Origin of the sequence: Amycolatopsis speibonae (genome assembly GCF_042647925.1) — a bacterium.
GTDB lineage: Bacteria > Actinomycetota > Actinomycetes > Mycobacteriales > Pseudonocardiaceae > Amycolatopsis > Amycolatopsis speibonae.
The window spans coordinates 110,595-168,265 of the sequence record NZ_JBHRWK010000024.1 but is presented as its reverse complement, the minus strand read 5'-3'; the positions used below and the strand labels follow the sequence as shown (position 1 = coordinate 168,265).

Annotated in this window: 45 protein-coding genes and 1 tRNA gene (2 of these 46 cut by a window edge); 21 read left to right on the top strand and 25 right to left on the bottom strand. The window is 66.4% G+C overall.

The annotated features are described in order from the left end of the window. The 3 genes from ACFOSH_RS18290 to ACFOSH_RS18280 form a co-directional block, all read left to right on the top strand. Positions 1–1,072: the final stretch of a TIGR02680 family protein gene (locus ACFOSH_RS18290; protein ID WP_378240209.1), read on the top strand. 3,119 nt of this gene lie to the left of the window's left edge; 1,072 of the gene's 4,191 nt are visible here — the last part of the coding sequence; its start codon lies beyond the left edge, outside the window; it ends in the stop codon at positions 1,070–1,072. Further along, positions 1,072–2,304, top strand: coding sequence for a DUF2399 domain-containing protein (locus ACFOSH_RS18285; RefSeq protein WP_378240142.1), 1,233 nt, complete (start codon positions 1,072–1,074; stop codon positions 2,302–2,304). Before ACFOSH_RS18290 ends, ACFOSH_RS18285 begins: the two co-directional genes overlap by 1 nt. A 287-nt stretch (positions 2,305–2,591) precedes the next feature. Continuing rightward, positions 2,592–4,241, top strand: coding sequence for an N-6 DNA methylase (locus ACFOSH_RS18280; protein WP_378240141.1), 1,650 nt, complete (start codon positions 2,592–2,594; stop codon positions 4,239–4,241). Here ACFOSH_RS18280 and ACFOSH_RS18275 read toward each other — a convergent pair. The 12 genes from ACFOSH_RS18275 to ACFOSH_RS18220 all read right to left on the bottom strand — a co-directional run bounded on the left by ACFOSH_RS18275 (position 4,235) and on the right by ACFOSH_RS18220 (position 30,747). Further along, on the bottom strand, positions 4,235–6,382 hold the full coding sequence (locus ACFOSH_RS18275) for a UvrD-helicase domain-containing protein (protein WP_378240140.1): 2,148 nt from the start codon (positions 6,380–6,382) through the stop codon (positions 4,235–4,237). The two genes, ACFOSH_RS18280 and ACFOSH_RS18275, sit on opposite strands and share 7 nt — an antisense overlap. A gap of 9 nt (positions 6,383–6,391) precedes the next feature. Next, complete coding sequence (locus tag ACFOSH_RS18270) at positions 6,392–7,591, bottom strand: McrC family protein (protein ID WP_378240139.1); 1,200 nt, start codon at positions 7,589–7,591, stop codon at positions 6,392–6,394. Further along, complete coding sequence (locus ACFOSH_RS18265; protein WP_378240138.1) at positions 7,588–9,426, bottom strand: DUF4357 domain-containing protein; 1,839 nt, start codon at positions 9,424–9,426, stop codon at positions 7,588–7,590. The genes ACFOSH_RS18270 and ACFOSH_RS18265 overlap by 4 nt, the downstream gene beginning before the upstream one ends. Beyond that, complete coding sequence (locus ACFOSH_RS18260; RefSeq protein WP_378240137.1) at positions 9,426–13,547, bottom strand: Eco57I restriction-modification methylase domain-containing protein; 4,122 nt, start codon at positions 13,545–13,547, stop codon at positions 9,426–9,428. The genes ACFOSH_RS18265 and ACFOSH_RS18260 overlap by 1 nt, the downstream gene beginning before the upstream one ends. Further along, a complete protein-coding gene (locus tag ACFOSH_RS18255) occupies positions 13,547–16,438 on the bottom strand; it encodes a helicase-related protein (RefSeq protein WP_378240136.1) in 2,892 nt (963 codons plus the stop codon). Before ACFOSH_RS18255 ends, ACFOSH_RS18260 begins: the two co-directional genes overlap by 1 nt. A gap of 23 nt (positions 16,439–16,461) precedes the next feature. After that, positions 16,462–22,683, bottom strand: a complete 6,222-nt coding sequence (locus ACFOSH_RS18250; protein ID WP_378240134.1) for a protein kinase domain-containing protein — start codon at positions 22,681–22,683, stop codon at positions 16,462–16,464. Positions 22,684–22,996: 313 nt separating this feature from the next. Continuing rightward, complete coding sequence (locus ACFOSH_RS18245; protein WP_378240133.1) at positions 22,997–24,616, bottom strand: protein kinase domain-containing protein; 1,620 nt, start codon at positions 24,614–24,616, stop codon at positions 22,997–22,999. Next, a complete protein-coding gene (locus ACFOSH_RS18240) occupies positions 24,613–25,323 on the bottom strand; it encodes a protein phosphatase 2C domain-containing protein (RefSeq protein ID WP_378240132.1) in 711 nt (236 codons plus the stop codon). Before ACFOSH_RS18240 ends, ACFOSH_RS18245 begins: the two co-directional genes overlap by 4 nt. Positions 25,324–25,328: 5 nt before the next feature. Continuing rightward, positions 25,329–26,189, bottom strand: coding sequence for a vWA domain-containing protein (locus ACFOSH_RS18235; protein ID WP_378240131.1), 861 nt, complete (start codon positions 26,187–26,189; stop codon positions 25,329–25,331). Between the two features lie 15 nt (positions 26,190–26,204). Continuing rightward, positions 26,205–29,873: a caspase, EACC1-associated type gene (locus tag ACFOSH_RS18230; protein WP_378240208.1), complete on the bottom strand. Its 3,669-nt coding sequence runs from the start codon at positions 29,871–29,873 to the stop codon at positions 26,205–26,207. Continuing rightward, positions 29,873–30,247 carry an effector-associated constant component EACC1 gene (locus ACFOSH_RS18225; RefSeq protein WP_378240129.1) on the bottom strand — a complete coding sequence of 125 codons (375 nt, stop codon included), beginning with the start codon at positions 30,245–30,247 and terminating at the stop codon, positions 29,873–29,875. Before ACFOSH_RS18225 ends, ACFOSH_RS18230 begins: the two co-directional genes overlap by 1 nt. Before the next feature lie 427 nt (positions 30,248–30,674). After that, positions 30,675–30,747, bottom strand: a tRNA-Arg gene (locus ACFOSH_RS18220). Between the two features lie 371 nt (positions 30,748–31,118). Between ACFOSH_RS18220 and ACFOSH_RS18215 the strand changes: the two genes are divergently transcribed. From ACFOSH_RS18215 to ACFOSH_RS18175, 9 genes are all read left to right on the top strand, one after another. After that, positions 31,119–31,772, top strand: a complete 654-nt coding sequence (locus ACFOSH_RS18215; RefSeq protein ID WP_005155565.1) for a response regulator — start codon at positions 31,119–31,121, stop codon at positions 31,770–31,772. Continuing rightward, on the top strand, positions 31,772–32,386 hold the full coding sequence (locus tag ACFOSH_RS18210) for a trimeric intracellular cation channel family protein (RefSeq protein WP_378240128.1): 615 nt from the start codon (positions 31,772–31,774) through the stop codon (positions 32,384–32,386). Before ACFOSH_RS18215 ends, ACFOSH_RS18210 begins: the two co-directional genes overlap by 1 nt. Before the next feature lie 85 nt (positions 32,387–32,471). Then, a complete protein-coding gene (locus ACFOSH_RS18205) occupies positions 32,472–33,164 on the top strand; it encodes a response regulator transcription factor (RefSeq protein ID WP_378240126.1) in 693 nt (230 codons plus the stop codon). Next, a complete protein-coding gene (locus tag ACFOSH_RS18200) occupies positions 33,161–34,585 on the top strand; it encodes a HAMP domain-containing sensor histidine kinase (protein ID WP_378240125.1) in 1,425 nt (474 codons plus the stop codon). The genes ACFOSH_RS18205 and ACFOSH_RS18200 overlap by 4 nt, the downstream gene beginning before the upstream one ends. Continuing rightward, on the top strand, positions 34,585–35,085 hold the full coding sequence (locus ACFOSH_RS18195; protein ID WP_378240124.1) for a carboxymuconolactone decarboxylase family protein: 501 nt from the start codon (positions 34,585–34,587) through the stop codon (positions 35,083–35,085). The genes ACFOSH_RS18200 and ACFOSH_RS18195 overlap by 1 nt, the downstream gene beginning before the upstream one ends. Beyond that, positions 35,063–35,590 carry a signal peptidase II gene (lspA, locus tag ACFOSH_RS18190; RefSeq protein WP_378240123.1) on the top strand — a complete coding sequence of 176 codons (528 nt, stop codon included), beginning with the start codon at positions 35,063–35,065 and terminating at the stop codon, positions 35,588–35,590. Before ACFOSH_RS18195 ends, lspA begins: the two co-directional genes overlap by 23 nt. A gap of 83 nt (positions 35,591–35,673) precedes the next feature. Further along, positions 35,674–36,474 (top strand): DeoR/GlpR family DNA-binding transcription regulator, encoded by an 801-nt coding sequence (locus ACFOSH_RS18185; protein WP_378240122.1) that lies wholly within the window; start codon positions 35,674–35,676, stop codon positions 36,472–36,474. Then, entirely contained in the window at positions 36,471–37,553 is a 1,083-nt protein-coding gene (gene galT, locus ACFOSH_RS18180) for a galactose-1-phosphate uridylyltransferase (RefSeq protein ID WP_378240121.1), read from the top strand. The genes ACFOSH_RS18185 and galT overlap by 4 nt, the downstream gene beginning before the upstream one ends. Before the next feature lie 72 nt (positions 37,554–37,625). Next, a complete protein-coding gene (locus tag ACFOSH_RS18175; RefSeq protein WP_378240120.1) occupies positions 37,626–39,038 on the top strand; it encodes a S1C family serine protease in 1,413 nt (470 codons plus the stop codon). A 119-nt stretch (positions 39,039–39,157) separates the two neighbouring features. On the opposite strand, the gene ACFOSH_RS18170 is transcribed toward ACFOSH_RS18175, so the two are convergent. The 5 genes from ACFOSH_RS18170 to ACFOSH_RS18150 are packed head-to-tail and all read right to left on the bottom strand — an operon-like array spanning position 39,158 to position 42,543. Continuing rightward, positions 39,158–39,568, bottom strand: coding sequence for a hypothetical protein (locus ACFOSH_RS18170; protein ID WP_378240119.1), 411 nt, complete (start codon positions 39,566–39,568; stop codon positions 39,158–39,160). Further along, positions 39,565–40,632 (bottom strand): molybdopterin-dependent oxidoreductase, encoded by a 1,068-nt coding sequence (locus ACFOSH_RS18165; RefSeq protein WP_378240118.1) that lies wholly within the window; start codon positions 40,630–40,632, stop codon positions 39,565–39,567. Before ACFOSH_RS18165 ends, ACFOSH_RS18170 begins: the two co-directional genes overlap by 4 nt. After that, positions 40,629–41,249: a methyltransferase domain-containing protein gene (locus ACFOSH_RS18160; protein WP_378240117.1), complete on the bottom strand. Its 621-nt coding sequence runs from the start codon at positions 41,247–41,249 to the stop codon at positions 40,629–40,631. Before ACFOSH_RS18160 ends, ACFOSH_RS18165 begins: the two co-directional genes overlap by 4 nt. Next, positions 41,246–41,890 carry a TIGR04282 family arsenosugar biosynthesis glycosyltransferase gene (locus tag ACFOSH_RS18155; RefSeq protein WP_378240116.1) on the bottom strand — a complete coding sequence of 215 codons (645 nt, stop codon included), beginning with the start codon at positions 41,888–41,890 and terminating at the stop codon, positions 41,246–41,248. The genes ACFOSH_RS18160 and ACFOSH_RS18155 overlap by 4 nt, the downstream gene beginning before the upstream one ends. Continuing rightward, entirely contained in the window at positions 41,887–42,543 is a 657-nt protein-coding gene (locus ACFOSH_RS18150) for a glycosyltransferase family 2 protein (RefSeq protein ID WP_378240115.1), read from the bottom strand. Before ACFOSH_RS18150 ends, ACFOSH_RS18155 begins: the two co-directional genes overlap by 4 nt. Positions 42,544–42,674: 131 nt before the next feature. Between ACFOSH_RS18150 and ACFOSH_RS18145 the strand changes: the two genes are divergently transcribed. The 4 genes from ACFOSH_RS18145 to ACFOSH_RS18130 are packed head-to-tail and all read left to right on the top strand — an operon-like array spanning position 42,675 to position 47,013. Further along, positions 42,675–44,027, top strand: coding sequence for a hypothetical protein (locus tag ACFOSH_RS18145; protein ID WP_378240114.1), 1,353 nt, complete (start codon positions 42,675–42,677; stop codon positions 44,025–44,027). 10 nt (positions 44,028–44,037) lie between these two features. Then, complete coding sequence (locus ACFOSH_RS18140) at positions 44,038–44,736, top strand: response regulator transcription factor (protein ID WP_378240113.1); 699 nt, start codon at positions 44,038–44,040, stop codon at positions 44,734–44,736. After that, positions 44,733–45,782 (top strand): sensor histidine kinase, encoded by a 1,050-nt coding sequence (locus ACFOSH_RS18135; protein WP_378240112.1) that lies wholly within the window; start codon positions 44,733–44,735, stop codon positions 45,780–45,782. The genes ACFOSH_RS18140 and ACFOSH_RS18135 overlap by 4 nt, the downstream gene beginning before the upstream one ends. Before the next feature lie 55 nt (positions 45,783–45,837). Continuing rightward, a complete protein-coding gene (locus ACFOSH_RS18130; protein ID WP_378240111.1) occupies positions 45,838–47,013 on the top strand; it encodes a serine hydrolase domain-containing protein in 1,176 nt (391 codons plus the stop codon). Between the two features lie 5 nt (positions 47,014–47,018). Here the strand turns inward: ACFOSH_RS18130 and ACFOSH_RS18125 are convergent, their stop codons facing one another. Both ACFOSH_RS18125 and ACFOSH_RS18120 read right to left on the bottom strand, forming a co-directional pair. Continuing rightward, positions 47,019–47,822, bottom strand: a complete 804-nt coding sequence (locus ACFOSH_RS18125; RefSeq protein WP_378240109.1) for an MBL fold metallo-hydrolase — start codon at positions 47,820–47,822, stop codon at positions 47,019–47,021. 70 nt (positions 47,823–47,892) lie between these two features. Next, positions 47,893–48,954 carry an NAD-dependent epimerase/dehydratase family protein gene (locus ACFOSH_RS18120; protein ID WP_378240108.1) on the bottom strand — a complete coding sequence of 354 codons (1,062 nt, stop codon included), beginning with the start codon at positions 48,952–48,954 and terminating at the stop codon, positions 47,893–47,895. Between the two features lie 128 nt (positions 48,955–49,082). On the opposite strand from ACFOSH_RS18120, the gene ACFOSH_RS18115 reads away from it, so the two are divergent. After that, complete coding sequence (locus ACFOSH_RS18115) at positions 49,083–49,583, top strand: MogA/MoaB family molybdenum cofactor biosynthesis protein (protein ID WP_005155592.1); 501 nt, start codon at positions 49,083–49,085, stop codon at positions 49,581–49,583. Here ACFOSH_RS18115 and ACFOSH_RS18110 read toward each other — a convergent pair. Then, positions 49,580–49,858, bottom strand: a complete 279-nt coding sequence (locus tag ACFOSH_RS18110; protein WP_378240107.1) for an Rv0909 family putative TA system antitoxin — start codon at positions 49,856–49,858, stop codon at positions 49,580–49,582. The two genes, ACFOSH_RS18115 and ACFOSH_RS18110, sit on opposite strands and share 4 nt — an antisense overlap. A gap of 54 nt (positions 49,859–49,912) precedes the next feature. Between ACFOSH_RS18110 and ACFOSH_RS18105 the strand changes: the two genes are divergently transcribed. Beyond that, positions 49,913–50,101 (top strand): hypothetical protein, encoded by a 189-nt coding sequence (locus tag ACFOSH_RS18105; RefSeq protein WP_378240106.1) that lies wholly within the window; start codon positions 49,913–49,915, stop codon positions 50,099–50,101. Between the two features lie 6 nt (positions 50,102–50,107). On the opposite strand, the gene mscL is transcribed toward ACFOSH_RS18105, so the two are convergent. The 3 genes from mscL to ACFOSH_RS18090 form a co-directional block, all read right to left on the bottom strand. Next, on the bottom strand, positions 50,108–50,512 hold the full coding sequence (gene mscL, locus ACFOSH_RS18100; protein WP_378240105.1) for a large-conductance mechanosensitive channel protein MscL: 405 nt from the start codon (positions 50,510–50,512) through the stop codon (positions 50,108–50,110). 95 nt (positions 50,513–50,607) lie between these two features. Further along, positions 50,608–51,249 carry an SAF domain-containing protein gene (locus ACFOSH_RS18095; RefSeq protein ID WP_378240104.1) on the bottom strand — a complete coding sequence of 214 codons (642 nt, stop codon included), beginning with the start codon at positions 51,247–51,249 and terminating at the stop codon, positions 50,608–50,610. Positions 51,250–51,364: 115 nt separating this feature from the next. Beyond that, on the bottom strand, positions 51,365–51,703 hold the full coding sequence (locus ACFOSH_RS18090; protein WP_378240103.1) for an FmdB family zinc ribbon protein: 339 nt from the start codon (positions 51,701–51,703) through the stop codon (positions 51,365–51,367). Between the two features lie 605 nt (positions 51,704–52,308). Between ACFOSH_RS18090 and ACFOSH_RS18085 the strand changes: the two genes are divergently transcribed. Together ACFOSH_RS18085 and ACFOSH_RS18080 are read left to right on the top strand one after the other, a co-directional pair. After that, the gene (locus ACFOSH_RS18085; RefSeq protein ID WP_378240102.1) at positions 52,309–52,941 is read left to right on the top strand and encodes a class I SAM-dependent methyltransferase; all 633 of its coding nucleotides are present in this window, start codon (positions 52,309–52,311) and stop codon (positions 52,939–52,941) included. Then, positions 52,934–54,301, top strand: a complete 1,368-nt coding sequence (locus ACFOSH_RS18080) for a pyridoxal phosphate-dependent decarboxylase family protein (RefSeq protein ID WP_378240101.1) — start codon at positions 52,934–52,936, stop codon at positions 54,299–54,301. The genes ACFOSH_RS18085 and ACFOSH_RS18080 overlap by 8 nt, the downstream gene beginning before the upstream one ends. On the opposite strand, the gene ACFOSH_RS18075 is transcribed toward ACFOSH_RS18080, so the two are convergent. Beyond that, on the bottom strand, positions 54,265–55,527 hold the full coding sequence (locus tag ACFOSH_RS18075) for an FAD-binding protein (protein WP_378240100.1): 1,263 nt from the start codon (positions 55,525–55,527) through the stop codon (positions 54,265–54,267). The genes ACFOSH_RS18080 and ACFOSH_RS18075 overlap by 37 nt on opposite strands. A gap of 157 nt (positions 55,528–55,684) precedes the next feature. Here ACFOSH_RS18075 and ACFOSH_RS18070 point away from each other — a divergent pair, with 157 nt between their 5' ends. Continuing rightward, entirely contained in the window at positions 55,685–56,698 is a 1,014-nt protein-coding gene (locus tag ACFOSH_RS18070; protein WP_378240099.1) for a methyltransferase, read from the top strand. Between the two features lie 61 nt (positions 56,699–56,759). On the opposite strand, the gene ACFOSH_RS18065 is transcribed toward ACFOSH_RS18070, so the two are convergent. After that, positions 56,760–57,671 carry the 3' portion of a (2,3-dihydroxybenzoyl)adenylate synthase gene (locus tag ACFOSH_RS18065; protein ID WP_378240098.1) on the bottom strand. 735 nt of this gene lie beyond the right edge of the window, so only the last 912 of its 1,647 coding nucleotides appear in the window; the start codon falls outside the window, past its right edge; it ends in the stop codon at positions 56,760–56,762.

Genomic DNA, 57,671 nt, shown 5'->3' with positions numbered 1-57,671 from the left:
CCGCGAACTTCCCGACGCAGGTGACGAGGATCGCGCGTGGCGCCAGTGCTACAGCAAATTGGAAACGCTGCGACAGGATCTCTTGCCGGATCGGGACGTCCGGGTCCTGGAGCCCGACCGCGACGGCGCCATCCAGCGAGTAGCCGTTCTTGCCGACAGCGCCGCAGGCTGGCGGGCACCGTCGGAATCCGCGGAACTGCTCGCCGACCAGGTTCGTGCACAGGAGGCAGCGTTCGACTCGGAGCAGCAACGGGTCCTGACCACCCTGCTCGGCTCGGCGTTCATCGAGCACCTCAAAGACCGGTTGGATTACACCGCTCGGACTTTCACCGACATCAACAAGCAGCTGACGAGCCACCCCACCCGCCACGGCAACACCGTGCAGCTGAAATGGGAACCTGACCCCGCCGACCCGGACGCGGGGACTGTCGTCGACGCGCTGACGCAGGGCTATCAGCAGCTCTCACCGGCCCGGCAGGAAACGGTCCGTTCGTTCCTCGCCCGCAAGATCGACGCGGCTCGGGCGGACGCCTCGGCAGAAGGGGCTGCCGACTGGCGGGAGCAACTGTCCAGCGCGCTCGACTACCGCGGCTGGCTGAAGATCTCACTCCAATATCGGTCCGGCTCGACCAGCCGCTGGGCCCTGTTCGACGCGGCCAAGCACGGTGCCAAATCGGGCGGCGAGAAGGTCGTTCTGCTTTCCCAGCCACTTTTCGCCGCCGCAGTGGTTGCTTACAACGCCGCCAGCGAACTTGCGCCCCGCTGTGTCTGGCTGGACGAGGCGATGACCGGTGTGGACGAGGAGATCAAGGCGTCGTTCATGGGCTTGACGGTAAACTTCGACCTGGACGTGATGCTGACCGCGCACGACGAGTGGTGCAAGTACCCGACCGTACCGGCAGTCGCCGTGTACGACCTGGCACGTCACAGGGGTCTACCGGGAGTGGACGCGATCCCCTACCTGTGGTGCGGCAGTGAATGGACCGCTATTGCCCTTCCGGTGGCCGATGCGCGTGCTGACGAATCGCTGTTGTCGGCAGAAGGCTTGTTCGCGGACTTGGACACCGACTGATGGTCGTACCGCAGGGGATCGCGGACTGGGTGCGGCTACCCGGTCCCGCGGCGGTACTCGACGCCGTCCAGCTGCGGATCCGGCGTGAACAGCGCACCGAGGTCGGACCGCTCACCACGCTGAGGCTGACCGCCGAACAGCGTCGAGAAATCGCTTTAATGCTGGGAACGCGCTGGGAGCTGTCAGGCAAGCCGGTCCGGCTCCAGGACCTCGCGGCCAGACTCGCTGAACATCAGCTCACGGTGCGCAGCCTGGTGGAGTCGCTGTGTGGGCCGATCGAGCCGGACCGGGCTCGCCGCGACCGAGCCCAGAGTGTCGTCGTCGCTGAGCTGGAGCGCACAGCCGGAAGTCTTGCCGCTGTCGGGGTGCCGTCACCCGTGGTGGAGCAATGGCTGGCGGACACCGGTCTGCCACGTCCTGGCGAAGGAGTCTTGGCGGCGCTGGCCGAGCAGGTCGGAGAGGTCATGACCCAGCTCCAGGGCATCGAGGGGAAGATCCGGCTCGCGCAGCTGGCTGCCGACGTCCTGAATGATGCTCATGCCCTCGACTCCGATCGGATTCTGGGGCGTGCGGTTGCGCGGCTTCTGGCCATCGTCCACGAACTGCCGCGTCCGCAGCGAGCGGGACGGGCTTGGCGCGCGGCATGGGCGGCCGCCGGCGTGGTCTGCGACGGAGTGTCGTCCCGCGTGCTGGTCTTGAATCTCCCCTTGACCGGCGATGCTCCGGCTGCTCTGCTGTGTGCAGCGGCTCCCGGCGAACCGATCTGGCTGACCCTGCGGTCCCTGATCGGCAACTGGACGGCGTCGGCGGTCGACGTCTTCGTCTGCGAGAACCCGACTGTCGCAGAGGCTGCCGCAGACGCGCTCGGCGCGAGTTGCCCACCCCTGGTCTGCACGGACGGGATTGCGTCCGGTGCCGCACTCGACCTGCTCGCCGGTCTCAGCGGTGCCGGTTGCGTCATCCGGGCGAGGGCAGACTTCGATCCCTCGGGATTCATCATCGCCGGTCAAGTGCTGTCCGTTGCCCCGCGTGCGTTGTCGTGGCGTTTTGATGTCCCAACCTACGCGTACGAGAGCGGAACCAGCGGTGATCAGGTCGTCACAGAGGGTCTCGAAGCTGCGGTGGCCGCTTTGGCCGACGGCTATCGCACGGTCAATGCGCCGGTGCACGAGGAGCGAATGCTCGCCACTCTCCTCGATGACCTCCGGCATAGCAGCGAAGTCCAACGGTAAGTAATTTCGTAACGTGGCAGCAGGGGTGGTGACTATGCCTGATGCCTTCGGTGGATGCACTCTTCACCCCGGTCAAACCTGACGGGCATGCCGCAATGATGACAAGTGTTCGGTGTTCGGTCAAGCGAGAACGGCGAATGCTGGCACGCGACATGATCGACTGCAGACTATCCCCTGACTCGGATCATCCCGGCAAAAGTACATCGAGCGCTCCGGCGCAGTGCATGTTGACGGCGTTAACGTGCGATGATGTCCGGCGGTCGATACTTGCGTGTACAGTTGGCTGTGTGAACGTGAAGTCCTCAGGGCAGGTGGAAGCGCTGGTCACGGCCGCGGAGATCGCGACATTGGCCAAGGTGACGCGCGCAGCCGTCTCCAACTGGCGCAAACGGTATCCGGACTTTCCTGCGCCTGCTCGCGGTGCTGGCCGCAACGCGCTGTTCGCTCTATCCGATGTCGACGCATGGCTGAGACAGCACGCCCGAGGCGACACTTCCTCTCCTGAGGTGCTTATCTGGCAAGCGCTGCGCGCGCAGTACGGCGAGGATCTGATTCGCGGACTTGCCGATGTCTCGGACTTGTCTATCGCTGGTACAACCAGCCCACTCGAGCCGAGCCTTCGAGCTCGCATTGACGATATCGCTGCGCAAAGCTCACTCGCCGAAGTAATCACCGGACTGATAGAACGGTTCCTCGGTTCGCCGGGTCGAGGCGGCGCGGAACAGGTTACGACGCCTCGCCTTGCGAACGCGGTGCGTTTCTTCGCAGGACCGGTGACCGAAGTCGTTTTCGATCCCGCATGTGGGATCGGGTCGCTACTGCTCGCCTTCGAGGACGGATCTGGGGGCGCGGCCGCGGGGCAGGAAAGCAACCCGGCTGCAGCGCGGCTTGCCGCAGCACGTGCGCGATTCGAAGGCAAGGCCGATGTCACGGTCAAGGTCGGTGATTCACTTCGGGCCGATCAGTGGCCGGACTTTCGCGCGGCACTCGTGGTGTGCGACCCACCTGTCAACGTGGCCGATTGGGGACGCGAAGATCTACTTCTCGACGCTCGTTGGGAATTCGGTGTGCCAACCCGTGCTGAGAGTGAGCTGGCCTGGGTGCAGCATTGCTACGCCCACGTGGCGCCTGGGGGCCGCGCGATCGTCGTCATGCCAGCCTCTGTCGCCTACCGGAAGGCCGGCCGTCGGATCCGAGCTGAACTGGTCCGCCGTGGTGTTCTCACCGAAGTCGTGGCGCTGCCCGCCGGGATGGCCGCGTCGCATCCGCAACCGGTCCACCTATGGCAGCTCACCAGACCGGTCAGCCCGGACCAGGTCAAGTCGTTCGTCCGCATGGTTGATCTGACCGACAACGACCCGGACGGCCCGTTCGAACCGCTGTCGAGCCAGGTCGCGGATGTGTCGCGGGTGGACTTGCTCGACGAAGAAGTCGATTTGACTCCAGCTCGTCATGTCGTGCTGTTACGAACGGATCACCTGGCTGAGTACCTGGCCGTGTGTGAGGCAGTGGAAGGTGGACTGCAGAGGCTGGGAAACCTGCTGCCGTCACTCGCCTCGGGACCCGGTTCGCTTGACGGCTCGACGGTCCGGATGGCTGACTTGGCCAGAGCTGGGCTCGTCACCATTTCCGACGGCTCAGCCGTCTCCACAAGCGAGCTGCTTGACACCGACTATCTTGCCGGATTCCTGCGTAGTGCGGCGAACATCAAGCGCGCAACGAGTGGAAGCGGCAGCTTTCGGGCGGACATCCGCGGCTCTCGCATACCTCAGATGAGCATCGACGATCAGCGTACTTACGGTACCGCTTTCCGCACGCTCGACGAGTTCGAACGGTGCCTGGCAGACCTTGCGAAGTGGGGGGAGCGGGCAGCCGCGTTGGCACGTGACGGCTTGACCCACGGCGCGCTTCTTCCAGGGACGAAGGAATCTCAGTAGCGGGCGCTGGAAGACGGTAAGAACGGGCTGGCTGTACCGCTCCACGAGACGGAGAGTGCTTCGCGGGCCCGCGTGCAAGCTACGAAGAGCAGGCAACGCTCCTTCAGTATGTCGCTCTCATGCTGCTGCCGATCGACCTCCAACGGCGTGATCTCCCTCGCGAAGGGCACAGCTTTCGCGGTCACTCCAACGACAGCCACGCACCGGAACTCCAGCCCTTTCATCGCGTGCATGCTGGCCAGTCGTACACCGTCGACGTTCGCTCCGGGATGATCTCTGATCCGCACCGTGGGGATCCCATCGGCCTTCAGTCGATCGTGCACTTTGTCCAGGAAGATGTTGAACCGCGCAGAAACGGCTATCTCATTCGGCTCCACACCTTGGCCGATCCAACCGCGCACGCAGGCCACCAGCGCCGTGATCTCGGCTTGCTCGTCGGGGTATCCGGACTTGTCAGGTCGTCGGCCGTGGAGCAGCGAGCGATAGCCGATCAGGCTGTCGTTGTCATCTCCGTTGAGGTCTTCGACCGCCGACCCGTCGATCACGCTGGTCGACCAAGTGAGGATTTCGGCGGTGCTGCGGTAATTGATCCGGAGGCGGCTGCTGCGGCCGGTGACGGAGATACCGAGCGCCCGGAGCGATACCCGCGAATCGTAGATCCGCTGATGCGGATCGCCGGTGATGAACAGATCGTCCGGGCCAGCCGTGACGGCGGCTCGTAGCACCCGCCACTGGGCCGGGTGAAGATCCTGAGCTTCATCGACGACCACGTGGTCGAATCCGTGTGCCTTGAGATCCGACGCACCGAGCAGCTCGGCGGCGTCCGCGCAGATCTGCAGGTGCGTTGTGGTTCCCGCGGCTCGTAGTTCGGCCGAGAAGGCTTCCATGGCCTGCCAGAGCTGCTCTCTCTGTGGGGCGCGAAGCGCGGCGCCACGCCCGCGCCGGTCTGCTTGCAGGTATTCCTTCCGGCTGGTGACGCGCTGGGCAAGGACAACATGCCGGAATTCCTGCGCCAGGAACTGCTCGGTCCACGGCAGATCGAGCAAACGCCCCAGCCGGCGCCAGATCTGCCGCTCGTCGGCGTCGGTGATCGGAGACAGTGATCGCCCGGACAGATCTCGCACCACCCGGTTCGCGTACGCGTCGACAGTGGTGACTTGCACGCGTGCCAACTGGCCCTCGTCGTCGAGCAAGAGCGTCAGGTTGTCGCGTAGCGCTCTGGCCAATGCGTTGGTGAAGGTCGTGAGCAGCACCCGGGTGTGGGGCGCCTTCGACAGCAGATGCTTCACACGGTGTAGCGCGACGACCGTCTTCCCGGTTCCTGGACCACCAGTCACCTGCGCCGAGCCGTTGTACGAGACGCGATAGGCAACGCGACGCTGCGAAGGGTGGAGGAACACTCGCCATGCGGCGAACGGCTTCTCCAGAACTTCGGCCAGTTCATCCGGGCTGGTCACGAGTGTGATGCGACTTGTGGTGTTCGCGATGGCCATCGCCAGGCTGTCACTCGTTTCGGATCCCGCGCTCGCCCGCCGCTCCGTGACAACGTCGCGGTAGACCTCCTCAGGAGAGAAGCCTTCCGCGAGGAACTGTAAGACCTCGAACTGATCCTCGGGAAGCACACCGCCGAAGGCCTCCAGTTGAGGTTTGTCGCCGATCGCTCGTGCGGCGCGCAGGACCTGGTCGTCGATGCCGAGGTCGCGGAGGACCGTGTCGGAATGCCGTGCGAACAGCAACGTGGGCGTGTGTATAGCCGCTTCTTCCAAGGGCGGGGTCAGCTGCTCGATCGCGACGACGTTGCGTACCTCGACCGTGCGTGTCGCGGTATTGATCGTGTACAGCCGCTTTGCCGCCCAGCTGTACGCGTCATCGTGCGGTACCACGTTCAGCAGCAGGAAGACGCCGGTGCCGTCGTCGGGTGCGAGTACGACACCGCGCCAGAAGTCGGTGATGCGGATGGTCCGCATCCGGGGATCCCGTGCTTTGTCGACCGACTCCAGGTGCAACCCTTTGTCGGCATAGAGCTCGGCGACCGCGAGTTGCTGAAACTTCGCCATTGCCTTGCGTACACCGGCCTTTACTTGCTTTTCCAACCGGTCGTAGGTCTCCCAGAAGCTGTTGGCGAAGGCAAGTTGCGGCATGGTCGATGACTATAAAGCCGGAGCGAGCCGCTGGGCCAGCTTTTGGATGTCCTCGCGCAATTGCTCTGGTGTTTGGTCCAGTTCGAGAGCATGCTGGTGGATGGTGATGCCCGCATGCTTGACACGATGAAGCCCGTGTGCCGCGTGGCCCTTGGCGTAGATGAGGTGGCCTTCCTGCAAGTTCAGCGCCGTGCAGTAGGCCAGCATCTGGTAGAGATCGGCGTCCGGGAACCCCTTGGGCTTTTCGGCTTTGTATTTCGCGTCGGCGACGGCCAGCGGTCTGTCGTCATCGGCGTACCTGACGAAGTCGGGGATCATCCGGATCGCGCTGTCCTCGTCGAGGTGGTGAGTGGCCTGCAGGACACAGTAACCAGTGCTTTTGGCAAGTGCTTCGCGCAAAGCGATCGTGACGAAATCCTCGAAGACCCGTGGCATGTCGAACATGAACCCGCTCACTGTCACATCGCCGGGGCGATTCTCGACAGAGTCACCTTGCGAAACCAGGTCAGCGAGACGTAGCGCTGGGTGGTATCGAGCGTTGAGGCGGCTAGGCCGCCACGACGGAAAAGGATGGCCGGTGCCGACTGGAGTGACGCCGGCCAACCGGACACGCAGCCCGAGAAGCTGCCTGCGTACGTTGTCCGGAACGCCGTCCGGCAACCGGAGAAGGACTTCACTGGCGGCCCGCAGTATGCGATTCTCGGCAATATCGGAGGTGAACTCATCACGCGTTGTCTCCAGCGGGATGAGCCGGTCGTAATGCTTGCGGCTCTGGTCGGTCGTCCGGATGCGGCCTCGCGCGACGAGGGCGGTCTCTTCGACTTCCCGGTATCCACTGAGGAGGCCTTGGCGTAGCGCCCTCTCCGCTTGCAGTGCGAAAAGGCGTGCCATCACCGGCAATAGCTCACGGTCTTCGTCCACCTGCACGTCCTCGACCCGCCAGCCTTTCGGGCTCTGGCTGTAACCCAGCAGGAAGAGGAGCCGTGCGATCGGGATCTTGGGTTGTATACGAAGGGCAACCGCGTCGTGGCCGGGCACATGCAGTGTCGCGGCGCCGACCGTGCCTCTGGCGCGGATGCGCCAATGACCGGTGTTTTCCATGTCCGGTCTCGCGTCGACGATGCGGGAGGCGGCGATTGCTCGTCCCATCGCGTCGTCCAGCGGCACCGATAGCGGTGCGCCGTGTTCGGTGAGGTTGAGGACCGTCACGACGATCCGGGCTGGGTGCTTGCCGAGGACGCGATGGCTGCACGCAGTGAACGCAGCCCGTAGCGTTGCTCGACGCCTACCCCTTCCCCGTAGTGATGCTCTTCCAGCAATGGGAGGATTTTGGTGCGCCAGGTGCGTTCGAGCCCGCCGTCGCGGTAGACCCCGTTCTTCATCAGATAGGCAGGACCCACTTGGAAATCGGGGTCGGTAATCCGTGTGTTCAACGCGTCGAGGAGGTCGGCGGGTTCGCTGCCTCGGCCTTCCTTGGAGAGCCAGCGGCGCAACAATCCAGTGGTCGGCTCGGTCCGGGGTGAGAGTTCGACGAAAGAGAACCGGCGGCGCATCGCGGTGTCGACGAGCGCGATCGAACGATCGGCCGTGTTCATGGTGCCGATCACGAACAGGTTCGACGGGAGCGCGAAGTCTTTGCCCGAGTAGGTGAGCCGCACTGACTTGTTGCGGTACTCCAGGAGAAAGTAGAGCTCGCCGAACACCTTCGCGAGGTTCGCCCGGTTGATCTCGTCGATCACGAGGAAATGCGGGATGTGCCGGTTTCCTTCCCTGGAAGCGAGGTCGGCGATCTCCCGGAGCGGGCCGTCAGTGATCCGGAAGGCGACCTCGTGGGTCTTCGGATCCTCTTGCGGCCGGAACCCCTCGAAGAAGTCCTCGTAGGAGTAGGCGGGATGGAACTGCACCAGCTTGACCCGTTCCGGGCCGCCGCCAAGGAATTCGGCGAGCTTGAGCGCCAGGTAGGTCTTGCCGGTTCCGGGTGGTCCGTAGAGCACTAGCTGACGATCGTCCCACAGCAGGTTTCGCAGCTCTCGTAACCACTCGATGTCGTGTACGAGCACGTCTTTGACAAGGTCATCAGTCGGCTCGGGAAGTTCCAATTCTTGGCGAGCCACCAGCGCGGCGATTTGCACGCTCGAGTCGGCAGTCGGATCCGAGGCTTCTTCGGCCAGCTCCTCAGTGCTACGACCGAGTCCGGCTACCAACGCCGCGACCGCGGTGAGGTCACTGACGTCCTGCTGGACGGACAGCTTCTGTTGCAGTTCTTCCGGCAGTTCGTGGTAGGGATGTCCGGTGCTGCTCCATTCCGCCGGCCGTCGCAGATTCGATCGGCTGCCCTCCGAGACGATCTGCTCAGCTTCACCCGTGATTTCTCCGACGTACAGCATTCCGTCGGAGATCGTGCAGATCGTGTCACCTGGCTTCATTTTTGACAGGAAGACGTGAAGCTCGTCGACCAGCCGAAGCCGTTGGTTGTAGGTGAGGGTGGACTCGTAGTCCTCTTCGACGATTGTCCGCAGGTCGTCCTTCGTGATGTCGTCCTCACCGATATCGCGCAGCTGGCTGGCCGCGACGCTTACCCGCCCTTCCGGTAGCCAGAGCCGCTGGACTAGGTCGAGCCCGGTGACGTTGGAGCCTCGCACCAACCAAGTCCGAGCAGGCCCTGACCCTGACACCTCGAGGAAGTCGGAGAGTGGGTGATCGTCAGCGGTCTTCCACTCGCGCCAGCCGTTGGAGCTGCGGCCGAGCACGATCACCGCGGCGGCTGAGGGGGAGTTGCAGACGATATCTTCGGTGGTTTCGAGGTGCTCCGGCCAGGTTGCGGACTTAGAGATCAGGCCATCGGCGATCATGCGCTCACGAAGCCCGTGAGCGGCTGGCATTTGCTCCGGGAACGACGGCACGACGCCCGATCGAACCGGCGATCCGGCTCGGATCAGGAACCTCCGGCTGCCGTTCGGTCCCTTCTCGTCAAGGAGGCGCCCATGCGCGACGGGGCCACCGTAAGGCAGGCGGAGCTGGAATTCGGGATAGCTGTCGGGCATCAGGCCCCCTCCTTGGCACTGCTGACGGCTTCAGGGTGGCGGGGACCGTGACCGGGCGGCGGGGTGAGGGTGGACGTGTAGTTCTCGCCGTCGACGAGCGGGTTGGTAAGGCTGACTCCGGCCTCTGCCATCCGGTCGTACTCGGCAAGGATGAGGTCCTTGGTGCGATAGGTGCCGTACTTGGCCTCGTCCTTGCGCTTGACGATCGGGAAGGTATCGAGGATGTAGTCGGCATCGTCGCGGGAGATTCCGTAGAGGTGGAAGAAGAGCGCGTCAAGCTCAGCCCGGATGATGGCGCGGCGGTTCTCGTCCCAGACAAAAGGTGCGCCGGAGTCACCGAGATCGCGCGCAAAGGATGCCAAATCATATGCGGTGTAGGTCATTTCTAAAACGCGCGTCTTTATTGCTCTAGTGTGCAATCTCATTGCTTCAGGCGTGGGAACATTTAACTGTTTCCAAATAAAGAATGCCATGCTAGTTCCGCCTATTTTTTGGCGGCTTATGAAGTCGAATACGAGAGAACTCTGGATGGCAATAAGACTTGCGGACAGGTCGGCAGATACCTGGGGTGTCATTAGGAGGAACTTGTGTCCGACTGCGGCACGTGGGAGGATGGCAACGATGGCGGTGCGTTCGTCTGTCGCGCGGCAAACATCGCGCCAGCCGAGAAGCCAGTCCCGATCCCATTTCTTGCCTGCGAGGCGGGTGGCTACGCCGGCATCCATGATCTCTTGGCCGTTTTTGTCAAGCTTGCCTGTGGGGATGTTTGCGTCGGACGCCCAGTAGCGTGGCATGACTATGGAACTGGCGACTTGTTTTTCGGACAACGTGACGTCGCGGGTGGAACCGTCTTCTATGTAGGTTGCCCACCTGTGATTGTAATAATGGAGCATCTTTGCCTCGTACAGTGGCAGCATCCGCGACGCGTCCTTGGTGAAGATGTTTCCTACTAGGGTCCATCCGTCGCGTTCAAGGTCTTGGCGAGAATGCAAGAAGCGCGCGTCATGAGCCATGTCGAACATTCGTAGGAACGATATGTTCCAAGGGTTGCTGCCGCCCTTGCCCTTGTCGTCTGGTTCTTTGATGAGGACAGGAATTCGGCTATGGATGTCGAGAGTTATCTCGGCGTCGCGCCGGGAGCGAAAGATTGGAGTGTTGCCCGAGTTGGGATTAAGGCGTGTGATCTCATCCGGAGTCAGCGTAAATGCTTTGTTGGCGTCGTCCAGTTCGGCTGGGGCCTGGAGGAAGAACGCGAAGGTGGCGGCTGATTCTCGTAGGGCGCTGCCGGTGAGGGACAAGATGCTGAATTTAAAGGAGCGATGTACGCCTGGGAAGATCGGTGCAGCGTTCTCGAAGTCGTACAGCGCCGCAAGGGAGCCCTGCTGTACGAGATCCTTGAAGAAGTACTGCGTCCTGGCGTCAGTGGCGATTCCGGTCGGGACGATGACACCCGTACGGCCATGCGCTCCCGTCAAGATTCGGGCGGTTTCGGAGAACACCGCGTAAGTGTTCAGGTTTCCTTGCCCGGTCAGGGGAACCCGGCCGGATCGGCGCAGGAAGTGGCTTTCCGCATAGACGGCGCGTTTGGCCGCCGAGTACTCGTCGAACAGCTGGCGCTTGTCGGGGTCGTCCTGGAGAGCGGCGATCAGCTTCTTGCGGGTGTCAGCCTTGCCAACAGCCGCGATCTCGGGGGAGCGCCGAGCGAAGAACTCCTGTTCCTTGAGCTCCACGCTGTCCCACGGGGGATTGCCCAGGACGCAGTCGAAGCCGCCCGACCAGCCGGTCGCAGTGGCGGCTCCACCCCCGTCCGCAGGGACGACGAAGATCTCGGGAAACTCCAGGTACCAATGAAAGAACTGATACTGCCGGCGGAGCCGGACGATCTCATCATGAGTCGCTGGTGAAGCACCCGATGATTCTGGATCCTCCAGCGACCTGAAGACTTCGTATGTTACCGCTCTGGGGGCACTCGGCGTCTTGAGCCACATGAAGGCCGCACACCAGGCGTCAGCGAGATGCACTGCGTTGAGATACTCGGCGGACTTAGCCCACGATGAATAAGCTGCCGCCTGCTCCCGCACCTGGCGGAGCTTGTCGGCTGGTGCGCGCGTGATCCGTTGCACACCGGCGGCGAACGCGATGTTCGTGACCTTTACCGGCTCCTTTTCGATATCGAACAGGCTGAACTGACCAACGCGTTCTTTGACGTTGATGTTCTCGAGGGTTTTGGCGAACTTCTTGTCGTCACCCTCGGTCGCGATGAACGCCTTGTCCGGGATTCCGCCGCGCAGGAGGGCTGGGGTCGCGCCGAGCAGTGCGTTGCCCTGCTTGATGTGCGCGTCGAGGAAGCTCAACGGCTTCCCCGGCTCCAATGCCTCCAGCCAAAGTGAGACCTTGGCGAGCTCGACGGCCATCGGGTTGAGGTCGACGCCGTACACACAACGAGCGATGACCTCGTGCAGAGCATGACGGACGGCATCCAGCGTGGGCTCGGGGTTGCGTTCTCGTACCGCCGCCACTCGCTTTGCGATCCGCCGTGCCGCGGCGACGAGGAAGTGACCGGAGCCACACGCCGGATCGCAGATCGTCAAAGATAGCAAGGTGTCCACAATGGATTCGGCAGCGTCCGGCAGGCCCGCTGCCGCAGCGGCCTGTTCGCCGCGCTTGACCGCGTCATCGATGACCGGGTCCAGAGTTGAGTCCAGCAGGCACTCGATCAGTGAGGACGGCGTGTAATAGGACCCGGTCGTCTTCCGGGTGTTGCCCGCCAGTTCGATCAGCTCGAAGGCTCGATCCACCGCGCTGTGTTTCGGGACGAGTTCCAGCAGGGACTCGTAGATGGAACCGAGCTCTTCGGCGTCCAGGTGCCGGTAGTCGACCGTGCGCCAGCGGCCTGAGCCCACATCCCGGATCTGGCTGAGGTGCCGGACCGCTGCCAGCAGATAGTCATTGGACAGCGACAGGTCGCGCAGCGGCGCGTCGACATCTGCGGCGTCGAAGATGCCTCCGAGTCCGGGCAAGCCCAGCTCGGGACGTCCGGCCTCGTCGCCGAGCGCGTCCAGGACGATCCGGAGGGCTCGGTAGAGATCGTCGTGCGCAGTGCCGCGGCGTCGCCGCGAGTGGGCTCGCAACTTCGCCGTCGAGAAGTACGTCAAGTACCGCTTCCTGGCTTGTTGACTCACGTCATGCGTGTGGAGGGCTTCCCTGTCCTCGGCGACGAAGACGAACAGCAGGCGGTAAACAAGCCGCAGCAAAGCGTTGTGTAGCGCGGTGGCATCCACATTTTCCCGCAGGCGGGTGTTGGCCGGGTGACGGAGGAACCCGGTGCCCAGGGTGGTGATCGCTTGCTGGACGCCGTCGCGAAGCTGGTCCAGCGCACGAGTGCCGGACGCGATCGCCGCGATCCGCCACTTTTCAAGCCAGCAAGTCGACGGCGCGGCGCCGTCGGCGACCCCGAAGCGGGTGACATGCAGGAGCCGGTACAGCAGGACGAACTCGCTGAACAGCTCGCCGTCGAAGATCGCCTCCAGATCGAACTCGACATAGGAGGCGGTCGCCAGCGCGCTGGAGTCCCGCAGCAGCCGCAACCGGCGGCCGTTGGTGACCACACCCCACAGGTGTTCTTCGTTGCGGTTCAGGCATTCCTGGACCAGCGATTGCGGTGGGACAGTGCCAATCCCAGCCGGTCGCTTGTCCAAAGAGGAGTTCCACGCGGTCAGGTGCACGGGGACGTGGGTCCAGCGGTGGCTGATCGCGAACGTCTTGCTTCCGTCGTCAGACGTGATACCCGAGGTCCCGAGTGCGCTCAGCTCGCCGAAGCCAAGCTCGTCGAAGAGCGGCAAGAGCCACTGGGTGGTCGCGAGCCCGGTAGGGTCGGCCGGAGCGTCGGCTTCGGGAGCGACCGGAAGTCGATCGCGCAGTTCACTCCAGATGGACTTGAGGTAGTCCCAATGGCGCTCCGCGTCGTCGCGCACCGAGCGGGAGCCGACGACGCGATAGTCGGCCGGCAGACAGCCTTTGACGTCCTTGCCTTCGGAGATGCGCACCAGCATGTCGGCGGGCAGCAGGCCGCCGATGGTGTGGACGGCCGAGAAGACCTGGTTACGAGCGATAGCGGACATCAGGCAGCTCCTCCCGAAACCGGCAGGTAGACGTAGGCGCCGAGGATGTCGGCGGGTTTCTGCGCGACCACATTCACCCCTCGGACGATTTCTCCGGCGGCTGTGCGGACCCGCCGATGGGAGGTCAGCAGCTCGGTCGCGAGTTCATTCCCGAACGCCTCGAGGTGCGGCTTCGCAGTGGGTAGCCCGCCCAGCACGCGCTGCATGGTTCGGACACCAAAGCTTCGGTCTGTGTTCTCGTCGGCGGTCAGATCCAGCAGATTCAGGGCTTCTTCGGCGGACAACCAGGTCGCTGTGGCCGGGGCTCCCTCGAACGCGAGCAGACGCGCGTCCTCGGCGATCAGCTGCCGTTCACCCGCCCGGGACGGCAACGTGAGGTGGAAGCGGTAGCGGACCAGTAGCAATGTCGTACGGGTCTCGACGCTCTTCGTGCGGATGACCCCACAGCGACGGGCTGGGCGGGAGCCGTCGGACAAGTCGTCCAGCGCGGCGTTGAGTACGTAACCGGCGAGCGCGCCGACCACTGGATCGGTGCGGACCAGCGCTGCCTCGCCACGGGCGACCGCAGCCGTCGCACGGAACGGTACTGGCTTGCCCCGCTCGAGAGCGTCGCCACCGATCACTGATGCCAGCGCGTCGCGAAGTCCGATGGGCGTGCCGCTCAGGTCCGCGGTGAACCCGGTGTCGTCGTTACGCAGCACAGCTTCGAGGGCGGTCAGCGTCTGCCGGACGAAACCGTGGATCTCGCCCGCGCGGCCCAGTGTGTCCCGGATAGCGGTGACCTCGCGGGCGACCTCTTCGGGACGGATCGTGCGCTGGGCGAATCGGGACCGTGACGTCTTTTCCCGTTCCGCGGCCGACTTCCAGTCCAGTTCGAGGGTCAGGGCCTTCTCATCGACCGTTTCCACCTCGAACAGGCTCGCCTGTTCTGGTCGCTGGCTGCGCATCAGTAGCCACTCGACGATCGCGTCGGTCACTCCCGACGACGCCGCGTCGGGTACAGAGACGGAGATACCGAGATCCTTCCGAATCTGGCGATGCTTCTTGATGAGCACTTCAAGGACCTTGCCGTCGATGCCGTTGTCACTGCCGTACAGCGTGATGATTTTGACGGTGTCCGTCTTCTGGCCGAACCGGTCTACTCGGCCTTCGCGCTGATCGTGCCGGGTGGGGTTCCACGCCAGGTCGTAGTGGACCACAGCGTCGAAGTGGTGTTGAAGGTTCACACCCTCTGACAGGCAGTCGGTGGCGATCAGCACTCGGCGGGCCGCGGCGTCTTCGCCTGCTTCCTCGGCGAGTTCCTCGATCCGCTGCAGGCGTTGTTGCGGGGAGAGCGTTCCGGTCACCGCGCGCACGACGGTCTTTCGGCCCAGCTTGCCATCCAGCTTCTCGGCCACGTATTCGGCGGTGGGGATGTAGCGGCAGAAGACGATCGGATGATACCCGTCGGCGAGTAATGCCTTGAGCTGCTTGACCAGTGTCGCCAGCTTCCGATCCGCATCCGTTCCCTCCAGCTGGGCTGCCCTTTCTGCCAGCTCGGCCAGGCGTGCGCCGGCCTCTTCGGTCTCGGCACCAGGAGCGACGTCGAGTCCTTCCAGCGCGTCGCTGTCAGACGCATCGCGGGTCAGCGGTGCGCCGAGCCGATCCGCTTCCTCGGCGGTAGCGGCTGTTGCCGCCGCGGACCGGGTCTGCAGGGTCTGCGCGGCGGCCCGCGGTGAGGAAACCAGCGAACGCAGCAACGCGATCGCCGACCACCACGCGATGCGCGCCTCGCGCTTGCCCTGGTCCCCGGCGGCCGTCACCCGCTCGCCCGCATAGGCGATGGCGTCCTCGAGCAGAGCACGGTACGCGGGGGTCAGCTGGTAAGTCTCGTCCTTGAAGAACCGATCCGAGGGAAACGAGGTGTCTTCGCGGAGGCTGTCGTCGGCCAACCCGTCGCGCACGGTGAGGAATTGACGTACGTCGGCGCGTTTTCTCTGCACGAAATGTGCGGCGAGCAGGCGGCGGCCGGAATCGGAATCGAGCTCGACCGTGGCGAGTTCGGGCTTGACCAGGCCGAGCAGCGCGCGGAAGGCGCTTTCTTTGCCGCTGTGTGGGGTAGCGGTCACCAGGAGAAGATGCCGATCGGCATCGGCGGCGACGCGCTGAAGCAATTCGTAGCGAAGCTGGCTTTGCGCCGAGCCACCGTCGTCCGCGGTGACACAGCTGTGGGCCTCGTCCACGATCACCAGGTCGGGGCAGTGCCGCACGAAGTCGTCGCGGTGCCGGGTGGACTTGATGAAGTCGGTGGAGACGACCACGTGCGGGTGCTTGTCGAAAAGAGACTGCCCCAGGTCCAAACCGCGTTCCAGTTTTGAGACCGTGGAGGCCAGTACGAGCTCCGCGTCGATGCCGAACTTGGTTCGCAGCTCTTCCTGCCACTGCTCGGCCAGCGCGGGCGAGCACAGGATCGCCAACCGTTGCGCACTTCCCTGAGCGAGCAGTTCGCTCGCGATGAGGCCGGCTTCGATGGTCTTGCCGATGCCGACGTCATCGGAGATCAGCATGCGCACCACTCGTTGGCGTAGAGCCATCATGAGTGGGACGAGCTGATAGGCCCGGGGCTCAACGGCGATTCCGGCGAGGGAGCGGAACGGCCCAGCGCCGGACTGGAAGCCGATTCGAAGTGCCGAACGAAGCAGGCCGGCGGCAAGGGCATCGCCGAGGTCGTCCGCGGACGGCTGCTGGAACTCGGCGCTACGCACTTCCTCGAACGCCGGGAAGACCGCGGCGACATCGTCGTCAGCGCCGCCGAGGGGACGCAGGACGAGCATGTCGCTGGCACTTTCCGGCAGTACGACCCAGTCGCGCCCGCGCGCGGAGACCAGCGAACCAGCGGTGTATGTCTTCATCGGTGTCATGATCTCTTTCGTTGTCAGACGCCCACACCGAGCCCGAAATAGCGCTGGTACTCCTCGGTGATGGCCGCCCAGTCGCCGTCGTGCGGGAACCGCACCACTTCCCAGCCTCTGTCCAGCAAGCGGTCTTCCGCTTCCGCGTCGCGTTGGGTGATCATCGGGTAGGAATGCACTGGGCCGTCGACGAAAATCGCGACCTGGACGCCGGGCAGGAGGTAGGTGAAATCGGGCCGGGCGAGCGCTTCGGGGATGAAAGGCTGAGCGTGGTCAGGAAGCCGAAGCCCCTTCGCGCTGAGCCAGGCGATGAGCCTTTCCTCCAGCTTGGTGTCCGACTGAGTCGTCAGCCTTGCCAGCTGTTCCGAGCGGGATTCACCTCGACCCGAGGTGAGGGCGGTCGCGGTCGCGAGCCGTCGCAGGAGATCGCGAACAGAATGGCGGTCGATCGCGCCGTGGTTTGTCTGATTGCCATAGGTGAGCAGGCACTCGTAACAGCCACGCGCACAGGGCCGGTCGGGATGCGGCCCTCCGCGGTCGGTCCCGTCGGGCTCGAAGTGACAGATCTCCAGCGCGGTGGCCGCGGCACGCCGCAGAGCGTCCGGCTCCGCTTGAATGAGCCGAAGCACACCGGCGCCGCCTTCAGCGGCTTCCGTGAAGAGCATCCGATCGCGAGGCCCGTCATCGGGCGGGAGAAGCTCGCCGGTCAGCTCGGCGTCTTCCAGCTCGAATTCCGCTTCTATCCCACGTTCCAACGCGTACATCAAGGACAGCGCCACAGGCTCCGGCAACGGCTCGGACAGCTTCACCACCAGGATGTTCCGCCGGTCCTCGACATAGGGGAGCACTCGTTTCTTACGCCGTCCCTCGTTGCCGTCGGCGTCGATGACCGGCATTTCGCTGGAATCTCCGGACGCCTCGCCGGCATCGCGCTCGTTCATCCAGCGACCGTCGGCAGGGTCGAGCCAGAAGCCGTCCGGCTCGTCCTCCTTGGCGCGGATCCGTCCGACGTTGGTGATCCGCACGGTCGCGGAATCGCCGTAGGTCACCGTCGCGATGACACCGTCGTCATCGGACACCGAGGCATCCCGGCGGCCGGGGCGAGCGCCGTGATCGTGGAACCGGTAGGAAGTCACCAGCCGGAACCCAGCCCGTCGGCGTTCCTCCTCGTCCGATGAGATGCGTTCCCGGCGTTTGGTGTAGACGGTGTGCAGCTGGAGTAGGCCCGTCGTCCGCTCCCGCAACGGTTCTTCGCACAGCTCGCAGTTGTCGGCGTTTGCCTGTAGATCGTGGTGATACCCGCAGGCAGTACAGCGCATGGCGCTGGTGGTGACCACATCACCGCTGGCGTCCGGGGGCAACTGGATCCGTGTGACCTGGTATCGGGCACCTTCGTGGTAGATGAGCGCGCCAGGGCCGAATTCACGGATCGCCAGAAAGCGAGGTCGCTGGAGATAGTCGCCGTCGCCGAACCGCCTGGCGGATGTGGGGATGTATGCGGCAAGCGGCAGCCTCGGGAAGGAATAACCAGGCAGGAAGCCTTCACTGGCGAGGTAGCGGTAAGGGTTGAAGTCCGAGAGCACCGACTTGCTGTCGACGCTCTCGTTCTTGAGGAGATTGAGCTGGGTCTCCGCTTCCCGTCGCCGCCCGACAGCGATTTTGCGGTCGCGCTCGGAAAGGGTATGGTCCAGCACCCTGCGATTCTGCTCGGCCTGATCCACCAACGCGGCTTTGAAAAGCTTCCGCCAGCGGCCGAATCCTTCGTCGAACTGCTTTCCGGCAGCACGGGCCGCATCTTCGAGCCATTGGTCATGCCACCAAGTGGTGTCTTCGAACTCGGTTACCAAGCCGCCGAAAACCTGGCGAGCTGCCACGACAGCACGTCGCTGTGCGTCGGTGTCGCGCAAGGCCGCGTCGACACGATCGTGGACTGGCAGTGCCGGATCGGGCTGACGGGCGTCTTCGTCGTAACTGATGTCGATGATTTCAGGAATGGCGCGACCAAGCTTGAGGTCGGCCTCGGCCAGCCAGATGGCTTGGACGTGGGACCGCACCAGATCCTCGTTGGTGAGGTCGAGCCGCGGTCGCGTGATGATCCCGGCGACCATCCGGTCCGAACGTCGGAAGTAGTACTGGTCATGGCTGTTGCCGGTGGCGCAGTAGGTGGTGACGAGCGCGGGCTGCCCGGACCGGCCTGCGCGCCCACTGCGCTGCGCGTAGTTTGCCGGTGTCGGCGGCACATTGCGCATCAAGACCGCGTTGAGCTCGGAGATGTCGACGCCGAGTTCCATCGTTGGCGAGCAATAGAGCAGTTTGAGCTCTCCCTTGCGGAAGGCGTCTTCCCGGCGTTCGCGCTCCTCGGGGGTGACCTGCGCGGTGTGCTCCTTGGCGGCCAGCCCGCCCAGCGCCCCCGCCGCGTTCCGGTACAGATCGCGGAAGAAGGAGTTGACTCGGGGTCCGTCGCCACTGGCGTAGGTGCGGGTCAACGGATCGTGGGTACCGGTCTCGCCAGTTCCTGCCTTCCACATGAGTGTTCTCGCCGAAACCCGATATCCGGTAACGGTTGACGCCGATCGTCGCCGGAAGTGGCCTGAGCGTTGGGGAGCCATATCGATTCGCTCGACGAGCCCGGCCGTGGTGAGCACCTTCAGCAGGTCCTGGATCAGAACCTGGGTGTCGTCGATGGACAGATCCCTGAAATGCACTCGACGCAGGTATTTGCCGAACTTGGTGCGGCCGGATAGGAACAGGCTGGACCTCTCCATTCCCGGTCGGGAGCTCTGTGCATATGCGGTGCCAACCTGTGGACGATCGTTTACCGACAGCACCCATGGGTCGATGAGACGTTCCTCGCTCGCGCGCTGAAGCGTGTCGAAGTCGTCCCGGAAGTGTTGTACGTCGATGGCGAGATGCCGACGCATGGCGTCCAGCAACGCGTGCATGATTTCTTTGCGTCGCCCGGGATCGGCGTCGCGGATGCTTGGCTGAGTGCTAGCCCACCGATCCTCCTGCTCGGCGAGCCATGCGAGGTCCTCGTAGTGGATCTGGAGCAGGCCGGTCTGCTCCAGATTGGGCATGGTGATGCGCCAGCCGCGTTGCAGATCAAGGTAAAGCCGGAAGGCGATGACATCTTGCAGGGTCTTGCGAGCATTGCGGACCAGCGCGGGGGCCAGATCCGCGCGTCCCGCGAAGTCAGCCAGTTCCAGACCCAGTGAGCCCGCGACTCGCGACGCGAGCTCTTCGTGCCGGATTCCCTCCTCGCCCGCCTCCAACACCGCCCGGTACAGCGCGCCGCGAAGTTGGGTGATCTGCACAAAGTCGTTGAAATGTCCGGCCTGGAGGGAAGCGTCCTGCCGGTTGTCGACGAAGGTGAGGAGCTTGCGAGCCTTCTTGTCGAGCGCCGCCGCAGGAGCGTTCTTGAGCGAACGCACGATCGACGTGGAGATGAGGGAGGTCGCCGACGAGCGCCCTTCCTGGTCGAGGGTTGCCAGCTTGGCGAAGTCCCTGCCCCGGACCTGTTCATAGCTGATATTGCAATGCAGGCAGAATAAGAAGGGCGCAGGAATGAACGCGGCGGTCAGCTCGCCCAGCCCCTCGTTCCCGTATGCGTCAACGGTAATGGCGCTGGGGAGCCGTTTCCGATAGGAGTCTCGCACGCTCTCGTGACCGTGATCGTCCACTTCGAGCCATGACTCGGGCAGCCGACGGTCGGCCATGGCCTCTTCGGTCGTTCCCGGCCAAGGGCGATCGGGATCGATGAACAGGTAGCCGTCCCCGGCCCGGCCGCCGGTTGCGGTCGTGTCTCGCCGTGGCTCGTAGACGACCTGACCATCTTGCCGTACCTTCCGCCAAACGGTCGGGTATTCTTGGCCACACTCGCGACAGAACGCGAGTGGCAGCAGGATCTTGCCATCAGTCCCTGGTGCGACTCGCTGGTAGTCGCGAGTCAGCCGACGGTTCGCCTTGTCTTCCAGGGTGACATAGACCGTGTCCCCTTTGGACAGGAACTGGTGGAGCCGGAAGGCGAAAAGCGGGCGGTCGGTGACCGGATGCCTGGCCTCTGAACCGGCCTTGAGTGTCTGCCGGATCGCAGCCCCGCAGATGTCCTCGTCCAGACCGGAGACTTCGGCGAGTTCGACCGCAGCCTCTTCGATCTTGGCAGGACGTTGCCGAATCAGACGGTGTGAAGAGTCGGTGTCGAGGCCGAAGCGGGTCTCAATCCAGCGGGCCAGCGGATCGGCGACCAGATCGGCGTACATGCGCGGGGCAGCGGGTGCTTGGAGTCGCCCGGCAGGCACCTCCCCGGGGGTTTCGCCGGTTGCGCGCACCAGTGTCTCGCCAATGACGTTGTCGGGGCTCACCGAAACGCCGAAGAGGGACGAGGCCACATTGGCGACAACGTTTCGCTGGTCCTCGAAGCTGCCGTCACTGGACATTGTCGCGGAGGTACCCACACATTGCAGTCGCTCTGCCTGGCAGGCTTCGCGAACTCGACGGATGAGCAGAGCTACATCCGCACCCTGCCGGCCGCGATAGGTGTGCAATTCGTCGAAGACGAGAAACTCCAGCCCCTGCGCCATCTTGATCAGTGAACGCCGGTCATCGGGCCGGGTGAGCATGAGCTCGAGCATCACGTAGTTGGTGAGCAGGATATCCGGCGGATTGTCGCGGATCTCCTTGCGGCGTTCGTCGCTTTCTTGGCCGGTGTAGCGGGCGTAAGTTACCGGCTCGCGGCCCTTGCCGTAGCCGTCGAGTAGGTATTTGTCCAGTTCTTTGAGCTGGCTGTTGGCCAAGGCGTTCATCGGATAGACGATGATCGCGCGAACTCGTTTGCGTGCTTGCGGACCGTCCATCTCGCGGTCCTTCAGTACCTTGTCGACGATCGGCACGATATAGGACAGGGATTTGCCGGAGCCGGTTCCCGTTGTGAGGACATAGGATTCGCCGGAGTGGGCGATGTCGATCGCCTCGCGTTGGTGCCGATGGAGAGTGAGGGGGCGACCGTCACAGACCGTCGCTCCTTCGGTCTTGCCTGCCTGGAAGATGCGTGCGCACTCTTCGTGCAACACCCCTTCGGCCGTCAGTTCGAGAAGGGTGCCGCCCGACGCGAAGAACGGGTTCAGCGACAGCCAGGGATCGGGCCATTGTGACTTCGCATCCAGATCCTGCTCGACGAAGGCTTCGATCTCGTCGTCGCGGATAACCGTTCCGCCCTTGGTGAAGTCCCGGTAGTCCTCGATGAGTTTCCGGTGCACGCCGAAGACGTCCATGCCGACCGCGGTCGTCGAGGTCACAGGGCTGATCGCAGGGATGGCCGAGTTCGCCGCACGAGTATTGGTCAGGTGTGAGACTGGGTTGAAGGCTTCCCAAGCGGGGACGGTTTCGTCGCCGGTGACGAGTGGCAACAGGTCCTCCCGGACGGCGACCGCGTCGGCCGGCCGGTCAGCTGGAGCTTTAGCCAGGAGCCGCTCGACCAGGCGCGCTAGCTCCTCGGGGACGTCACCCCGGGCAAGCCTGACCGACGGTACTGGCTCGTTGATGTGCTTTTCGCCGAGCGCGTGCGCGGATTCGCTGTGAAACGGTGGTACACCGGTAAGGAGTTCGAAGAGCACACATCCGAGTGCGTACAGGTCGGCCGCCGGGCCAACAGCTGATTCCTGGAACTGCTCAGGGGCCATGTAGCGGGCTGTGCCGACCGTAACGCCGGTACTCGTCAACTTCCCGTTCTCGCCGTCGTCAGCGATGCGACCCATACCGAAGTCGAGCACCTTGACCAGCCCGCCCCGCAGCACCATCACGTTGGAAGGCTTGACATCGCGATGAACGATGTCCTTCGCGTGGGCCGCGGACAGGCCGTCCGCGATCTGCGCACCTAGTGCGGCGACCCAGGAAATCGGCAGCTGGGGATGCTCGGAGACAAGGTCGCGGAGCGGATGGCCGTCAAGAAACTCCATCGCCAGGTAGGGCGGACTGTGGTCCGCTTCTCCGGCGACGATGCGTGGGAGATTGGGGTGGTCGAGCTTGCGCATGATGCGTACTTCGCGATCGAACCGCTGGACCGCCTTGTCGTCAGCGGGGGAACCGACGGACATGCCGGACCGTGTGCGCAGGATGAGTTTCACGGCGACTACGCCGTCCCCGGCGGCCGCAAGATCCTCGGCTTTGTGAACCTCCCCCATGTTGCCCTTGCCGATCGGCTCCAGTAGCCGGAACCGACCCGCCAGGACCTGCGCATTCGTCAGCACTCTGTCGTCCTCCCCGCCCAATGCTCGATAGTTCTGCACGCTGTACGTCGGCGGAACCACTCTGCGTGTAACAGAGTACACGACCAGCGAGTCTGTCGACAGGGACTATCTGTTGGCGATGTAAACATGCTCGACCTGGTGGCCGGCCTCCGGGTTGAGGTAGGTCGCCTGCCGCCGTGGGCTGCTTGGGCTGCCGAGTCGCCTCCTCGCAAGGTGAGCTACTACGGGCGTAACCGTTGTCGATGGTCCGGCGATCAGAATGTGCACAGATGTTCGCTCCAATCGTCGTCCCGGTTGTCCGTTGCGCAGTCTTCTAGAGTTTTCGCCACCAGGCGGAGATGCGTTCGGAGAGGCTGGGCCGGCGTTGTGTAGGTGGCGGTGCCTGCGACGGCCGCTGTGGTGGTGCTGGAGGAGGAGTGGATGTACCCCGACGCAGAGGCGCAGGCGTCGGGTTGGGAATCGCGGGGGGTGGCGTCGTCCGCTTCAGCGGTGAGGGAGGGTTCTTGTGGCCGTTGTACTCCGGCGCGAAAAAGCTGTCTATTTGCTCATCGACTGACATCGCGCGGCGAGGCTGGACCGCGGGGGGGCTCTTGGGTGGGTGCCGGGGTGCGGCGGGGAGTGCTGTCCCTTCCGTTGTCGATGCCTTCAACGCTCGCAGCTGGTCGCTGGACAGAATTTGCAGGGAAGCGGCCCGATGCAGCTCGATTTGCGGGTTGGGCTTATCGCGATCCGGATTTTGGTACTTGGTCAAGAGTCCGGTTAATGAGACGTTAGCCTTCCAGATTTTCTGAAGGTTGGATCCAAACTTGGCGGTCAGCTCGCGGGTGACCTTTTCGAAGCCGACGATGATGAAGCCCGAGTTTTTGTAGTCGCCGATATTGATGAGTGTCATCATTTGGCCATATCGCGTTCTTAATGTCCTGGCGTAGGTGATCTTGCCAAACACTGTCGCTTCATCGCCTTGATGCGCAAACAGGGTCGCTGTGTCGAGTGCGTCGATACGCAGCGCTCTCCGTGCCTGTCGGGGAATTGTTCTTGCGGGACGCGTAACCGTCGATACGTGCCCTGAGAGAATCGCGGGAACGTCGCCGAGTGACGACGAGCAGGCCAAGCGCAGTCTTCGTGCTCGGTCCGCCAGTGGGCTCATCTGCTCGAGGAGTGCTAGTAGGCCAGATGAATCCGGTGAGGCGAAGTCATCCGAGGTGAACAAGATGTTCTCATCATTATTGAACTTTCCCCAGAGGGTTTTGTTCAGTTTGAGGGCGTCAAGAGCGAGATCGATGGCGAACGCGCTGAAGATATCCAGCGAACTGTCGTATTTCTCCACTCGCTCTGGATGCTGATAGTTTCGGTGGCCGGATTCGATCGTGCCGAGCGATCGAAGGTCCGGAAGGAACATGCCGTCGTAGTCGACCAGCCGGATGGTCCCAGCCGACTCGACAAGAATGTTGCCATGTTGCAGGTCGCCGTGGGAGATGCCTGCCTGTCCCATGTTCTCCGCCGCAGAGGCGATGGCACGCCGGACCTTCTCCAGTGCGCTCGCAGAGTAGAGATTGTCTTCGATCCAGTAGTTCAACCGGGTACCTGTCACCCACGGCATCCGTACGATGGGAAGCCGACGGCCGTTGACGAGAATTCCCTCGGCAACGTAATCGACGTCGATCAGGAATCGAAGATCAGGTCGGTGCCGGATGAAGCGCGAGATATGGGCGTAGCGTTCGTCAAGGCGATTTCCCGGCTTGTGGAAGCAACGTACTGCGTACTGGCGGCCGCCTGCGGTGATACTGTAGGTCAGGGCGAACCCGCCGGAGACCACCGAAGGCATGCGTTGTGAATTGATCTCGACTTTCCCGGCACGCAGAACCGGATCGAGGAGCGTGTGGTCCGGTGCCTGAATTGCGGTTTGGTAGTCGTCGAGAGTCGGCAGCTTCATGTCCGCACCACGCAGACGGTCGTGTCATCGTTGGCGAGCCCTTGGTGTCGTTGTTCAGTCACGAAGTCGCCAAACCACGCATCCACAATCGGCTCGCGGCAGAACAAGGGCAGGTGAACGTGGTTTTGAATCAGGTACCTCGCGATGGCGTCGGTAGCAAGTATGAAGACGTCGCCAGCCTGGTGCTGGCCGCCGCCGGACCAGACTTCCGTGGTCGGCGGTGTTTGGTCGATAGTGCGGACGAGCACGGGAAACCTCGAGAACTCCTCTGCTTTCGAGAGCGGAGCAGAAAGCAGAATTTCATCATCACGTAAATGTAGCAGGCACGAATCGCCGATTGCGACTACGCTGAACCTAAATTCGGATACCTGTAGCCCGGTGAACGTGGCCGCGCTCCCTTGGGCGAGTTTCGCTTGTGCGAACCAAGGAAGATCAGGCTTGATCACCTCTTGGCGCCACCGCTGCCGCAACTCACGTAACACGGCTTGGTCGAAAGGATCGAGAAGCTCGGTGGCGTAGGCCTCAGTAAGGACCCTGCTCCAGATCTCTGGCCGGGCGGCGGTCGAGGCGCCGTCGGATATAGCGAAGCGGCCAGCCGCCTTGTTGACAGTCACGCTGTCTTCGTTCTCGTCTTCGCTTCGGCCATACTTGGCTGCCGTGTGTATTGACACGGTCAGCTGCAGCCGATCACGGGCAGATGCGGTCACGTGCGTCAATTCCCGTCGGTGAGTTCCTTGAGGCCGCCGGGCGTAACCGCCCGAGTGCCGATGTCGAGGAACTCGATGACGCTCGCCGCATCGGCGTTGTACAGGAATCCGCGCGCACCAGGCTTGATCGCGTATTTCAAACTCGACGCGGCCTCGGCCATCGAAGGCGGGAGTGCACTCGACATGCCGAACAGCAACGACGCGTATTCGTCCGGCATCCCATCCGCCGTGTTGGGAAAGCGGATGTCCCCGTTCGCGGCCCCCGAAATATGCAGGTTGAACACCAGCGCCTGACCGTCCTTGGTCTCGATCTTGCGGATACGGTCGGTGACCGGGCTGGGATCACCGTCGGTGCTAACGCCGTCGGTGATGTTGATGAGTATCGGAGGGAAGCTGCTGGGGTTCTTGGCGCACCAATCGGCCAATGCCTTCTCCGCTGTCGTGAAGGCTTGGACCATCGCGGTCCGGCCATTGTGTACCGCGTCTACCCAGATTGCCATATGCACTTGTGCTTCGAACACGCCGCCTGCACCATCTGGCATCTTCTTTGTGATCCGATCGACGCGTTTCTTGGCGTCATTCACGAGGCTGATCGGAAGTAATGGGCTCGAAATGCTGGTACCGTCGAGTTCTGAGGTTACTTCGGACCCGTACCCGAGTACGCCGACGTGAAAGTAGTCAAGTATGCGATCGTCACCCTTGCTGCACAAGACCACAGCGGTGGATAGGATCTTGTTGACCGCGAGTGCGAGTGCTTGAGCTTTTGAGGTGTCCGTCCCCGACCAGGGGTCGGACATCGAGAAGGACTGATCGATGAGCAAGAGCAGGCAAGCGGGTTGCGCACGGTTGACTTCCGCCGAGTACATCCGAAGGTCCTTCTTTCAGTAGGTATCCACGTCATCGAGTAGCTGCCAGGCGGGAACCCGGCGAGCCTTTGGGCCGAGCAGCCGTGTTCGGGCGAACTCGAGTCGCAGGTGGCGGCCCGGTGAAGCGTCAGCGGCCGCGCCACGGTCGAGAAGGATGGCGGCTTCGTCGGCTCCAGCCCGGACGACCGCGTCGGCGTGGTATCCGTCGCGGCTCACGGAGAGTTCGACCTGGTTCGCTGGGTCACGGCTCAACCAGCCGTAGAGGCGGAGCGGGAGCTCGTCGAGGACTGGTGCGGAACGTCTCGGCGCCTTGGCGTCGGCCGCATCGAGGACGTCGTCGATTTCGCCGATGCCCTGCCAGACGTCGCGATCACCCACCAGTACCAGAGTCGACCGCGCCCGGGTGATGGCAACGTTCCACAGGTTCCGTTGTCTGCCGAGCCAGGTTCGGGTCCTGGCGGGCATGTTTGCGTCGGCAACAAGCGAAAGGACGATGGCGTCGCGTTCTCCGCCCTGAAACGTATGCACGGTGCCGACTCGGACACGTGACTCATGGCCCCAGCGCTTTGACAACAGTGCGGCCTGGGCTGCGAAAGGTGTCACCACACCGATGTCACTGTCCGGTGGTAGTTGTTGAAGCAATGCCGAAACTTCTCGTGTCACCTGCTCTGCTTCGGTGGGATTCCGCCACGATCCGTGAGCATCCCGGACAGCGGAACCCTTGACGTGAGACCACGTTATGGCGTTGCCCTGACGGCGGCGGAGCTGCCGTGTATCGGTAAGTATGGTGAGCTGCCCGAAGTAGTACCGCTCGTTGACGACAGCCGCGATATCAGGATGGCATCGGTAGTGCTCGTCGAGCAGCAGTTCGCCACTGGCTGCGGCCGAGAGCGCGTTGAACGCGGAATGTCGGCGGTAATTCATTCGCCTGGCTTCGAGCCAGGCCGCGTCCAGCCCATGCGCACGCCGTATGGATGATTCCCGAGCGGGCGTCACCGTGATCACCGGTGACAGCTGCATGGCATCGCCGATGATCAGCGCTCGCTTTGCGCGATACAACGCTGGAATCACCTGAGGAATCGAGCACTGGCTCGCTTCGTCCACGATGACCAGGTCGAACAGCCCTGGTGTGGTAGGAAATCGTCTGATGCTGTGGTTGGTGACGGCCCACGCGCGCAGGTACGGCAGGGATCGCCGTATCTCGGACCAGTCCGTGCCGCTACCCGAGGTGGCACGAACAAGCGCTTCAACGTTGTTCCGGCCACTGTGGACGGCGGTGCGGACGGTGGTTTCCAGCAGTTGCTTTGATAGCGCCCGGACGTCGTCCGCGCAGGCTCCCAGTGAAACTTCAAGGGTATGGTCGTCGTGAATGTTCGCAATGGCCGTGCGCGCGTTGTCCCATGCCACTTCCTGCTGTGCCAAAGCACCAAGCGAGGCACAGGTAGTCGCCGAGCGGTCGCCTTGCCACGAAATCGCTCGACAGAACCTTTTTCGCCGCAGTGATCCGAAGAGCTTGGCCCTGCTTATCCGGTCTGCGCGAGCAGCTAATTCGAGTAGATTCGCGCCCGCGAACAGGTTGCGCAGCTGGTTTGCCTCGTGCCCAAGGGCCGATGCGGAGGCCTGCCGGTCGCCAGCGATCCGGAGAAGATCACGTTCCTGCTCGGCTTTCTCGTTGACTGCCTTGAAAACCTGGTCAAGCGCCTTCGTTGCTTGCCAGAGGACGGCTCTCGAGGTCTGCTCATTCAAGGTGGATGGAGGAGCTGCCATCAGGCTCCGGATTGACCGTTGTTCTTGCTCGCGGTAGTTCTTCCTACCTTTCTTTGGATCACCTTTGCTCCCCGTGCGGACGAGCGCGCCTGGAACGAGCCGCTCGCAGCGCTCCCAGACCTCATCGACCGCACGATTGTTCGTGGACGTAATGAGAACGGACTGGCCGTTCGACACCGCTGTGGCGACGACGTTCGCTACCAGCTGGCTTTTCCCGGTTCCTGGGGGGCCTGTGGCCACCGTCAACGGCCGGCTCATCGCCGATTCGAGCACGGCGCGCTGGGCGTCGTTCAGCGCGAGTGGTGCTACTGGTTGCCATTCCCGTGTGTCTGCTGGACGGTTCGCACCCGCCAAAGCGGACAGCGCTGTATCGTCGGCCCGTCCGTTCGGTCCTGCTATATGTTCAAGATCCTTCAGTAGCTGAGCGTTGGCGTTGTTGCCGGGGGTGACGAGAAACAGAACGGCTGTGTTACGCGCCCCGGAGTTGGGTGTTCGGGCGTCGATGGTGGGTGCCAACGCTCCTGGACGCAACTCTTGCACGGCGTCCAGGCCGAAGTCTTCCCGAAGAAAATGGCGGATTTCAGCGACCATCTGACTGTGCATCCCGGCTTGCCAGCTTGACCGATAGGTACTGAGTAGCGTCTCCGCCTGCGCCGAGGGCAGTAGCTCCCGAACCAGCTGCGGATGAGGAACCACCTCGCCGTAAGGTTTGAGTCGGTCCCCCGCCTCGTCGGGTACGATTTCGACCCGGCGGATGAATAGTGGTGCGAATCGTGGTGTGCGGTAACTGTTGCCAGACCGGTCCTTCAGTAACACGACAGCCGGATACCCATACCACAGTTGAGTGTTCTCGTCTTCAGACCGTTCGATGAAGTCTGCTGCGTCGGCGTCGAGGGGAATCGAGCCGGAGGTGTCCAGGTCGTGCGATAGCAATCGTTCCTCGCCGGAGACGCAGACATAACTATCGTGAACTTCATTGATTCCGAGTAATGGCGTAGGCTCTGTACCGAGCTCGAGGCAATCACGGTAGTAAGCGAGCAGGGAGCCCCACGAATCTCGAGAAGTCCCTCCAGACGGCTCACGGCGACTCGGCGGCATTTCAGGCTGGGACGGTGGTATGACGGGCCGCAGTGGTGAGCCCGCGGTGCTCCTGGCGAGATCGATCCGGCTGTTCACCTTGTCCGATGAGCTCACCGGAACTTGGTAATCCTGTTGCGGGTGCCCTATCGGAATTTGGCGGACGCGATCGTTGACATAGTGGAAAAGTTCGTCGGCTGAGATGATTCCGTCGCCGCCGGTGTCTCCTTTCCCGGTACGGAGCGCCTCCACCAGCTCCGCGGTGAAAAGGGACAATTTGGGCTCCGAAGTCACACGCGGGTCGGCCCAGGATGCTTCTGTCATCCCGCTCGATGACATCACATAGACGCCGCGGGGTTGAGGTGGGCCCGCTCGGTGTGTGGCGGATTTCTTGGCGGTCGTACGAAATCCAAGGCTGAATCCGCCGCTGAAGCAGCAGTCGAAGATGGCCACCTTGCGGCCTGCCAGGCTTTCCTCGAGTTGTTCGTTGACGAAAGTGGCGCTTACTCCGGTTCGCTCGATCGTGGGCAAATTGGTATCCGAGGCGACGAAGAAGAACTCACTGGTTGCCTGCACGTGCCGGTAGCCATGCCCGCTCACGTAGAGCAGGCCGAGGTCTTCTTCTGCGAGATCTTCGAGAAACAGGCCGATTCTCTCACGCATTTGCGCTGCGTTCGGGTCGTCGACAACCTGAACCTCGTCGAACTGGCCGATCTCCGGGTCAGCGAGGACGCGCCGCAGAGCTGCGGTGTCCGTTGTCGCAAATGGGAGCACGCTGAAGTCGCCAGATTGGTACGTTCCGATTCCGACGAGCAGGGCGCGCTTGCGGCCCCGCGTCATCACGAGCGGCGCTCTTCCAAAAGTCTCGTGATGACGCGTACCTGCGCGTCGTCAAGACCTTGCGGGAGCTCGATTTCCGCGTCTCCGATGGTCAGGTGAACCGTGCAGCGTTTGGCCTCTGCCCAGGTCTTGATTGCCTGAATCAGCACTGTGCCGGTAACCGTGGCCGCCGTGCTCAGGAAGGCCCACAATGTGACTGCCTCGGCGACGGCGCTCTTCGAGTTTTCTCCAGGTGGTGCAGGTGGGGCGTATCGCATCATGACGCCTTCGAACTCATTGAGCTCGGCGTGTAGCGCGCGAGTGAGCCGTTCCGCCAGAACCGCGTTTCCGCCGCGGCGAACGCGTAGCTCCAGTGTTGGTTCAGGGTCGTTCATCGGCCCCCCTCGGGCTGACTGTCAACCATTTCGATTTGACTGTGACGATAAACCATACTCAGGTCACCCATCCGAGTGTATTCGGGTCCTGGAAGCTGTCGCAGTCTTAGCCAGTGTTCAGCAGCGAACAAACCGTATGGTCATACTTCGAATCCAGCTGAACATGCGGACGCCATCGGTCTTGGCGAGCCAGCAGGTCGTGCCCAGTTGTAGGTCGACCACGCTGCCCGGCGGTGCAAACGAGGCGAAAGTCGTCGGCCGCGTGGGTCGAAGGAGTGGGGTCGGCATGGACACGGTGGTGCTCGTGTCCGCCAGAGCCAGGTCGATCGATGGTGGTGTTGCGCTCGAGGTAGATCGACTCATGGTGAGTCCACATGGCCTGCTATAACGCGCGTGGGTGGTGTAACACTCCGTGCCCATCTTGGAGTGCCCCCGGCAGGATTCGAACCTGCGACACCCGCTTTAGGAGAGCGGTGCTCTATCCCCTGAGCTACGAGGGCATGTACTGCCAGGCGAAGCCTACCGCGTAGCTATGCGAAGGAGTACGGGAGGGCGAAGTCACCCCTGAGGGGACCAAGCCGCCAGCCCGGTGAAAGCCCAAAACCCCCCGAACGGCGGTTGTGCAGCGGCGACCCGGCGACAGGGCGGCGAAACAGGGACACTGGCCGCCTAGTGACACTCGACCTGCGGATCCGTCGCCGAGCACGCACACTCACACCCAGGAAAACAGGGTCTGAATCGAAAGCTAGATCGACACAGATGACCCGCACGGGTCACTCGTACGTGTCTGGTTTCGAAACCCTGAACAACAGTAGGTAATCTTCGTTAACGGGACGCGAGACGCCGCTCCCCCGGCTGCCGGAGGGCTTCGTTGATCAAGCTCATGTTCGCCGACGACGAGGAACTGGTCCGTTCGGGCCTGCGTGCCATGATGTCCGGCGCTGCCGACATCGAGATCGTGGGCGAGGCGAGCGACGGGAGATCAGCGGTCGAGGTCGCCCGGCGGTACCACCCTGACGTCGCGTTGCTCGACATCAAGATGCGGGCGCCTGACGACGGCATTCGCGCGCTCAGGGCCATCCTCGCGTTGCCTGATCCGCCGACGGTCGCGATGTTGACCACGTTCGACATCGACGACTACGTCAGTCTCGCGCTCAGGCTCGGGGCCAACGGGTTCCTGCTCAAGGACATCGATCCGGCGGCGTTGCTCAGGGCGGTTCGTGACCTCGCTCGCGGGGGTGCGGTGCTGGATCCCGGGGTCGCGGCGCGCATGGTCCAGTCGCATCGGGACGAGCAGCGGGCGGCGCAGCCGGCGCGCAAGCTGCTCGCGTCGCTGTCCGAACGGGAGCGTGAGGTCGTCGGGCTGATCGGCCAGGGGCTGTCCAACGCGGAGATCGGCGGGCGCCTTCACCTGTCCGAGGCCACGGTCAAGGGCTATGTCTCCGCCGTCCTGTCCAAGATCGGCGCGGCGAACCGGGTGCAGGCCGCGCTGCTGGCCTACCGCGGTGGCCTGCTCGACCAGTAATGATCCTCACCGCGCTCGAGTTCCTCGGCTTGATCGCGTTCGCCGCTTCGGGGGCGCTCGCGGCGGTGCGGTCCAGGTTGGACGTCTTCGGGGTGGTCGTCGTCGGGCTCACCACGGCGCTCGGCGGCGGGGTCATCCGTGACGTCCTCCTGGGGATCACGCCACCCACGACGTTGCGGACGTGGCCTTACCTCGCGGTCTGCGGTGGGACGGCGCTGGTCGTGTTCGTCTTCCATCCGCAGATCGCGAAGCTGCGGCGCGGCGTGCTGCTCGCCGACGCGCTCGGGCTCGGGGTGTTCGCGACGGCGGGGACCACGACCGCGTTGAACGCGGGCGCCACTCCCTACGCGGCGTGCCTGATCGGGATGACGACGGGTATCGGTGGTGGCGCGGTGCGTGATCTCCTCCTGCGGGAAATCCCGCTCGTGCTGCGGAAGGAGATCTACGCGGTCGCCGCCCTCGCGGGGGCTGTGCTCGTCGTGATCGGTCACTCTCTGCGACTGCCGCCGGGGTTGGTGACGGTGGTAGCAGCCGCCGTCGTAGTAGGGGTGCGAATGCTCGCTTTGTGGCGCAGATGGAACGCACCCGTTGCAAAAGGGCCCGAGACCGGCTGAAACGTCTTGTGGACTGTCGAATTCTCTTTGTTTGTTCTGTGTGTGTTCTTAGGCGAGTCTCAGCACTCTGCGTAAGACTGTCGCCATGCGCATCCTCGTAGTGGACGACGACAGGGCCGTCCGTGAATCACTCAGGCGATCCCTTGAGTTCAACGGGTACCAGGTGGAGATGGCCGGGGACGGCGCGCAGGCCCTGGAAGCGATCATCGCCAACAGACCCGACGCGATGGTCCTCGACGTGATGATGCCGCGGCTCGACGGCCTCGAGGTCGCCCGACGTCTGCGAAGCACCGGTGATGACCTGCCGATCCTCGTGCTGACGGCACGCGACACCGTTTCCGACCGGGTGTCCGGTCTCGACGCCGGCGCCGACGACTATCTGCCGAAGCCCTTCGCGCTCGAAGAGCTTCTCGCGCGCCTTCGTGCGCTTCTGCGTCGTGCGATCCCGGATCCGCAGGCGGGGCAGAACGCCGAGATCCTGTCGTTCGCGGACCTCACCTTGGACCCGGGGACGCGTGAGGTGCGCCGGGCGGGCCGGGAGATCAGTCTCACGAGGACCGAGTTCGCCCTGCTCGAACTGTTCCTCTCCTACCCCAAGCACGTCCTGACCCGCAGCCGGATCCTGGAGGAAGTATGGGGATACGACTTCCCGACGTCGGGCAACGCGCTGGAGGTCTACGTCGGCTACTTGCGCCGAAAGACCGAGGCGGGGGACGAGCCGAGGCTGATCCACACGGTGCGGGGAGTGGGCTACGTGCTGAGGGAAACCCCGCCGTGACCGAACCGGTCCAGGTCGTCGACGCGTCCGAAAAGGATCCGCGCGGCGACCGCTGGAGCACGCGGCGCTTCTCGCTCCGGGGCAGGGTGACGCTGCTCGCGGCCGCTTCGGTGGCGGGCGCGGTGGCGCTGGTGTCCCTCGGTGCGTACCTGGTCGTGCGCGACAACCTCTACCAGCAGGTGGACGACAACCTCCTCGCCCGCGCGCAGGCCGCGGTCGACTCGCCGCAGGTGCAGACCGAACTGCAGCAGGTGCCCGGCGCCTTCCTGGCCAGCGCGGACCTGCAGATCGGCCAGCTGACGGTCGGGCAGAAGGTCCGGCTGACCTATCCGCAGTCCGGGAGCCGCCCGCCGTACGGCGAGGACGAGATCGCGGTCGCCTCCGGGGACAAGGCGTTCTCCTTGCGCACCGACCCGAAGACCGACAGCCGCGTCGTCGCCCTCCCGCAGGGCGCGGGGCAGGCGATGGTGCTCGCGCAATCGCTCGGCCCGACCAAGCGGACCCTGAACGAGCTTTCGGTGGTCCTGTTCCTGATCGGCGGCGCCGGGATCCTGGTCGCCGCGGCCGCGGGGACGGCCGTCGCGAGAGCGGGCCTGAGGCCGGTCGACAGGCTGACGTCGGCGGCGGAACGCGTCGCCACCACGGGTGACCTGCGGCCGATCCCGGTCAGCGGCGACGACGAACTCGCCCGCCTCACCCAGAGCTTCAACACGATGCTGGGCACGGTCGCCGAATCGCAGGAACGGCAACGGCAGCTCGTCGCCGACGCCGGCCACGAACTCCGGACCCCGCTGACGTCGCTGCGCACCAACCTGGAGCTGCTCCTGTCCGCGAGCAGGCCGGGCGCGCGGACGCTGTCCGACGAGGACCGCAGCGATATCGAGGCCGACATCCGTGGCCAGCTCGACGAGCTGACCCAGCTGATCGGCGACCTCGTCGAACTCGCGCGCCAGGACGAGCCGCGGATCGAGCACGAGCGGGTCGAGATGGCCGACGTCGTCGAGCGCGCGCTGGACAGGGCGCGCCGTCGCGCGGGCGAGATCGAGTTCGACGTCTCGCTCCAGCCGTGGGTGCTGACCGGCGACAGCAGCGCGCTGGAACGCGCGGTGCTGAACCTGCTGGACAACGCGGTGAAGTTCTCGCCGGAAGGTTCGACGGTCGGGGTCCGGCTGTACCCGGTCGGCGACGGCACCGCGGTGCTCGAAGTCGAAGACGCCGGGCCGGGGATCGCCGACGAGGACCTGCCGAAGGTGTTCGACCGCTTCTACCGCTCGTCCGAGGCGCGGACGTTGCCCGGCTCCGGGCTCGGGCTGGCCATCGTCCAGCACGCGGCGCAGCGCCACGGCGGCGACGTCTACGCGGGGCGAGCTCCCGAAGGTGGCGCGCTGATGACCCTGCGGCTCCCGGGAGCCCCGGCCTGATGGGCGATTACGACAAGGGCCTCGAACTGCTCCGGCTGCTCGGCGGTGTCGAGAACCCCGCCGTGCTGGAGCTGTTCGAGGCCGTCCAGGCGACGGACTACGGCAAGGAGGCCGTCGCGTTCGTCTACGGCGGCGTCTACCAGCGGCCTGGGCTTTCGCTGGCACAGCGGCAGCTGGTGACGGTCGCCGCGCTGGAGGCCTTGGGCTACGCGGAGGCGCAGCTCCGATTCCACGAGAACGCCGTGACGAACGTCGGCGGTGACCTGGGTCAGGACGACGAAACGACCCGGCGGCTGAAGCGGATCGCGGTGTGCACGGCGAAGGGCGGGGCGGACCCGGAGCTGGCCGTCGTCCTCCGGGAGGCGCGGGACGCGGGAGAGCTCGGGGAGGCCGTCGAGGCGATCCTGCATCTCGCCGTCTACGTGGGTTTCCCCGCCGCGCTCAACGCACTCGGCGTCGCCCGTACTCTGACGAGTGATGAGCACCGAGAACGCGCCTGAGATACCGCCCCGCCGTCTGCTGTGGACACTGCTGGTGGCCGCGGTGCTGCTGGTGGCCGACCAGCTGACCAAATGGTGGGCCGTCGACGCCCTCACCGATCGCGCGCCGATCCCGGTGATCGGCGACTTCATCCGGTTCCGGCTGCTCTACAACCCGGGTGCGGCGTTCTCTCTGGGCTCGGGGTCCACCTGGATCTTCGCGATCCTCGCCGCGGCCGCGGTGGTCGCGCTGCTGTGGATCTCGCGCAAGGTCCGTTCGGCGGGCTGGGCGATCTCGCTCGGTCTGCTGCTCGGCGGCGCGACGACGCATCTGGGCGACCGCCTGTTCCGCGAGCCCGGCTTCGCACGCGGCCACGTCGTCGACTTCATCGACTACAACGGCTGGTTCGTCGGGAACGTCGCCGACATCGCGCTGTTCTTCGGCGCGGTCTCGCTTTTCGTGCTCAGTTTCCGCGGCGTCCCGATCGACGGCGTCAAGCCGTCGGAAGAGGCTCCGGCCGAGTAGTTTCCGCCTCTCCGGCACACAAAGTCCGTGTTTGATCGTGTAGGATTTTGTGTAGTTGATCCAGTGTAGTCATCGGAGGCTTCGTGCTCGCGCGGCAACGACAGGCGGTGATCCTCGAGGAGGCGCGCCGGACCGGGGCGGTCCGGGTCAGCGACCTCGTCACGAGGCTCGGCGTTTCCGACATGACGGTGCGCCGCGACCTCGACGTACTCGCCGGCCGGGGGCTGGTCGAGAAGGTCTACGGCGGCGCCACCTCCATCGTCGGCAAGAGCACCGACGAACCCGGTTTCGAGGCCAAATCCGTGCGCCAGCGCGCGCAGAAGGAAGCCATCGCCGCCCTCGCGGCCGGCCTGGTCCGGCCGGGCACCGCGATCGGCATCTCCGCGGGCACCACCACCTGGACCCTGGCCAGGGCGCTCGACGAGGTCCCCGGCCTGACGATCGTCACGAACTCCATCCAGGTCGCCGACGTGCTGCGCGGCGCGAACCAGCCGGATCGCACGGTGGTCCTCACCGGCGGCGTCCGCACCCCGTCGGACGCCCTGGTCGGGCCGGTCGCCGTGCAGAGCCTGCGTTCGCTGCACCTGGACGTCGTCTTCCTCGGCGTGCACGGGATGGCCGACGGCCCCGGGTTCACCACGCCGAACCTCACCGAATCCGAGACCGACCGCGCGCTCGTCGAAGCGGGCCGCAAGCTGGTCGTGCTGGCCGATCACACCAAGTGGGGAATCGTCGGCATCTCCACCATCGCCGGGCTCGAAGAGGCCGACGTCGTCGTCTCGGACGACGGTTTGTCCGACAGCGCGAGGGAAACGCTCACCGAGCAGGCGGGTGAGCTGATGATCGCCGAAACGGCGGAGACGGCTGAGGCTGAAGAAGCGTGAAGCGCACGGTTAGGCACCTGGCCGACGGCCGGGAGATCATCTATTTCGACTCGCCCGGCGCGCCCGACCGCACCGCCGAGGACACCCGTGACCTTCCCCGGGTCGCGGCGGCCTCGGAGATCCGGCGCGACCCCCTGACCGGGGAATGGGTGGCGATGGCCGCGCACCGGCAGACGCGGACCTACAAACCGCCCGCCGACCTGTGCCCGCTGTGCCCCACGAAACCCGGCAAGCCCAGCGAGATCCCGGAGCCGGACTACGACGTCGCGGTGTTCGAGAACCGCTTCCCTTCCTTCTCCCGCAACGTCCTCGGCGACTCGTCCACAGTGGACGGCGCGGGGCTGGTGCCGATCGCGCCGGGCGTCGGCCGCTGCGAGGTCGTCTGTTTCACCAGTGACCACGACGGTTCTTTCGCCGGGCTGACGGCGAAGCAGGTCCGCGCCGTCGTCGACGCCTGGGCCGACCGTACCGCCGAACTGTCCGCGATGGACGGTGTCGAGCAGGTCTTCCCGTTCGAGAACCGCGGCGAAGAGATCGGCGTGACCCTGCATCACCCGCACGGTCAGATCTACGGCTACCCGTTCGTGACGCCGAAGACCGAGCGGATGCTGGCCCTCGCCCGCGCCTACGAGGCCGAACACGGCCGTCCGGTGATGGGGGACGTCCTGGCCGCCGAACGGGAATCCGGGGCGCGCGTCGTGGTCGCCGGCGAGCACTGGACGGCGTTCGTGCCGCCCGCCGCGCGCTGGCCGGTGCAGGTCCAGATCGTGCCGCATCGCCAGGTGCCCGACATCCCGGCGCTGACGGAAGCCGAGCGCGACGACTTCTCCGACGTCTACCTCGAAGTCCTTCGCCGCTGCGACGGGCTCTACGACCGGCCGTTGCCCTACATCGCCGCCTGGAACCAGGCGCCCGCCAAACGCGATCGCGAGCTCGGCTGGCTGTACCTGGAGGTCTTCTCGGTCCTGCGCTCCAAGGACAAGCTGAAGTATCTGGCGGGTTCGGAGTCGGGGATGGCCGTGTGGATCAACGACGCCACGCCCGAGCAGATCGCGGACAGGCTGCGCGCCACCCGCTGACGGGGCCATACTCATGTGCGATGCACAGCTTTGGCTCAGGAACTTCTCAGGACCATCCCGCAAGGTGAAGACATGACCGAGAACGACCCCAGCGGCCAGGACGCCGAGAAGGCGCGGCCCGCCGGCATGCAGCCGGACGCGGAGCAGAGCGCGAGCTGGGCCGCACAGCCCGCCCCGCAGCAGGCTGACGCGACCGGCCTCGGCGGCCATGCCACTCCGCACACCGGAGCGCAGCAGGCCTACACTCCGGAACAGCAGTACAACCCGTGGTCGCCCCAGGCCCAGCAGACACAGGCCCAGCAGGCGCCGTACACCCAGGGAAATCAGATCCCCGGCCAGCAGCAGCCGTTCACCCAGCCGGGTCCGTCGGTTTACGCGGTCCCGCAGCAGCGGCAGGGGCCGAAGTCCACCTCGGGCAAGCTGCTCGCCGGTGTCGCGGCGGTCGCGCTGGTCGTCGGCGGTGTCGCGGGCGGCACGGTCGGCTACCTGACCGGCGACGCGTCCGGCGGCTCGTCCGTGAACGCGCTCGACGCGCCGAAGCCCGCCCAGCAGACGGGCAACCTGCCCGCCGGTTCGGTCGAGTCGGTGGCGCAGAAGCTGTCGCCGAGCGTCGTCGAGCTGCAGGTGTCCGGGCGATCGGGTGCGGGCGAGGGTTCCGGCTTCGTGCTCAGCACCGACGGCTACGTGCTGACCAACAACCACGTCGTCGAGGTCGCCGCCGCCGGCGGGCAGATCCAGGCGGTGTTCCAGGACGGCAAGAAGGGCACGGCGACCGTCGTCGGCCGCGACCCCACGACGGACATCGCCGTGGTGAAGGTCAGCGGCGTCAGCGGCCTGACCCCGGTGGAGCTCGGCCGGTCCGACGACCTGCGGGTCGGGCAGCCGGTGGTCGCCATCGGTTCGCCGTTCGAGCTGGCGGGCACGGTCACTTCGGGCATCGTCAGCGCGCTGAACCGGCCGGTGAGCGCCGGTGGCGGCGGAGATCAGACCACGGTGATGTCGGCGGTGCAGACCGACGCGGCGATCAACCCCGGCAACTCCGGCGGCCCGCTCGCGAACATGGCGGGTCAGGTCATCGGCATCAACTCGGCGATCTACAGCCCGAAGTCGGCCCAGGGCCAGAGCGGTGAGAGCGGCGGCAACGTCGGCATCGGCTTCGCGATCCCGATCGACCAGGCGCGCCGCACGGCCGACGACATCATCAACACCGGCCAGGCGACGCAGACCTTCATCGGCGCCCGCGTGCAGACGGCGCCGACGGGTGGCGCGCAGCTCGGTGAGATCTCGCCGGGCAGCCCCGCCGAGAAGGCGGGCCTCAAATCCGGTGACGTCGTGACGAAGCTGGACGACCGGTCGATCCCCAACGCGGACGCGCTCGTCGCCGAGATCCGCACCCGGGCGCCGAACGACAAGGTCAAGTTCACCCTCGGCGGTGACAAGGTGGTCGAGGTGACCCTCGGCGGCCAGCCCGTCACCCCCAACTAGTTCCGCACAGACGCTCGGCCGCGGTGCGCGGCCGAGACCAACCCCGGCTCGAACCCCCAGCGGGCCGGACCCAGAGGCCACGCGCGACCGGCTGCCAATCCCGGTCGCGCGTGGCCCTTTTAACGCGCTTTTCGGGGAAGGAGCGCGGCCACGAGGACGCCGAGCCAGACGACGGCGAGCGTGACGAGCAGGCCGGTGACGGTGTCGGCGTCGTGCAGGCCGGGATTCCGGGCGCCGCCGAAAGGCCGCCACAGCAACGGGAACGCGAGCAGGGTCAGGACGCCGGTGAGGACGGCGCCCGTCTTGACCGGGGTCTTCCAGCGTTCCGGGAGGAACCTGCTCAGGGCGAACCCCACGGCGCCGGCCAGCGGCGCGATCAGCAGGTCGTGCACCAGCGGGCCGCCGGCGAGCCAGCCGAGCGTTCCGAAGACGTCCGGGCGCAGCGGGAAGGCGTACTCGGAGAACAGCACCGCGCCCCAGGCGAGCGCGCCGATTCCGGGCAGGAAAAGCAGTAGCCGCAACGTCTTCACAGCGTCTCCAACCGGGTGACCCATTTCGTCTGCAGGACGCCGGGCCGGTTCGGGGCGATGATCCGGCACGGGAAGCCGTGGTCGGCGTCGAGGACCTCGCCGTTGAGTTCGAGCGCCAGCAGGGTGAGTTCGTCCGCGGTGTGCTCGCCGGGGAGGTCGCTGATCCCGTACGGCCCGGCCTTCTCCAGCGAGAACACGCGAACCGGGGTACCCGGCGCGCTTCCGGCGTGCCGCAACAACTCCGGCAGCGAGACGCCGCTCCAGCTCGCGGACTCGCTCCAGCCTTCGACGCACGCGATCGGCAGTTCGGCGGAGACCCGGGGGAGCGCGCGGAGTTCTTCCAGCGAGTAGGTCTTCGTGCCCTTCGGCGTCACCACGGACAGTCGCCAGTTCGGGTCTCTCGCCGTGTCCAGGACGCCGGCCGCTTCGGCGGTTCGGTTCACCGGAAGCCCCTGCGGTCCCTTGTCACTGCGCCAGGAAAGTCCGGACACGGTGCGCAGCAACGGAACCGTCGCTCCGGCCGTCGCCACGACGGCGACTCCCGCGGCCAGCCAGGTCGTGCGGAGGAAGGCACGTCGCGAGGGTTCGGGTGCCTGAGCGACCGAGCGGCGCACGATCGGGAGTTTCACCGCGATGTGCACCAGGATCGAGCCGATCGCCACCCACGCGAGGGCATAGTGCAGCTGCGGGAAGTAGAACGTCCACGGATAGTTCTGCGCGACGTTGAACAGGCCGGTGACGAGTTCGAAGAACACGGCCGCGGACAGCACCAGGATCGACAGGCGTTCGAGCGCGTGCGGCAGGGAACGGATCACCGGCCGCTCGAACAGTTTCGGGAAGACGCTCCAGAGTTTGGCCAGCAGCAAGGGAACCGACGCGATCCCGGAGATCACGTGCGTGCCCTGGGTGACCCGGTACAGCCACACCGGGCGGCTCGGCCAGCCGAACCACGACGGCGGATGCTGGACGAGATGGCTGATCAGGCCGGTGACGAAGCACAGGGTGAAGGTGACGGCGAGGGCGAGCCCGATCCGGGACGTCACCCGCTCGGAGGTCGGGTTCATGCTTTCTCCAGGCAAGCGAACCAGCGATGGTCGCGGCGGGTTTCCCAGGCGACGCGGAACGCGGTGCGGGCAGCGAGTCCGGCGATCGCTTCGACGCCGACCCACGCCCAGGTGAACCAAGCGCCGCCGGTGTCGTCGCTGCCGGGGCGCAGGCGGACCCGGTCCTGGCGGATGCCGCGACCGGGCGGGTCGAGTTCGACGAGCACCGTGCCACCGTCGCCGATCAGTTCCGCCATCCGCGTCAGCAGCCGGAGCGGGTCGCCGCCGATGCCGACGTTCCCGTCGGCGAGCAGGGCGTGCCGCCAGCGGCCTTCGTCGGGCAGCCGGTCGAAGACGTCCCGGTGGAGCGCGGCGGCGCCCCGGGCGTGCGTGAGCCGCACGGCGGTGGCCGAGATGTCGACGCCGAGTGAGGCGACGCCGCGTTCGGACAGCGCGGCGGTGAGCCTGCCGGGGCCGCAGCCGACGTCGAGGGTCGGGCCGTCGCAGGCGTCGAGGAGGACGTCGTCGCCGTCGCAGGGGATGGCCGTCCAGCGGTCCACCGGCAGGTCGACGCGTTCGCCGGTCGCGAGTTCCAGCCAGCAGCGGTGGCCGAGCAGGCCGCGGTCGAAGGCGGTCACCGGACTTCGGCCACCGCTCGGGCGAACCGGCTCTCCGGCTTGAGAGCCGCGACCCGCCGCGCGTCCGCGAAAGTGTCCACATCGGACAGCATCGGCAGGACCCCGGGGCTCAGGCCGACGTCGGCGAGCGCGTGCAGCGTTTGGCGGCCGGTGTCTTCGCGGGACATCGGGACCCCGGCGAGGACCTTGGCGTGCAAGGGATCCTTGAGTCCCAGCGCCCACCATCCGCCGTCCTCCGCCGGCCCGAGGACGGAGTCTTCGAGCCGGTTCGCGGCGTCGGCCAGCAAGCCCGGGGTGACCTGCGGGGTGTCCATCCCGATCTGCAGCACCGGTTCCCCGGGACGGGGAGCGTCGGCGTGGGCGTTGACGAGGCGGACGTCGAAACCGTCGCCACGTTGGGGGATCACCTCGGTATTCCGGAGCACCGTGGCGATTTCCGCGCCGCGGGCGGCTTTGCCGAGCTCGCCGGTCAGCGCGACGACCACGCGGGCGTTCGGGGTCAGCAGGGCGGCGTCGAGGGTGTCGAGCAGTGAGGCGGCCGCGATCCCGGCCGCCTGCTCCGGCGTCGCGGGCGGGCAGAGTCGCGTCTTCGCGAAGCCGGGCACGGGCGCCTTGGCGACGATCAGCAGGCAGAAGCTCATCGGCTCAGCACCCGCCCGAAATCCCGCGCCGCGCGGAGGGTGCCGCGCAGTGAACCGGAGACCTTCGACTTCGTGCCCTTGGCGCGTTCGCCGTACGAGACGTCGAACTCGACGACCCGCCAGCCCGCGCGCTGGGCCTTGATCAGCAGTTCGAGCGGGTAGCCGAAGGCGCGATCGGTGACACCGAGGTCGAGGATCGCCTGTCGCCGGACGGCCCGCAGCGGCGCGATGTCGCGGACCGGCAAGCCCTTGTGCCGCAGGAGGGCCGAGATCAGCGCGTTGCCCGCTCTCGCGTGCCACGGCCAGACGTTCCGGCCGGTCGGCACTCGACGTCCGACAGCCAGGTCGGCATCGGCCAGCCCGCGCACCAACATCGGCAGTTCGGCGAGGTCGAGCGAACCGTCGGCGTCGGCGAAACACACGACGTCCGCCGTGGCCGCCTCCAGCCCGGTGTGCACCGCGGCGCCGTAGCCGCGCCGGGGTTCGTGGACGACCTTCGCGCCGAGCCCGGCCGCGATCTCGGCGGAACCGTCGCTCGATCCGTTGTCGACCACGATCGCCCGATAGCGTTCGGGCAGGGCCGCCAGTACCCCTGGCAGGGCACCGGCCTCGTCGAGACAGGGGAGCACGACGTCAACCTGGTCATCGTTCACCCATCGCACGTTAAGTCCGGGATGGACGGACGAAAACCCTTGTCGTGCTTACCGAATCATGACGTCGGCGAAGTTCTTACCGAGTTCTGACGGACAGCCTCTGCACGCCGTCGCCAGGCTGGAACGCGGTTATGGTGCCGGTGATGTCCACTGTCACCGCCCCTACCCGCACGGGCCGCCGGGCCGATCTGATCGCCGTCGGGCTGGCGATGCTCGTGGTCGCCGCCGCCATCGCGGTCGGCCTTTACTACAACCGCCCCGGTTCCGGCGTGGTGATCTACGCCTTCGCGCCGCCGCTGTTCGGGCTGTGGCTGCCGCATGTGGGGCCGGGCTCGGTCGCCGCCATCGTGCTCGCGCTCCTCGTCGTCACCAAAGGTCCCTTGCTCGCGGCCCGGCTGAGCTGGCGTCCGCTGCTCGCGCTCGGGTACGTGACCGCGCTGGCGTGGACGTTCTCGCTGGCGATGATCGACGGCTGGACGCGCGGCTTCACCGGCAGGCTCACCACGGAGCACGAGTACCTGCACGAGGTCCCGGGGATCACCGACATCCCGAAGATGCTGAGCGAATTCTCCTCGCGCATCCTGGACTACCAGCCGGACTCGTGGACGACGCACGTCTCCGGGCATCCGCCGGGCGCGACGCTGGTCTTCGTCTGGCTCGACCGGCTCGGCCTGCACGGCGGCGCCTGGGCGTCGACGTTCGTCGTGCTGGTCGGCTGCCTGGCCGTGGTCGCGGTGCCGGTCACGCTTTCCGCGCTGGGCAGGCAGGACGCCGCGCGGACGGTCCTGCCGTTCGCCGTCCTGACCCCGGGCGCGATCTGGCTCGGCGTCTCGGCGGACGGGCTGTTCGCCGGGGTGACGGCGACCGGGATCGCACTGCTGGCGCTCGCCACGCGGCGCCGCGTCCTCGCGCTGCCCGGCGGTCTGCTGCTCGGGTTCGGCCTCTTCCTTTCGTACGGCCTCGTGCTGCTGGGCCTGCTCGTGCTGGCCGTCGTCCTGCTGACCCGTGAGTGGCGGATCCCGCTGCTCGCCCTGGCGGGTGTGGCCGCGGTCGTCGTGGCCTTCGCGCTGAGCGGGTTCTGGTGGCTCGACGGGTATCACCTGGTGGTCGAGCGCTACTACCAGGGGATCGCGACGCTGCGTCCGTACTCCTACTGGGTGTGGGCGGATATCGCGGCGGTGCTGATCGCGATCGGCCCGGCCGCGATCGCCGGGACGCGCCGGGCCGGGGCGGCGTTCCTCGCCGAGCCGAAACGGTCTTTCCGCGACCCGGTCATCCTGATCGTGCTGGCCGCGGCGCTGACGATCGCGTTCGCGGACCTTTCCGGCCTGTCGAAGGCCGAGGTCGAACGCATCTGGCTACCGTTCGAGGTGTGGCTGCTGCCCGCTGTGGCGCTGCTTCCGCAGGCTGGACGGCGGTGGTGGCTCGCCGCGTCGGCGGCCACGGCGCTGGTGGTGAACCATCTGGTGCTGACGAGCTGGTGAGGTGGGCTTCATGACAGAGCAGGGCCGCGTGCTCGTGGTCGACGACGACGAGACCGTCCGGGACGTCGTCCGGCGGTACCTGGAGGTCGCGGGCTTCGACGTCGACGTCGCCGGGGACGGCACCGAGGGGCTGCGGCTGTTCTCGGCGACCGGGCCGGACCTCGTGGTCCTCGACGTCATGATGCCCGGCCTCAACGGGCTCGAAGTGTGCCGACGGCTGCGGCAGGTGAGCCAGGTGCCGGTCGTGATGCTGACCGCGCTCGGCGAGGAGGAGAACCGGATCGCCGGCCTCCAGCTCGGCGCCGACGACTACGTCACGAAACCCTTCAGCCCCAAGGAACTCGCGTTGCGCGTGGCGTCGGTCCTGCGGCGGGCGCGGATGCCGCGGCCGGAACCGGCGGCGCGCCTGATCACCGACGGGGACCTTTCGTTGCAGATGACGGCGCGGCAGGCGACCCTCGGCGGCGCCGAACTTCCTCTGACGAGCCGGGAATTCGATCTGCTCGCGTTCTTCCTCACACATCCCGGCGTGGCGTTCTCCCGCGCCGACCTGCTGGAGAAGGTCTGGGGCTGGGACTTCGGCGACCAATCCACGGTGACCGTCCACGTCAGGCGGTTGCGGGAGAAGATCGAGCGGAATCCCGCCAAACCCGTCCGCGTCGCCACCGTGTGGGGCGTCGGCTACCGGTACGACCCGGTGCGGCCGTGATCGGCGCGGGGGAGTCGCTCGGCGAGATGCTGGCGCACGCCTGGCACATCCTGCCGTTCGCGCTGATGTTCGCGGTGCCGGTGGTGCTGCTCGGCGGCTTGGTGTTGTACCTGCTCAGGCGTGGTTCGCTGGCGGGCACGATGACGATCCTCGTGCTGATCCCGGTGCTCGCGACGCTGATCGCGGTGCTCGGGATCAGCGGGTTCATGTTCACCCCCGCGCTGACCACGATGACGCTGGTCTGCCTGCTGGTCGCACTGGTGACGGTGCCCGCGGCGCTCGTGCTCGGCCGCATGATCGCGCGCCGCAGTGTGTGGGAGCGGGAGGCACGGGAACGGGAGCGCGCGGCCGAGGCGTCGCGACGCGAACTGGTCGCGTGGATCAGCCACGACCTGCGCAGCCCGCTGGCCGGGATCCAGGCGATGGCCGAGGCCGTCGCGGACGGTGTCGTCGCCGAACCGATCGAGGTCACCGGTTACGCGCGGCGGATCAGCGGTGAGACCACGCGGTTGTCCGGCATGGTCGGCGATCTGTTCGAGCTGTCGCGGATCACCGCGGGCGCGCTGGAACTGACCATGGCCGCCGTGCCGCTGCGCGACGTCGTGAGCGACGCCGTCGCCGCGCAGGCACCGCTGGCGCAGCAGAAACGCGTGCGGATGATCGAGCAGGCCACCGTATGGCCGGTCGTCTCCGGCAGCGACCCGGAGCTGGCGCGGATCGTGCGCAACCTGGTGTCCAACGCCGTGCGGCACACCCCGCCGGACGGGACGGTCGCGGTGCAGATCGGCATCGACGGCGGCGAGGCGCTGCTGGCGGTCTCCGACTGCTGCGGCGGGATCCCCGACGACGAGATCGGGCGCGTTTTCGATGTCGCGTTCCGCGGAACGCCGGCGCGGACGCCCGAGCGTGGCGGGCTGGCGAGCGGCGGCGGGCTCGGACTGGCGATCGCGAAAGGCCTTGTCGAGGCCCATCGCGGCCGCATCGGCGTCCGGAACGACGGTCCGGGATGCCGCTTCGAGGTCCGGTTGCCGCTGGCGATGCCCTGACCCGTGTCAGTGCCGTGTCACCGCTGTGTCAGCACGGATCGCGATGGTTACCGGCATGACGAACTCAGCGAGCACAGCCAAGACGATGTTCCGGCGGGCGGGGGTCACCGCGGTGGCCGCCGCGCTGCTGGCCGGGGTGGCCATGCCCGGAGTGGCCGCGGCGGACTCCGGGCGGGACCGCCCGGACCTGCGGACGATGGTCCAGGACATCGCCGCCTCCGGATTCGCCGGGGCGCAGCTGCGGGTGCACGACCAGCGGGGCGACTGGACCGGCAGCGCCGGGGTGCGTGAACTGGGCTCGGCCGCGAAGCCGCCGACGAACGGGTGGTTCCGGATCGGCAGCAACACCAAGACCTTCGTGTCCACCGTCGTCCTGCAGCTGGTCGGCGAGGGAAAGGTGGGCCTGGACTCCCCGGTTGCCGGCTACCTGCCCGAGTTCGGCCTCGACCGGCGGATCACCGTGCGGATGCTGCTGCAGCACACCAGCGGCCTGTTCGACTACACCGGCGCCGTCCTGCCCGACGGTACGGTCGTGCCCGGGATCCCCTTGGCGGGCAAGGAGTTCCTGGACAACCGGTTCCACACCTACCGGCCGGAGGAGCTGGTGCGGTTCGGCCTGTCCAAGCCGCCGCTGTTCGCGCCGGGAACGGACTGGAACTACACGAACATCAACTACGTCCTGGCCGGGCTGGTGATCAAGAAGGTCACCGGCAACTCCTACGGCGACGAGGTCCAGCGGCGGATCCTGCGGCCGCTGGGGCTGCGGGACACCGTGGTGCCGGGCACGTGGCCGGGGATCCCGGGCCCGCACGCCCACGGCTACTACCGCTACGAGGAGGCCGGACAGTGGAAGACGGTCGACATCACGAACCAGAACCCCTCCTGGGCCTCCAGCGCCGGTGAGCTGATCTCGACCACCAAGGACCTCCACACGTTCTTCTCCGCACTGCTGGGCGGAAAGCTCCTGACCGCCCCGCTACTCGCCGAGATGCGCAAACCGCACCCCAAGGGCGGCTACGGCCTCGGGCTCTACGTCCAGGACACGAGCTGCGGCACCGTCCTCAAGGGCATGGGCGGCTTCCACGGCTATGGGACGCTGATGGCGAGCACGCTCGACGGAAGCCGGACCTACGAACTGTCCATGACCTACGGCGACTCCGACGCGGACCTGGGGAAGGCGTACTTCAAGGCGGACCAGACGCTCACCGACAAGGTGCTCTGCGACAAGTAAAGGCGTCAGAGGCGAAGGAATCCCATGTCCGGGAAGTGGGCCGGCGCGATGATCGCGCCGGTCTCTTCGGCTTCGGCGAGGAAGCGCAGCCGGGTGCGGAGCGCGAGATCCGGGTCGACGTCGCTGAGGAAGCTCACCCGCGTGTCCGTCAGCTGCGCGGGCGTGTGCAGGACGTCGCCGAGCAGCAGCAGGCGCTCGTCGTCCGCGGTGATGTCGAGGACGTAGTGGCCCGGTGTGTGGCCGGGGGCGTGCCGTGCCACGATCCCGGGCGCGATCTCGACGTCGTCGCCGCTGATCGCCTCGGTCAGGCCCGCGCCCCGCGCGGTCTCCATGCCGACACGGCCCCACTCGCCCGCCCCGGCGGGCTCGATCAGGGCTTCCCAGTCGAGCTGTCCGAAGACGACCTGAGCGCCGGGGAAGGTCAGCTCGCCTTCGGGGGCGATCCAGCCGATGTGGTCGTTGTGCAGGTGGGTGAGGAAGACGGTGTCGATCTCGCCGACCGGGCAGCCCGCCTTGTCCAGCGCGGCCGCGAGGTCGCCGCCCGTGCCCATCGGCGGGGTGGGGTCGCCCTTGGCGGGCGTCATCCCCTTGGGGAAGGCGAACTCGCGCGGGCCGAGACCGGTGTCGACGAGGATCGTGCGGCCGCTGCCGCGGATCAGGTACGCGCCGGTCGGGACGTGCACGGTGCCGTCCTCGTCGAGGACGTCCGGGTGGGCTTCGGGGTCGAGGCCGGGGAAGAACGCGAGCGGCAGCCTGATGAGGCCGTCCCCGAGCGCTTCGATCTCGATGTCTCCGACGGTGATGCCCACCAAAACCCCCAAAAAGTCGATTCCGTTGCCGGGAACGACAACCGAGCGGGGGCCGGGTCTGTTCCCGGTTTCAGGAACCGACCGGTTCCCGCAGTTCAGCGGTGGCGAACCCGGCGATGCCTTCGGCGAAACCGGTCCGCGCGGTGAAGCCGAGCAGCCGTTCGGCGCGGGCGGGGTCGGCGACGACATGCCGGACGTCGGCCGGCCTCGCGCCGCCCGCGATCTTCGGAACCGGGCCGTCGCAGGCCTTCGCGAGCTCTTCGGCGAGTTCGCCGACGGAGTGCGGTTGCCCGGAGCAGATGTTCAGCGGCGTCAGGTCGGCCTCGGGGCCGTCGGTGGTCAGCGCCAGGACGTTCGCCCTCGCGACGTCGTGGACGTGCACGAAGTCGCGCTGCTGCTTACCGTCCTCCAGCACGACGGGCGCCTCGCCGCGCAGGAGCGAGGACCGGAACAGCGACGCGACGCCCGCGTACGGGGTGTTCTGCGGCATTCGGGGCCCATAGACGTTGTGGTAGCGCATCGCCCAGACCGTCCCGCCGGTCTGCCGGGCCCACGCCGCCGCCAGGTGTTCCTGCGCGAGCTTGGTGGCCGCGTAGGTGCTTCGCGGCCGCAGCGGCGCGTCCTCGGGGACCAGCCGCCAGTCGAGCTCGGCGCCGCACGCCGGGCACGCGGGCTCGAAGCAGCCCGCGTCCACATCGGACTGTTTCCGTGGCGACGGCGGGACGATCCCGTGGATGGGGCATTCGTAGCGGCCTTCGCCGTAGACGACCATCGAGGACGCGAGCACCAGCTTCCGGACCCCGGCCCGGTGCATCGCGGCGAGCAGTACGGCTGTCCCGTAGTCGTTGTTCAGGGCGTACGACGGCGCGTCGGACGGGTCGACGCCGTGGCCGACGACGGCCGCCTGATGGCAGACCGCGTCGACTCCGTCCAGCAGCTCGGCGACCAGCTCGGTGTCGGTGACGTCGCCGCGCAGGAACCGGTGGCGGCCGGTGTACGCGGGCGGGCGCGGCGAACCGTGGGCGGTGCGCAGGAGGCTGTCGAGGACGACGACCTCGTGACCCTGATCGGACAGCAGATCGGCGATGTGGGAGCCGATGAACCCGGCCCCGCCGGTTACCAGTGTTCGCACCTTCACGACGCTAGGGGCGATCTTCGCCGTGAGCCCCGGATCGGCGGCTCACGTCAGGGAATCGTCACAACTCGTGGCCCCTGACACCGCGGGAGCGAAGATCAGCCGAAACCGGATACGGTGTGCCTATGGAACGGAGCGCACAACGGCTGGGCCGCGCACTGGTGGTCATCGTGGACGACCGTGTCGCCCACGGCGAACACGAGGACAACACGGGACCGCTGGTCACGGAGCTGCTCGAAGAGGCGGGGTTCATCGTCGACGGTGTCGTGGTGGTCGAGGCCGAGACGGCCGCGATCCGCAACGCGCTCAACACCGCGGTGATCGGCGGCGCCGACCTGGTGATCACCGTCGGCGGCACCGGGGTCTCCCCGCGCGATCGCACACCCGACGCGACGGCCGGTGTGCTCGACCGTCCGATCCCGGGCATCGGCGAGGCCCTGCGCGCGTCCGGCCTGGCCGCCGGTGCGGTGGACGCGGGCATCTCCCGCGGGCTCGTCGGCGTCTCCGGCAGCACGCTGGTGGTCAACCTCGCGGGTTCACGCGCGGCCGTCCGCGACGGCATGGCGACGCTCTCGTCGCTCGTGCCGTACGTGATCGACGAGCTTTCCGGGCTCGAAGAGGCCTAATTCTTGGCGGCGGGTCCGGGCTCTGCCCCGGGCTCGCCCTTTTTGTCCTGGTGGAGTACTCCTTCCACTTTTTCGGTGACCTGGCCGATCTTGTCCTCGAACCGGCCGCCGGTGACCTTGTTCGCCCCGGCAGACGCGACCGTGACGCCCTTGGCCGCGACGTCGCCCGCCTTCTCGGCCAGCGGCCCGGCCTTCTCGCGGACTTCGCCCGCGACCTCTTCCGCCTTGTGGACGGCCTGCGCGGCCAGTCCCTTCGCTTTGTCGACAATGCCCATACGCTGATGGTCCCACCGGTCGGCGGGTCCCGCGACCGGTGCGAAAATGACGTCATGCCAGGTGAAGACAAGGACAAGCGCCCTGAAGCAGAGGCGTTCTCCTCGGAGACACAGCGCCGGGTCGACGAGATCTTCGGCGATGTCCTGCCGGACACGACCTCCGACGAGCGAGAGCCGGGGCAGCGAGCCCCGGACTCCGACTCGTGGTATCTGGAGAACCGGCCGCCTCATCACGACCGGTGATCCGGATCAGCCCTGGCGGTTCTGCTGCGCGCGAAGCAGGTCGCGGATCTCGGTGAGCAGTTCGACGTCGGTCGCCTCCGCCGGGCCCGCCTCCTCGCCGCGCTTGCGCCGCTCCTGGACGTGCTTGACCGGCAGCACGATCACGAAGTAGACGACACCGGCGACCAGCACGAAGTTGATCGCCGCGTTGATCACGCCGCCGAAGTCGAGGAACGTGGCGTCGTTCGCGGACAGGATGTTGAATCCCAGCCCCTTGGCGGCGTCCGAACCGCCGATGGTGTTGATCAGCGGTTTGATCAGGCCGGTCGTGAACGCCGTGACGATCGCTGTGAACGCGGCGCCGATGACCACCGCGACCGCGAGGTCGACGACGTTCCCGCGCATCAGGAAGTCCTTGAAACCCTTGAGCAAGACGCTCTCCTCTTCACCTGGGGACGGTTCGCCGACCGTCCCTTTTTTCTCTACCGGGGGGACGCAGGCGCCCGCCGCCACCGGGCAGGCGCGAGCTAGCGGAGGGTAACCGTTAAGGACCGTTCCAGCGAAGTGGCCGCGACCCGTGTCGCGATCGCGGAGGGCAGGGAGAGCAGCACCAAAGGTCCCTTGCTCCCGCCGCCGGAGGCTTTCGGCTCGCGGATGCCCTGCTCGCCGACGGCCGCCACGACGGCCATGCTGGCCAGCACAGACGCCTCTCGCCCGGCCTCGGCGGCCGCGACGACATCGACCCGCTGACCCGGCCTGAGGAGCTCCGCGACACCCGCGTCGGCGAGCCTCACCGGCACGGTCGAGCTCTCGGGATCACCCGATCCGGGGATGGCCGCTTCCAGCAGGCGGACGTCGGTCAGCGGTTCGCCCGCCCGCGCCGCACCGACGAGCAGCCGTCCCTCCACCGAGGCCGCCTGGCCGGTGGCGCCCTGTGGACGGACGTCGTCCGGGAGGTCGACGAGCTTGAGGTCCCCGGCCCGCAGCAGCGACCCGGCCGGGAGGTCACGGGCGGAGACCACGGTCGCGATACCGGGCGCACCGCGCGCCGACGCGGGCAGGAAGAGCGCTATCAGGCCGCTGAGCAGCAGGGACAGGGCAAGCCAGCGGCGGAGCAGCCGCGCGGGCCTGCCGTGGAGTCTTCGCAGGACGGGCAGATCGTGGAGCACGGGATTCCCCTTCGTCGATCGGTGATGATCTCGACGCTAGGGGCGGTGCGCCGCCCTGGAAAGAACGAAAACCCCCGGCTGTGGATAACCGGGGGCCTGTGGACAACTCGGGACGTCAGGAAGCGGCGGCGGCCGTTTTCGTCGTACCCGTGGAGGACGATGCCGAGCTCTTCGACTCGCTCTTGGTCTCCGACTTCGACTCGGTCTTCGACTCCGACTTGGTCTCGGTCTTGCCCTCGCTCTTGGAGGACGAGCCCGAGGTCGTGTTGGCCTTCGAGTCACGCGAATCGTTGCGGTAGAACCCGCTGCCCTTGAAGACCACGCCGACCGAGCTGAAGACCTTGCGAAGCGGGCCCGAGCACTGCGGGCACACGGTCAAGCTCGCGTCGGAGAACGACTGCACGGCCTCGAAAGCGTGGTCGCATTCCTTGCAGGCGTATTGGTAGGTGGGCACTGCTGCTCCTTCGTGCATTGGCACTCAGCCGACATGAGTGCTAACACAACACGGTACCGGGGCATTCCGACGCAGGTCAAACAAGGTTTCCCAAGGTCACATGAGGACCTGGTCACGCCCGCTATACCGCGCCTGTTCCGTGCCGGGCCGGGATCGGCTCCGGTCCAAGGTGCGGCCCGTGACAGGACCGGTGATCTCCCCGAGTGCGACCTGGCCGGGTTGTCGGCAGGTCAGGCGGACCTGGCGCGATCGATCCCTGCCGAGCCTGCCGGTCGCGTCCCGAGTGTCCGCAAAGGATGCTTAGCGGCGATCGCCTGTCCGATTGACGTCTGAATGACCTTTTTGGCGAGGGGTCGTGAGTGGCAAAGAGGGTTAGAACGCTCTTTGCCACTCACGACTCGTTCGTAAAGTAGTGCAAAGTACCCAAAACGGGCGCATCGGCGGGAAAAGTTGTCCCGTGTGGACGGTCGAGGTCGCGGCGGGCTCCCTGTGGGTCAGTTCAGGTCGCGCCTCAGCGGGTGAGTCAGCTCATCGGCGGCAAAATGAACCTGACGGGCAAAGGGAAGGGCGCGACCCAGGGCGGTTGAGCCGGAAGGATGGTCACCATGCCGGAAGATTCCTTCGACGGCAGAAACCCGACCAGTCACGAGCGCATGACCGGTCTCCCCTGGGACGCCTCGTACCACGAAGGCCCCGCTCCCTGGGATTTCGGCGGGCCTCAGCCCGCCGTCGTCAGGGCGGCGCCACGCTTCACCGGCACGGTGCTCGACGCGGGCTGCGGCTCCGGTGAGAACGCGCTCCACCTCGCGTCCAGAGGGCTCCAGGTGCTGGGCGTCGACGTCGCCGAGACGGCTCTCGAGATCGCGCGAAGGAAGGCCCGTGAGCGAAACCTCGAGGCCGAGTTCAAGACGGCCGACGCGCTTCACCTGGAGCGGCTCCAGCTCAGGTTCGACACGGTGCTCGATTGCGGGCTCTTCCACGCTTTCGACGCCGACGAGCGCGTGGCGTACGTCAAAAGCCTCGAAGCGGTCACCAGGGGCACGCTCTACATCCTGTGTTTCCGCGAGGGTGAGAACGCCGGGCCGCATCCCGTAAAACGCGAGGCGCTGACAAAGCCCTTCGGTGCAGGATGGCGTGTGAAGACCATCGAGGAGGAGCGCGTCCGGACCGGGTTCCACGACGAGAACGGCGCTCCCGCCTGGTTCGCGACGATCGAAAGAGAGCCGTCGGATGAGTGAGTTGCGGAAGCTGCTGGCCGATGTCGCCGCCCGCGCGGCCGATTACCGCGAGAGCGTGGCCGACGGTCCGGTCTTCCCGGACGACACGGCGGGCGTCCGCGAGAAGCTCGGCGACTTGCCCGAGAAGCCCGTCCTGCCCGCCGACGTGGTCCGGCGGCTGGCCGATGCCGTCGAGCCCGCGCTGGTGGGGAGTACAGGGCCGAGGTACTTCGGTTTCGTCACCGGCGGCGCGCTCGACGCCGCGACGGCGGCCGACATGCTGGCGACCGGCTGGGATCAGCCCGCGTTCAACAAGGTCACCTCGCCGGCCGCCGCGATCGTCGAGGACGTGGCGGGCGAGTGGCTCAAGGACGTCCTCGGCCTGCCGTCCCACGCTTCTTTCGGCTTCGTGACCGGCGGGCAGGGGGCGAACACTGTCGGCCTGGCCGCCGCCCGGCATCACGTGCTGGCGAAGGCCGGCTGGGACGTCGAGCGCCGCGGGCTGCACGGGGCGCCGCCGTTGCGGGTCATCGCCAACGAGGAGCGGCACGCGACGATCGACCGCTCCCTGCGCCTCCTCGGGCTGGGCACCGATGCCGTCAAGCCGGTGCGCGCGGACGAGCAGGGCGCCATCGACATCGCTGATCTCGAGAAGGCGCTCGACGGGCCCGCAATCGTTTGCCTTCAGGCCGGGAACGTGAACACCGGGGCGTTCGACGACTTCGCCGCCGCGACGGAGATCGCCCACCGGCACGGCGCGTGGGTCCACGTCGACGGCGCGTTCGGCCTCTGGGCGGCCGCCGCCCCCGCGCTCAGGCGGCTGACCGCGGGACTCGAAACGGCCGATTCCTGGGCTGTCGACGGGCACAAGTGGCTCAACGTCCCGTACGACAGCGGGTACGCCTTCTGTGCCCACCCCGAGTCGCATGTGGCCGCGATGTCACTGACCGCCGCGTATCTGACCGGCCAAGGAGACGGCGGCGTGCGGGCGCCGAGCGACTTCGTGCCGGAGTCGTCCCGCCGGGCGCGGGGGTTCGCCACGTGGGCGGCGCTCAGCGAGCTGGGCCGCACGGGGATCGCCGAGCTGATCGAGCGCTGCTGCGCGCTGGCCCGCAGGTTCGCCGAGCAGCTCACCGAAGCGGGTCTCACCGTCGTGAACGACGTGGTGCTGAACCAGGTTCTCGTCGACTTCGGTGACGACACCGAGCGCGTGGTCGAGGCGGTTCAGCGGTCCGGCGAATGCTGGATGGGCGCGACCACCTGGCGCGGCCGACGCCTGATGCGTGTCTCGGTGTCCAACTGGAGCACCACCGAGGCCGACGTCGACCGCAGTGTCGCCGCGATTCAGGCCGCCCGCGCGTCCGTCGCGGCCAGCGGATAGGCGTAGCTCGCCCCGCCGAGACGCCGCGCTGTCGCGTGCAGGGCGGCGTTGGCCTCGCGCATGCGCCGCAGTGCCGTGAGGTCTCCGGGCGGCGCTGTCCGCTGGACGCCGAACAGCACGGTGTACGGATCCCGCGCGGTCGGGACGCGGGGAGCGGTCACCCGCGCGGTCGGGAAGAGATAGAGGAGCACGCTGCCGCCGGTGCCGAGCATGTCGGGAGTCAAACCGGCCAACGCGTCGCCGAGCACCTTTTCGGCGTGGGCGCCGGGAAGCAGCACGTTCGCCCGGGGATGCGGGTGGTACCACGAACCCGTCGACCGCAGCTGCGCCTCGATCGGCAGGATCCGGTCGACGAACTCCCGGTACGTCGCCTCGATGATCTCGGCGGACTCGTACCGGAGGTCGTCGATCTGCGGCGACTGCGCGGAAACCGCCTCCAGGACGAATCGCCATCGCCCGTCCGCGAACTGCGCCTGGCCGTCGACGTGATCGAAGCGGAGCTCGTCCACCAGCCGCCGCTGATCCCCGAGATATGCGCTGAGGTCGTGGTATGTCAGGCGATGCCGTCGGACCTTCGAAGGCGCGCGGGTCAGCGCGACGGTGGCCCGCGTGATGATCCCGTGCCGCCCCTGCGTCCCGCGCACCGCGTCGAAGAGCGCCGCGTTGCCGGTGGGCGAGCAGGTCACCAGTTCCCCGTCGGGGGTGACGACGTCGAGATCGTGGACGTTGTCCGCCTGCGAGCCGTACCGGTGGCTCGCGCCGCCGAATCCGCCGGTGGACAGCAAACCGCCGACGGAGAGTTCCAGGTAGTCGGGGAGCACGGGCGGAACGGTGCCGGTGCGCAGCGTCGCGTCGACGACCGCGCGCCAGCGGGCGCCCGCGTCCACGCTGATCCGGTCCGGGCCGAACGGGCGGACCCCGCCGAGTGACGACATGTCGATGACGATCCCGGCGTCGACCAGCGCCTGCCCGTCGACGGAATGTCCGGCACCCCGTGCCACGACAGGGATTCCGTGCTTCCGGCCGAACCGCACGAGGGCTGCCACATCGACGGCGGTCGCGGGGAAGGCGACGGCGAGCGGACGGCGGTGGACGTGATCGCCGAAGTCCCGCTCAGCGTCCGCGAGGTCACGTTCGCGGACGCTGAGCGTTCCGGCGAGTTCGGGCGGTTCCACGGCTCCGCGTCCGGGGATCGCCAGCCGAGGTTCGAAATCGTGGTGTGCCACGGGATGCGACCTCCGGTCCGGGGAACTGCCTTCTCCTGCAGACAACGACGTTAAAGGTCGCGACGGCCGGCTGGCCTCTCCACGATTGCGAGCAGTCGTGGATAAGCCTCGCCACACCTGTCGCCCCTAGCCTGACCGAAGGGCGAAGGGAGCACTAATGTCGGTCGACGACGCGGGACGGCTCGGGCTGAGGGCGTTGGCGGATCTGGCGACACCGATGGCGGTCCGGGTGGCGGCCACCTTGCGGGTCGCCGACCACCTCGCGGCCGGGGCGCGCACCCCGGCGCAACTCGCCGCGGTCACCGGCACGCACGCGGGGGCGCTGGACCGCCTGCTGCTGCACCTGGTCACCGTCGGGCTGTTCACCAGGGATCACACGGGCGCCTACGCGGTGACCGAGGTCGGCGAGCAGCTCCGCGACGGTCACCCGCGCAGCAAGCGGAAGTGGCTGGACATGAACGGCGCCATCGGCAAGGGGGACTTGAGTTTCGTCGACCTCGCCCACGCGGTGAAGACCGGCGAGGAGTCCTATTCGGTGCGCCACGGCGTCCCGTTCTGGGACGACCTCAGCGGCGACGCGGAACTCTCGGCGTCCTTCGACGCGCTGATGGGGCACCACATCGCGCTGGACAACTCGGGCATCGTCGACGCCTACGACTGGACGAGCCTCGGGCACGTGGTCGACGTCGCGGGCGGCAGCGGCGCGCTCCTGGAAGCCTTGCTCATCAAGCATCCCGGGCTGCACGGCACGCTGGTGGACCTGCCGGGGCCGGCGGCGAACGCGCGCGAGCGCTTCGCCGGAAGCGGCCTGGCCGAGCGGGTCGACGTCGTGCCGGGAAGTTTCTTCGACCCGCTGCCCGACGGCGCGGACGCGTACGTGCTGTCGGCGATCATCCACGACTGGGACGACGGGCCGTCCGTCGAGATCCTGAAGCGCTGCGCGGAGGCGGCCGGTGACGACGGTGTCGTACTGCTCGTCGAGGCGATCGGTTCCGACGGCGAGACCCCGAACACCGGCATGGACCTGCGCATGCTCATCTACAACGGTGGCAAGGAACGCGGGCTTTCCGAGCTGGCCGAGCTGGCGCGCATGGCCGGGCTCAAGGTGCGCGGGACGCACAAGGCGGGGCAGAAGTCGTATATGTCCATTGTGGAGCTGGTCAAGGCTTAGCGAGTTCCGTGAAGGCCTCCTTCCCTACCTTGAGGGTAGGGAAGGAGGCCTTCACGGACTTTCAGGCGGCCAGGCGTGAAGCGATGTCGGCCCGCAGCGCCTTCTTGTCCACCTTGCCGATTCCGGTGGCGGGCAGGGCGTCGACGACGACCAGCCGTTCCGGGAGCTTGAACCGGGCCGCACCCGCGGCGAGCATCAGGTCGTGGACGTCCTGCAGCGCAACAGGTTCCGTGGCCACCACATAGAGACAGACGACCTCGCCGAGTTCCGGATCCGGCATGGCGACCGCCGCCGCGTGGTCTACCCCGGCCAGCTCGACGGCGAACGACTCGACCTCCTCGGCGTTGATCTTCTCGCCGCCGCGGTTGATGACGTCCTTCTCCCGCCCGGAAACCACCAGGTAGCCCTCGGGCGTCACGCGGACGATGTCGCCGGTGTTGTACCAGCCGTTGACGAACGACCGCGCGTTCAGCTCCGGCGAGCGGTAGTAGCCCCGAGTCGTGTACGGGCCGCGGACCAGCAGGATCCCCGGCTCGCCAGGCGGCACCGGCGCGCCTTCTTCGTCCACCAAAAGGATCTCGTCGTGCGGTGAGATCGGCTTGCCCTGCGTGTGCAGCACCAGTTCGTCCGGGTCGTCGAGCCGCGTCAGGCACAGAAGCCCTTCACCCATCCCGAAAACCTGCTGCAGCGTGCACCCGAGCTTCGGTCGCACCTGCGCCGCCAACGCGGGATCGAGTTTGGCCGCGCCGATCTGGATCATTTCCAAAGTGGACAGATCGATCTCCGGCCCGGCGTCCAGGTACTCGATCCACCGGTGCAGGATCGCCGGCACCGCGGACGTCGCGGTGATCCGCTCGCTCTCGATCAGCGGCAACGCCTGCTGCGGCGCGGGCGAGGGCGCGATGACGACCCGGCCGCCGGACAGCAGCGCGCCCAGGATCCCCGGCCCGGTGTTCGCGAAGCCGTGTCCGAG

Coding starts and splice junctions, on each gene's coding strand:
- ACFOSH_RS18140 (WP_378240113.1), top strand. CDS start 44,038: ATGACAGAGCAGGGCCGCGTGCTCGTGGTCGACGACGACGAGACCGTC.
- ACFOSH_RS18130 (WP_378240111.1), top strand. CDS start 45,838: ATGACGAACTCAGCGAGCACAGCCAAGACGATGTTCCGGCGGGCGGGG.
- ACFOSH_RS18165 (WP_378240118.1), bottom strand. CDS start 40,632: ATGAACCCGACCTCCGAGCGGGTGACGTCCCGGATCGGGCTCGCCCTC.
- ACFOSH_RS18105 (WP_378240106.1), top strand. CDS start 49,913: ATGCCAGGTGAAGACAAGGACAAGCGCCCTGAAGCAGAGGCGTTCTCC.
- ACFOSH_RS18260 (WP_378240137.1), bottom strand. CDS start 13,547: ATGTCCGCTATCGCTCGTAACCAGGTCTTCTCGGCCGTCCACACCATC.
- ACFOSH_RS18245 (WP_378240133.1), bottom strand. CDS start 24,616: ATGAAGCTGCCGACTCTCGACGACTACCAAACCGCAATTCAGGCACCG.
- ACFOSH_RS18115 (WP_005155592.1), top strand. CDS start 49,083: ATGGAACGGAGCGCACAACGGCTGGGCCGCGCACTGGTGGTCATCGTG.
- ACFOSH_RS18265 (WP_378240138.1), bottom strand. CDS start 9,426: ATGCCCGACAGCTATCCCGAATTCCAGCTCCGCCTGCCTTACGGTGGC.
- ACFOSH_RS18070 (WP_378240099.1), top strand. CDS start 55,685: ATGTCGGTCGACGACGCGGGACGGCTCGGGCTGAGGGCGTTGGCGGAT.
- ACFOSH_RS18225 (WP_378240129.1), bottom strand. CDS start 30,247: ATGAACGACCCTGAACCAACACTGGAGCTACGCGTTCGCCGCGGCGGA.
- ACFOSH_RS18085 (WP_378240102.1), top strand. CDS start 52,309: ATGCCGGAAGATTCCTTCGACGGCAGAAACCCGACCAGTCACGAGCGC.
- ACFOSH_RS18175 (WP_378240120.1), top strand. CDS start 37,626: ATGACCGAGAACGACCCCAGCGGCCAGGACGCCGAGAAGGCGCGGCCC.
- ACFOSH_RS18205 (WP_378240126.1), top strand. CDS start 32,472: ATGCGCATCCTCGTAGTGGACGACGACAGGGCCGTCCGTGAATCACTC.
- ACFOSH_RS18155 (WP_378240116.1), bottom strand. CDS start 41,890: ATGAGCTTCTGCCTGCTGATCGTCGCCAAGGCGCCCGTGCCCGGCTTC.
- ACFOSH_RS18230 (WP_378240208.1), bottom strand. CDS start 29,873: ATGACGCGGGGCCGCAAGCGCGCCCTGCTCGTCGGAATCGGAACGTAC.
- ACFOSH_RS18285 (WP_378240142.1), top strand. CDS start 1,072: ATGGTCGTACCGCAGGGGATCGCGGACTGGGTGCGGCTACCCGGTCCC.
- ACFOSH_RS18210 (WP_378240128.1), top strand. CDS start 31,772: ATGATCCTCACCGCGCTCGAGTTCCTCGGCTTGATCGCGTTCGCCGCT.
- ACFOSH_RS18110 (WP_378240107.1), bottom strand. CDS start 49,858: ATGGGCATTGTCGACAAAGCGAAGGGACTGGCCGCGCAGGCCGTCCAC.
- ACFOSH_RS18195 (WP_378240124.1), top strand. CDS start 34,585: ATGGGCGATTACGACAAGGGCCTCGAACTGCTCCGGCTGCTCGGCGGT.
- ACFOSH_RS18145 (WP_378240114.1), top strand. CDS start 42,675: ATGGTGCCGGTGATGTCCACTGTCACCGCCCCTACCCGCACGGGCCGC.
- ACFOSH_RS18275 (WP_378240140.1), bottom strand. CDS start 6,382: ATGCCGCAACTTGCCTTCGCCAACAGCTTCTGGGAGACCTACGACCGG.
- ACFOSH_RS18235 (WP_378240131.1), bottom strand. CDS start 26,189: ATGTACTCGGCGGAAGTCAACCGTGCGCAACCCGCTTGCCTGCTCTTG.
- ACFOSH_RS18080 (WP_378240101.1), top strand. CDS start 52,934: ATGAGTGAGTTGCGGAAGCTGCTGGCCGATGTCGCCGCCCGCGCGGCC.
- ACFOSH_RS18255 (WP_378240136.1), bottom strand. CDS start 16,438: ATGAAGACATACACCGCTGGTTCGCTGGTCTCCGCGCGCGGGCGCGAC.
- lspA (WP_378240123.1), top strand. CDS start 35,063: ATGAGCACCGAGAACGCGCCTGAGATACCGCCCCGCCGTCTGCTGTGG.